This window comes from Actinoplanes cyaneus (assembly GCF_016862095.1).
GTDB classification, from domain to species: domain Bacteria; phylum Actinomycetota; class Actinomycetes; order Mycobacteriales; family Micromonosporaceae; genus Actinoplanes; species Actinoplanes cyaneus.
In genome coordinates, this window is the sequence record NZ_BOMH01000083.1 from 1 (window position 1) to 47381 (window position 47381).

The window sequence follows — 47381 nt, forward strand, 5'->3', positions numbered from 1 at the left end:
TCGAAGAAGGGCTTCGACCCGGTTCTGGGCGCCCGGCCGCTGCGCCGCACGATCCAGCGGGACCTGGAGGACACCCTCTCCGAGCAGATCCTCTTCAACGAGCTGCGCCCCGGCCAGCTGGTGGTCGTGGACTGCGAGGGCGACCCGGCGAACGTCGAGAAGGCGAAACTTGTCTTCCGCTCCGCCGATCGCGCACCCGAGGTGCCGGACACCGTCCCGGCCGGCATCGAGTAATCAGCACCGCATAGATCAATATCGGTCATGTGTGCGACCGCGCCCCGCGTGCGGTCGCGCACCTTTTCCGTCCCGGCACCCCTGAAGACCAACACCCCTGAGACCCGATTTGCCGTACGCCGTGAGCACCGGCCGCGGTCGTGCCTGCTTGCCGGGAGATCCCGGGGTGCACCTGATGTCCCGGCCGTAGAGCCGCCGTCCAGTTGCGGTGCTCATCGAGCCGGTGATCGCCGGTTCCGCGTGCGTCCGGCGGTGGTGGTCGCCTGTCAGCCGAGGTAGTCGCGCAGGGCGCCGGAGCGGGCCGGGTGGCGCAGCTTGGACATGGTCTTCATCTCGATCTGGCGGATGCGTTCCCGGGTCACGCCATACACCTGACCGATCTCGTCCAGGGTGCGGGGGACGCCGTCGCTGAGGCCGAACCGGAGCCGGACCACGCCGGCCTCCCGCTCGGTGAGCGTGGCCAGGATCGACTCCAACTGGTCGCGCAGCAGACCGAAACTGACCGCGTCGAGCGCCACGACGGCGTCGGTGTCCTCAATGAAGTCGCCGATCTGCGCGTCGCCCTCGGCGCCCACCTCCTGGTCCAGAGAGATGGGCTCACGTGCGTACTGCCGGATCTCCTGCACCCGGGCCGGCGGCAGATCCATCTCGACGCTCAGCTCGGCGGGGGTGGCCTCGCGGCCGAGCTGCAGCAGCAGATCGCGCTGGACCCGGACGAGTTTGTTGATCAGCTCGACCATGTGCACCGGGATGCGGATCGTGCGGCTCTGGTCGGCCATCGCGCGCGAAATCGCCTGCCGGATCCACCACGTGGCGTAGGTCGAGAATTTGAAGCCCTTGGTGTAATCGAATTTCTCGGCCGCGCGGATCAGTCCGACATTGCCCTCCTGGATCAGATCGAGGAACGGCATGCTGCGCCCGCTGTAGCGTTTCGCGATGCTGACGACCAGGCGCAGGTTCGCCTCCAGGAGGTGGCTTTTCGCGCGTTCCCCGTCCCGGGCGATGAACCGCAGGTCGCGCAGCCGGTCAGCGGTAACCGTCAGCTCGGCGTCGTCGTGGGCGCGGAGCAGCTCCGTCGCGTACAGCCCCGCCTCGATCCGCTTCGCGATCTGCACCTCCTGCTCGGCGGTGAGCAGGGGGACGCGGCCGATCTCGCGCAGGTACGCCTTGACGGTGTCGACATCCACATAACCCTGCGGAAGCCGGGCGGTGCCCCGCTCCTGCTCGTCCTCGTCGGTCGTCTCCGCCGTGCGGTTGCGGTCGATCGTCGTCGTCACGTAATCAACTCCGGATGGATACGGAGGCATCGCAGCCTGAGAAGAAGCGCTGCCGAGAGGCCCTCTGGCTCTTCGGGGGTGTGGCGCGAAGCGATTGCGATTATACCCGTCTGAGCTTGGTATTCCGTCTAGGCGAATACGCGTGGATCCGCGGGGGAAACGCCGCGCCGGAAACTCGCCCGCGGGAGATGGCGTCCGGGTGATCGCGTCGCCGTAGCGTCGCGCCGGATAGGGTGGGACGCGGTGTGCCGGGAAGTCTGGTCGGCGATGCAGCCACCCCTGCCCGGTTGGGAGCGTTTTGTGCCTGAAACACCTGAGTCTTCCGTGCCTGGAACGCCTGGGCAGACTGTGCCCGGAACGCCTGGTCCGACCCCTGCTGTCCTCGGTCGCGGCACCTGGGCCGAGGCGCGCCGCATCACCGAGGTGCTGCGCAAGGAGACGGTCGGCGGGGTCCTGCTGCTGGCCGGCACGCTGATCGCGCTCTGCTGGGCGAACTCGCCGTGGTCCGGCGGATACCGCGCGATGATCGGCTGGGCCGTGGGCCCGGCCGCGCTGCACCTGCGCCTGCCGCTGGCCACCTGGGCCGCCGACGGCCTGCTGGCGATCTTCTTCTTCGTCGCTGGCCTGGAGCTCAAACGCGAGTTCGTCGCCGGTGACCTGCGGGACCCGCGCCGGGCCGCGGTGCCGGTCGCCGCCGCGGTCGGTGGGGTGATCGTTCCGGCGCTCTGCTACCTGCTGGTCAATCTCGGCGGCGCGGTCCGCGGCTGGGCCGTGCCGACCGCCACCGACATCGCGTTCGCCCTGGCGGTGCTGGCCGTGATCGGGCGGTGCCTGCCGAGCTCGCTGCGCACGTTCCTGCTCACCCTGGCGGTCGTCGACGACCTGATGGCCATCGTGATCATCGCGGTGTTCTACACCGCGCACCTGTCGGTGCTGCCGCTGCTGGCCGCGCTGGTGCCGCTGGGCCTGTTCGCGGTGCTGGTCCAGCGGCGGGTGCGCTCGTGGTGGCTGCTGCTGCCGCTCGCGTTCGCGACGTGGGCGCTGATGCACGCGTCGGGGGTGCACGCCACCGTGGCCGGGGTGCTGCTCGGGTTCGCGGTGCCGGTGCTGGTGTCCGAGCGCTCGCCGCGGCCCGATCCGGGGCTGGCCGAGCACTTCGAGCACCGTTTCCGGCCGATCTCCGCCGGGGTCGCGGTGCCGGTCTTCGCGCTGATGTCGGCCGGGGTGACGATCGGCGGGGCGGCCGGGCTGCGGTCGGCGCTCACCGATCCGGTCGCGATCGGGGTCGTCGCCGGGCTGGTGCTGGGCAAGCCGGTCGGCATCCTGCTGGCGACCTGGCTGACTGCGAGGTTCACCCGGGCGCGGATGGACGACGGGCTGGCCTGGGTCGACGTGGCCGGTCTGGCGCTGCTCGGCGGCATCGGATTCACCGTGTCCCTGCTGATCGGGGAGCTGGCCTTCGGCGACGGCGAGCGCGCCGGCCACGTGAAGGTGGCCGTGCTGGTGGGTTCGCTGGCCGCGGCGCTGCTGGCCACGGTGGTGCTGCGGATCCGCAACCGGACCTACCGCCGGCTGTACGAGGCCGAGCGGGTGGACCGCGACAACGACGACGTCCCGGACGTGTACCAGCGCTGACGCCGCTCGTGTCGGGACCCGCTCGTGTCGGCGGCCGCTCGTGTCGTGCGATCCCGGCGTGGCCGCCGCAGGATCACGGTCCGGCGACGGCGACGTGGCCCGTCGCCCCGGAGTCGGCCGGGCGCTGCCTCGTGCGGTGTGGCCTGTCGTTTCACGGGCGGCCGAGCAGCGCCTCGTGCAGCGCGGCCGGGGTGAGCGTGGTGAGCGGGCGGGCGGCCAGCCACGCCGCGCCGGCGGCCGGGTCGCGGCCGGTGCTGGGCCGCCGGCCGCGGGCGTGCAACGTGGCCAGGACGCCGTCACGGACCGGGGTGTCGCACGCGAGAAGGCCGCCACCGAGCACGACGGGCCCGTCCGCGCCCAGGTCGTCGAGGGTCCGGACGAGGTGGCTGACGGCCTGCCCGACGATCGCCGAGGCGTGCGTGTCGCCGCCGCGGGCGGCCGCGCAGACCAGGGGCGCCAGGGCGCCGATCTGCTCCCACGGCAGCGCCTGAGCCCAGTAGACCAGGTCGTCGGCGCTGGTCACCCCGGCCCGCGCGGCGATCTGCGCGGCCAGCGGCGCCGACCAGTCGCGCACCGCGACCCGGACCGCCTGCAGGCCCAGCCACCGGCCGGAGCCCTCGTCGCCGAGCAGCCAGCCCAGGCCGTCGGCGGTGCGCACGACGGCGCCGGCGTGCACGGCAGCCGCGATCGCCCCGGTCCCGGCGATCAGCACGGCGCCCGAGGTGGCGGGGCTGCCGGCCGCGAACGCGGTGACCACGTCACCGACCACGGTGACCGGACCGGTCACGCCCAGCGCGGCGAGGGCCGGTGCGAACTGCGCGGCGGTGGCCGGCCCGGCGATGCCGAGCGTCGCGGCGCGGACCAGCGCGGGGGAGTGCTCGCCCAGCGCGGACTCCACCGCCGCGGCGACGGCTGCCGCCGCGTTGCCGGCGCCGGCGGTCAGCGGGTTGCCCGGGCCGGAACGTCCCCGGCCGACGACCGTGCCGCCGGTCGTCGCGACCACGGCGGTGGATGCGGTGCCGCCCGCGTCCACTCCCACCACCAGTTCCATGAACGAGATCGAAACATAGGCAAGACTTGTTGACTAGACCTCGTGACGGTCGTAATTTTCATCAGGAACAGCCAGCTATGAAAAGGATAACCACAGTGACGGGTGAGAGCGGTGGGCTGCTCGGGCGGCTCCGGATCGAGGGACCGGCGATGCCGGAGGCCCTGGCGAAAATCGCCGACACGATCCTGGACGACCCGGAGACCGCGGCCAACGCGAGCATCGTCGACCTGGCCGAGCGCTCCGGGACGTCGACCGCGACGGTGACCCGGTTCAGCCGGACGCTGGGCTTCAAGGGCTACGCGAACCTGCGCGTCGCGATCGCCACCGAGACCGGCCGAGCCACGCAGGCCCGGTGGGAGACCGACATCAGCGGCGACATCGCCCCCGACGACCCGCTCACCGACGTGCTCGGCGTGGTCACGGCGGCCGACACCCGCGCGATCCAGGACACCGCGGCCGGCCTCGACATGGCTTCCGTCGAGCGGGTGGCGGCAACCATCGCCGAGGCCAACCGGGTGGAAATCTTCGGGCTGGGCAGCAGCGGCACGTCGGCGCGGGAGATGGCGTTCCGGCTCGAACGGATCCGCGTCCCGGTCTGGCACCGGGTGGACTCGCACACCGCGCTGACCAACGCCGCCCTGCTGCTGCCCGGGGACGTGGCGATCGGCCTGTCGCACTCGGGGCGTACCCGGGAAGTGATCGAGACGCTTGCCGAGGCAGCCGATCACGGGGCGCTGACCGTGGCGCTCACCAGTTACAGCCGGTCACCACTGGCGGAGGTGGCGGACGTCGTCTTCACCACCGCCGTGCAAGAGACCACGTTCCGCCTGGCGGCGCTCTCCGCCCTGCACTCCCAGCTGCTGATCCTCGACATGATCTACGTCGCGGTCGCGCAGCGCACCTACGAGCGGACCGCCGAAGCACTGGAGCTGACGGTTCGCGCCGTGGACGCCCATCGCCTCCCGGAGAAGAACCCGACCCGTAACCGGAGCCGGAACAGATAATGTGAGGAGTCCCCTGTGCTCGGACGACGCCATGCCGCCGCGGCAGCCCTGTGTGCCGCGACCCTGTTGACAGTGACCGCCTGTGGTGGCGGCGGCTCGTCGGCCGCCGGTGACGACGGCTCGCCGAAGACCGTGCCGAACACCCGCGGTGAGGGCAAGACGCTCACCGTCTGGGTGATGGACGGCGACTACACCGACGCCACGATCAAGGCCGTCGACGACCAGTTCACGCAGGCCACCGGCGCGCAGGTGGACGTACAGATCCAGCAGTGGGAGAGCATCACCACGAAGATCAGCACCGCGCTCTCCACCACCGGAACTCCGGACGTGCTGGACCTGGGCAACACGCAGGTGCCGGGTTTCGCGGCCAACGGCGGTCTGCTGGACCTCACCTCGTACAAGGCGGACCTGCAGCAGGGGCGGACCTGGCTGGCCGGTCTCGAGGAGCCGGCGACGGTCGACAAGGCGCTCTACGCGGTGCCGGGTTTCGCCGGGGCGCGCGCGGTCATCTACAACAAGAAGACGTGGGCCGACGCCGGGGTGACGACCGCTCCCACGACGTACGCCGAAATGACCGCCGCTCTGGACAAGGTGAAGGCGAAGAACCCGGCGGCCGACTTCTCCCCGTTCTACCTGCCCGGGCAGTACTGGTACGCCGGCATGCAGTTCATCTGGGACGCCGGCGGTGACATCGCCACCAAGGACGGCAGCACCTGGAAGGGCGGCTTCGCCGACGCGGCCGGTCAGAAGGGGCTGAGCGACTTCAAGACGTTCCAGAACACGTATTCCACCAAGGCGTCGCAGGCCATCGACACCATCACCCCGGACCAGAACCAGGTCTTCGCCGACGGCAAGACCTCGGCCATCCTGTCGACCGCCGGCTCCATCGGTCTCATCCAGAAGGCCAACCCCCAGATCAAGGCCGGCGATCTCGGTACGTTTCCTCTCCCGGGACTCTCCGGCAAGGCCCAGCCCGTGATGCTGGGCGGCTCCGACTGGGGCATCGCCACCAAGAGCGACACGCCTGAGCTGGCCCTGCAGTGGGTGAAGATCGCCGCCGGCCCGGCCGTGCAGGACAAGTTCGTCTTCGGCAACGACGGCTGGATCCCGAACAGCACGCAGGGCATCGAGGCCGCCCAGGGCAGCCTCGACGAGCAGCAGAAAGGATTCTTCACCGCGGCGCTGACCTCGAAGGCAACCCCCGCCGCCGCCGAATGGCCGACCCTCGAGGGCGACAAGAGCATCAACCAGGTGTTCTCGAACGTCGTCTCCGGCGCCAAGTCGCCCGCCGACGCCGCCAAGGAGTTCGACTCGCACCTGGAGTCCACCCTCGCCGGCGGCAAGTGACCGTCGTGCCCGTGTCGACCGAACTCCGCGATGACGCGGCCGGCGCCGTGCCGGCCGCGCCACCGGAACCCACGCCGGGGACCCGCCGCCGCAGGCGGAACCTGGCGCCACTGTGGCTGCTCAGCCCGGCCGGTCTGGTGCTGGCCGTGGTCACGCTCGCGCCGATCGGGTTCCTGCTGTTCACCGCGTTCACCGACTACAACCAGCGGACGCTGTTCACCGGGCGGTACTCCTACGTCGGCTTCGACCAGTTCGCCGAACTGCTCGCGGACAGCGCGTTCTGGATGTCGCTGCTGCGGACGGTGCTTTTCACCGCCGCGATGGTGGCCGGCAGCGTGCTGATCGGGATGGGCGTGTCACACCTGCTCACCCGGCTCGGGCCAGGATGGCGGTACACGGTCACGGTCGTGCTGATCGTGGCCTGGGCGATGCCGAACGTGGCGTCGTCGCTGGTGTGGAACTGGCTGTTCCAGCCCGGATACGGAGTCGTCAACTGGGTCCTCGACCAGGTCGGCGTCTTCGGGGACACCACCGACCTCAACTGGGCGCAGGACCCGGCCCGGGCGTACGCCGCGATCTTGCTCCTGATCGTCTGGCAGGCGGTGCCGTTCATCGCGCTCACGCTCAACGCCGCCGAGACGCAGGTGCCGCCGGAGTACAAGGAGGCCGCGCGGCTCGACGGCGCGAGTGAGCTCGCCGTGTACCGCATCGTGACGCTCAACCATCTGCGGCCGATCCTGCTGCTGGTCACGATCCTGTCGGTGATCTGGGACTACAACGTCTTCAACCAGATCTGGCTGATCTCGCGCGGCGGCCCGGGTGACGCGACGTCCACGCTGGGCGTGTTCACCTACAAGACCGCGTTCGTCGGCTTCCATCTCGGGCAGGGAGCGGCGATCTCCGTCGTCACCACCCTGCTCCTGCTCGTGCTGACCGCCTTCTACATCCGGCGGCTGCTGCAATCGGGGGAGGACCTGTGAGGCACCGCAGTCGCTGGGCGGTCAACAGCATCGCGGCGATCTTCTGCCTGGTGTGGATCTTCCCGGTCTACTGGATGGTCAACACCGCGTTCAAGCCGCGGCCGGAGGTCATGACCGCCACGCCGCACTTCGTGCCGTCGCACCCGACACTGAGCAACTTCGTCACCGCGGTCTCGCAGGAAAACTTCCTCCTGAACCTGCGCAACAGCGTGATCGTGGTGGCGGCGACGGTGCTCGCGTCGATCGTGCTGGGATTCTTCGCCGCGGCCGCGCTGTCGCGGTTCCGGTTCCCCGGCCGGCGCGTGATCATGGTGGTGATCCTCGCCGTGCAGATGCTGCCGAGCACCGCGCTGCTGATCCCGATGTTCGTCATGTTCAACAGCCTCGACCTGCTCGGGACGTACGCGGCCCTGGTGCTCGCCTACGTCGCGACGGTGCTTCCCTTCTCGATCTGGGTGATGCGCGGATTCTTCGTCGCCGTCCCGGCCGAGCTCGAGGAGGCCGCGCAGCTCGACGGCGCGACCACCTGGGGCGTGCTCACCCGGGTGCTGTTCCCGCTGGTCGCACCGGGTGTCATCGCGACCGGCATCTTCGCGTTCATCGCGGCGTGGAACGACTATCTGTTCGCCTACACGTTCATGCAGGACCAGAGCCGCTACACGCTGCCGGTGTGGCTGGCCTCGTTCACCAACCCGCACACCGGCACCGACTTCGGCGGGCAGATGGCGGCGTCCGTCCTGTTCTCCGTCCCCGTCGTCGTGTTCTTCCTGATCATTCAGCGCAACCTCGTCGCCGGGATGTCCGCCGGCGCGGTGAAGGGCTAGGTTCCACCTTGTTCGACTCCCGTCGGCCCGTGCCTCCGCTGATCCCGCGCCCGCTTTCCCTGACCGCTGGGGAGGGGGAGCTCGTCCTGACCCGTGCCACCACCGTCGGCTGCCACCCGGCCGTCGTCACCGCCGATGACGGTCAGGCCGTCGTCAACGATCACGCCGGCGCCGCCACCACTACCGCCACCACCACTACCGCCACCGCCGCCACCACTACCGTCGGCGCCGCCACCGCCACCGACACCACCGGCGACGCCACCGCCACCGACACCACCAGCGCCGCCACCGACACCACCAGCGCCGCCACCGCCACCACCGGCGGCGGTGACCCCGTCGAGCAGCTGGGCGGCGTGCTCGCCTGGCTGCAGCAGGCGCTGCGACCGGCCACCGGGCTGCCTCTGCGGGAGTCCGGCCAGGCGACGATCACTCTCGGACTCGCCGGTAACCTGGGCCCCGAGGCGTACCGGCTCACCGTCACCCCGGTGGGCGCCGTCGTCCTCGGCGGGACCGCCGCCGGAGTGTTCTACGGCTGCCAGGCCCTGCTGCAACTGCTGCCGCCCGCTGTCCACCGCCGCTCCCCGGTCGCCGGGCAGCACTGGGCGATCCCGGCGGTGGAAATCTCCGACGAGCCGCGGTTCGCTTGGCGCGGGGCGATGCTCGACGTGGCCCGGCACTTCATGCCCAAGCACGACGTGCTGCGCTTCATCGACCTGATGGCGCTGCACCGGCTCAACACGCTGCACTGGCACCTGACCGACGACCAGGGCTGGCGCCTGGAGATCAGACGTTATCCGCGCCTCACCGAGGTGGGGGCGTGGCGCCGGGAGAGTCAGGTCGGGGCGACCCGGGACGCGCCCGGCGACGGCCGTCCGCACGGCGGCTTCTACACCCAGGACGACGTACGGGAGATCGTCGCCTACGCCGCGCAACGGTTCGTCACCATCGTGCCGGAGATCGAGTCGCCCGGCCACGTGCAGGCGGCGCTCGCCGCGTATCCGCAGCTCGGCGTGGGCAAGGAGCCGCTCGACGTCTACACCCGGTGGGGCATCAACCGCAACGTCCTCAACGCCGAGGAGTCGACGGTGATTTTCTTCCAGAACGTGCTCGACGAGGTGCTCGCGCTCTTCCCGTCGCGGTGGATCGGGGTGGGCGGCGACGAGTGCCCTCGCGACCAGTGGCGCGACGATCCCCGTACGCGGGAAAGGATGATCGAGCTCGGACTGACGGGCGAGGAGCAGATCCAGGCCTGGTTCATCCACCGGCTCGACGAGCACCTGACCGCCGCGGGGCGCCGCCTCTTCGGCTGGGACGAGATCCTCGAGGGCGACCTGGCGCCCGGCACCACGATCGCGTCCTGGCGTGGCATGACCGGGGCGGTGGCGGCTGCCCGGCGCGGCTACGACGTCGTAGCCTGCCCGGACGACCGGGTCTACCTCGATTACCGGCAGTCGGAGTCGCCGGACGAGCCGATCCCGGTCTCGATCCCGCTCACCGTCGCCGACGTGTACGCCTTCGACCCGGTGCCGGACGGGCTCACCCCGGACGAGGCGCGGCACATCCTCGGCGGGCAGGCGAACATCTGGACCGAGCATGCCGACTCGCCGCGCACCGTGGACTACCTGGCGTTCCCGCGGCTGTGTGCGGTCGCGGAGGCGCTGTGGAGCCCGGCCGGCGGCGACTACGAAGAATTCTTCCGCCGTCTCCGCCATCACTTGGCCCGCCTGGACGCGCTCGGGGTGGAGTACCGCCACGCCGGTGGGCCGCTGCCGTGGCAACGCCGGCCCGGGGTGCCCGGACGACCGGACACCCGGCAGCAGCGGGCCGCGCACATCGCCAGGCTGGTCGAGAACATCGCACCTCAGGAGGTGTCATGACGTTGGCCACCGGCACCGGCACCGGCACCGGCACCGGCACCGGCACCGGCACCGGCACCTGTTGAAGGCAGCAAGACGTCCGCTCCCGGCCCGGCCTCCGGCCTCGCTCCCGGCCCGGCCTCCGGCCTCGCTCCCGGCCCGGGCTCCAGCCTCGCGCCCGGCCCCGCCGGGGCGGCAGCGCTGATGACGCCCGGCAGGAGATCAGGAGGCGTGGAACGGGCCGCCCGCGCCGAACGCGTGCTCCGCGAAACGCTCGCCGATCAGCTGATGTGTCGCGGTGTCCGGGTGCAACGCGTCCGGCAGTGGATGCGCAGCCGCGTCCTTCTCGCCGTAAAGCACCGTCCCGTCCAGATAGTGCAGGTGCGGATCATCCGCGCGGCGCCCGGCCAGCGACGCCAGCGCCTCGCGGATCACCCGCAGCGACAGGCGCCCCAGTTCGCGGTCGCCGGGCCGCCCGGTGGCGATGAACCGGACCTGATCGGTGCCGAGCGTCGCCGGGTCCACCGCGCCCGGGCCGGGAGTGTCCTCGTGGATGCCGCAGAAGATCGGAGAGATCAGCACGATCGGCGTACGCGGATGGCCGTCCCGGATCGTGTCCAGGAACCCGTGGACCGCGGGAACGAACGTGCGCAGCCGCATCCCGTCCAGGTTCACCACGTTGATCCCCAGCTTCACGCTGATCAGGTCGGCCGGCGCGTCCCGGATCACCCGGGCCAGGAACGGGTCGACCAGCGCGCTGCCGCCCAGCCCGAGATTGCGCAGGTCCACCCCGGCACGGCGGGCCGCGACGGCGGGCCAGGTCCGGGCCGGGGAGGTGGCGTTCGAGCCGTGACTGATCGAGCTGCCGTGATGCAGCCACCGCCGCCGGCCCGTCGCGACCGGGTGGACCGGCTCGTGGGTGCGCAGCGCGATCAGCTCCACCGCCTCGTTGTGCGGCAGCCAGATCTCGACGACCTTGTCACCGGCCGGCAGGCCCGCGAAGACAGCGGTGTGCGGCTCGCCGGGTCGGAACCCACTCGCGCCGGTGCCCAGGTCGACCTCGATCAGGTCGCCGCCGCCGAGCCCGTCGCTCGCGACGATCTCGTCGCCGATCACCAGGTCGATGCTGCCCCGCGGCCGGTCGGCGCCCCGGTACCCGACCCGGCTGGGGTGACAGACCAGCTCGACCGTGCGCGCGGTGGTCCGGGCGACGATCCGGACCCCGGAGGGCTGACCCTCCACCATCGCCAGCTGCGGATCGGGGAACCGGGCCAGCACCGGGCCCGGTAGACGGTGCGGCCGGATGCCGCGCTCGGTCGTCTCCAGTTCGGCGGCGCCGTGGACGAGGGCGGCGGTGATCGGGGTGGTGATCATGAGGGGTCTCCGGGGTCGGCGGGCCAGGCGGTGAGCAGGACGTCGAGGGCCTGGACGGTCTTGCGCCAGGACACGTCGGGGGAGGGGTGGCTGTGGTCGAAGCCGCCGATGCGTTCCAGCGCCAGATAGCCGTTGATCGTGGCGCCGAGCAGGCGGACGGCGTGGACGTGCTGGTCCTCCGGGATGGGGTAACCGCGCAGCACGGCCTTGTTCAGCACGACGATCCGGCGTGCCGCGTCGGACCGCACGACGGTGTCGCCGGCACGCCGTTGCAGGGACTGCCATCGGCCGGGCGCCTCGCGGGCGAACTCGCGGTGCGCGGTGGCGAAGCCGTCCAGCGCGTCCCGGCCGGCTCGGCCCGCGATCGCGGTGGCGATGCGCTGGGACAGGTCGGCGAGAGCCAGGGCCGCGACGCCGTCGAGGAGGGCTTCGCGGTCTTTGACGTGCGAATACAGGCTGGGGGCCTGCACTTTGAGGCGGCGCGCGACAGCCGAGAGGGTGACGGCTTCGAAGCCGGCCTCGTCGGCCAGGCCGGCCGCGGCGGCGACGACAGCGGCAGAGGTGAGAGGGACACGTTCCACACTCCCAACCTATACCCATTAGGCATCTACCTACAACCAATAGGTACGTCCACGCCTGCTCCGCCCCGGTCTGTCGGCCGACCCGATACAGCCGTGAGCACCAGCCGAAGTGCTCGGGCTGGCGCTGAGGGTTGTATCGGGCGGGCGGTACGACCGTGAGTGCCAGCCGCGGTGCTCGGGCTGGTGCTGAGGGTTGAGTCGGGGCTTCAGGACAGCCGTGAGCACCAGCCGGGCCGCGGTGCCGTTCGGGCGGCGTACCGGCGAAGGACCGCAATCGCCACGGGCAGCAACTGGCGGCTGGGTCCGTGATCGGCGACGGGCGGCGCCTGGCAAGTATCGGATGACCCGCCGCCGTCGTGAGTGGCGGCCCGTCCGTGATCAGCGGCGGGCGGTCCTTGAAGGTTCATTCCGGACGACAGAGGTGAATATCACCGCCGCCGAACGTCTTTCGCGTTTGCCGGAATGTGTGGCAGATTGGTGCGGCGCGGTGAGTGAGAGCGGGGAGCGGGCTGTGAATCGGAGCAAACGGGGACGTCCACGATTCACCGGCGTCTTCGCCGGTTCGGTCGCGTTGACGTTCGTCGCCGGGACGGTGCTCATGCCGTCGCCGGCGCAGGCCCAGCCCGACGCCGCCACGTCTGTCACCCCGGCCAACTGCCGTCCCGGTGACGTGATCTCCGCGGACCGGGTGATCGCCGATCAGATCCGGCCCCTGATGAGCGGCCGCCGCCTCGGCTCCTACATCAACGGCAACCGCGTCGCCTGCGCGCGGATCATCGTCCGCACCGTGCAGGACCGCGGGCTCGGCCAGCGGGCCGCGGTGATCGCGGTGGCCACGGCGATCGCGGAGAGCACGCTCACCAACCACACCGTGGCGACCGACCACGACAGCCTGGGCCTGTTCCAGCAGCGGCCGTCGCAGGGCTGGGGCTCTCCCGGGCAGCTGGTCGACCCGACCTACGCGACGAACGCGTTCCTCGACGCGATGATCCGGAAGTACCCGAAGAACGCCTGGATGACCGGCGACATCGGCGCGATCTGCCAGCGGGTGCAGACGTCGGCCACCCCCTGGGCGTACGCGCCGGAGGTGCCGGACGCCGCGCTGATCGTCGGCGCGTTGTGGGCCCAGGTCACGGCCCCGCAGCCCGGCGCGGCGAAGACGACGACGCCGGCCGCCGCGGCGCCGACCGGCCCGTTCCAGCGCACGCTGCTCACCACCGGCGCCGAGCTCGGCCCGCTGGACGGCGCGCACGCCCTGACGCTCGCCGACTGGAACGCCGACGGCAAGCCCGACCTGGTGGTGGTGAAAGCGGCCGGCACCGTCACCGGCAAGACCGAGCTGCGCATCATGGACGGTTCGCGGAACTTCTCGTCCCTGCTGCTGAACACGGCCACCGGGCTCGGCCCGTCCGACGGCACCCAGACCTACACGGTCACCGACTGGAACGCCGACGGCAAACCCGACCTGGTCGTGGTGCAGCGCTCCGGCACCGCCAGTGGGCACGTCGAGATCCGGGTCGTCGACGGCGCGTCGTACTTCCAGAAGCTGCTGGTGGAAACCTCCACCGCGCTGCCCCCGGCCGACGAGCATGTCCAGTTCACCGTCGCCGACTGGAACGGCGACGGCAAGCCTGACCTGGTCGCCGCGCAGACGTCCGGCACCGCGAGCAAGAAGGTCGAGGTCCAGGTCCTCGACGGCGCCTCGAACTTCCAGCAGCCGCTCGGCGCGGCGAAAATCACCACCGCCGAGCCGGCCGCCGACGGTCTGCAGGTCGCGGTGACCGACTGGAACGCCGACAAGCGCGCCGACCTGGTGACGATCCGCAAGGCCGCCAAGTCCGAGGTGCACGTGCTGGACGGCGCGTCGTCGCTCACCGGCTACCTGTCGCAGACCAGCACCGGGCAGGCCGCCGACGATCGCTACGAGCTGCTGATCAACGACTTCAACGGCGACAAGCACCCGGATCTCGTCGTGGTCCAGAAGACCGGCACCGCGAGCGGCCGCGCCGAGGTCACCGTCCTCGGCGGCTGACCTCCGCCCGGAAGAAGATTTACACCCCTTTCCCGTACGGTCGTCAGTCGCCCGTCCCCGCACGCGACCGCCGCATCGGCGACGCGCTGCAGCCGATCGCGGTGTGGGGCGTTCCGGGGAGTGACAGCCAGACGCTCGGCTTCTGCCTGCCTTTCTCGCTCATCGCCCGCAGGCCTTTTCCGGATGGACGAAAGGCCCGCTCACCATGAGCGCGGAGGTCTCGGCCGGGGAATGCAACCCAGGTTCCTAGGATGCTCTACGGGGTGAGCGTGAGAGCACGCGGAACTGGACCACGCGGCGAGGCATGACCGGCGTTCGCAGCCGAACCCCTCTCCGGGCCGGCGCCGGCGCTGGCGTATGGCGGGCAGGACCGGGGAGGCGCTGGCGTGCGGCGGGCGGGACCGGGCCGGCGCTGGCGTGGGGCGGGCAGGATGGGAAGCGTCCGAGGAGTTCGTGCTCGCCGAGGAGGCGCTGTCGTGGACGAGTCACCAGCCACAGTCAAGGCGCGCCGGGTCTGGGATCGCACCGCCCCCGGTTACGACCGCCAGATCCAGTTCCTGGAACGGCACTGGTTCACCGGTGGCCGGGAGTGGCTGGGCGCCCGCGCCGAGGGCCGGATCCTCGACGTCGGCGTCGGCACCGGCCGGAACCTGCCGCACTACCCGCCCGCCGCCACCGTGACCGGGATCGATCTGAGCCCCGGCATGCTCGACCACGCCCGCCGCCGTGCTGCCGCTCTCGGCCGACCCGCTGACCTGCGCGAAGGCGATGCCGAGAACCTCGCGTTCGGCGATGCCCGCTTCGACACGGTGGTGTGCGCGCTGGTCCTCTGCACCGTCCCGGACCGGCGGGCGGCACTCGCCGAGATGTGGCGGGTGCTGGTCCCCGGTGGACGGCTGTTGCTGCTCGACCACATCGGCAGCACCTGGCCGCCGGTCCGCGCCGCGCAGTGGCTGCTCGAGCGGATCACCGTGCCGACCGCGGGGGAGCACTTCACCCGCCGCCAGCGCCCGCTGGTCGAGGCCGCCGGTTTCACGATCGTCGAGGCGGTCCGCCTCAAGGCCGGCAGCGTCGAGCGCGTGCACGCCCGCAAGCCGGTCATCACCTGAAGCGTCGAGCACCCCGCAAGCCGGTCACAGCCTGAAGCGTCGAGCGCGCTCGCAAGCCGGTCACCGCCCCACCCGGTTGGTTCGCTCAAGGCCTGGTGGACCTCTGAGCCGCGAAGCGTGCGCCTCTGCGGGTGGGACCTGCCGATCATGGGTATCGCCAGGCAATGTCCGATTCACGATTCCGCGAGCGCTGGGTGACGGTTGCCGGCGTACCCACGCACGATCTTCATGCCGGTGTATCCGCGCCTGATCTTCAGGTCGGCGTACCTGCGCATGGTCGTCATGCCGGTGATCCGGCCGGGCTGCCGATCGTGCTGGTCCACGGTCTCGCCGTGTCGCATCGTTACCTGATGCCGACCGCCCGCGTCCTTGCCGGCCGGCACCCGGTTCTGGTGCCTGACCTGCCGGGCTTCGGAAGATCCGGAAAACCGCGGCCGGCGTACGACGTGAGCCGCCACGCCGAGCACCTCGCCGCGTGGCTGGACGCTCTGGGCCTGCCGCGGGTGTGCGTGGCCGGGCACTCGTTCGGCGCCGAGGTGGTCGCGCGTCTCGCGGTGCTGCGCCCGGATCTGGTCGCGGCGATCGTGCTGGCGAGCCCGACCACCGATCCGGCCGCCCGTTCGCGCCGGGCGCTGATCGGGCGCTGGGCGCTGGATCTGCTGGTGGAGCAGCCATGGCAGGCGCCGGTGCTCGCCCGGGACGTGGCCGACGCGAAACCGTGGCGGGTGCTGGCGACGGTCGGTCATTCGGTGCGCAACGCGATCGAGAGCGACCTGCTGCGGCTGCCGGTCCCGCCGCTGGTGCTGGGCGGTTCGCTCGATCCGGTGGCGCCCGCACGGTGGCGCGCCGAGGTGGCGGCGATGACCGGTGGGGTGTCGGTGACGGTGCCGCAGGCCGCGCACAACGTCATGACGACGTCGGGCCGCCGGTCGGCCGCCGCCATCACGGCCTATCTGCGCGACCTCGTCGCTTCCGGCATGCCTGGTTGAGCACGAGGCCGGGTCCACGGCGCGCGCCCGGCATGGTTCTGCGCCGGGCCGGACCGGAGTGAAGTGCCCGGTGATGCCACCGGACGGCGGGTGGCGAACTGGTGTGCGCCGTCCGCGCGGGTTCCGGCGATCTCGCTGTCTTGTTGCCAGAAGTTTGCAATAGGGTGAGGTCCATGGTGGATGGTGACGCCGGCGTGCCTCGTGAGCTGCTGGACGCGTGGGTCGAGGCGTGGGCGATCTCGCGTGGCGCGCCGGCGCCCGTCGCGGTGCCGGGCGGCTGGTGGATCCAGGTGGGGCTGCCCGGCCATCGTCTGCGGTATGTCCTGCGGGAGCCCGATCACGAGCTGCTCGTCCACCTCGGTGAGGAGCAGGGTTCGCCCGGCGCCTGGATCAAGATGACCGGCGATCCGGCCCGTCTGCACGCCGCGCTCCCCGCGCCGTGGGAGCCTGCGGAGACCGGGCATCTCATGACGATCGAGCTCCGGTCGATGCCTGTCCCGCCGGCTCCGGCGTCCGTCACCTCGCCTGCGGTGCCGGCGGGCTACACGCTGCGACTTGGGGATTCTTCCGCCGAGGTTCTCGACGCCGGCGGACGGACGGCCGCCTCCGCGAAACTCGTCACCGTCGGCACCGTCGCGATGATCGATCAGGTCGAGACGGTGCCCGCGCACCGCAGGCGTGGGCTGGGCAGCGTCGTCATGCGCGCGCTCGCCGAGCATGCCCGGAGCCTCGGCGCGGAGACCGGTGTCCTGGTCGCCACCGATCAAGGCAGGCACCTTTACCGGAGCTTGGGCTGGACCGTCCGCGCACCGTTCCCGGCGGCCCGGGTGCCCGAACCCGCTGACGAGGGATCGGCATGACGGAATCGGCTACCCGATCGCGCAAGTCCGGAGATCGCCACGTCGTGGTCGGGCGGCATGACAAAGGCCCTCACCCGCTGATCGCGCGGTGGGGCCTTTGTCATTTCACGTCCGGGCACGGGGATCGCTGCCTCACGAACCCGGGCGGTGCTGTACTCCAAGTCTTTCCCAGGTGGTCCGGAATCCAATCCTGAGTGACTCGAATGAGTCGCCGATCGGCATGTCGTGCGGGAATGAGCCACGTGGACGGTTCGTGGGGAACGGCGGGCCGCGGGCGGACTTGGCGCTCGACGGTCAGGGAGAGTGCGGGCCGGGAGGGTCGCGGTGCTCGGGGGTGGGTGTGCCGGGGCGCCCGGCAGGGAGGCGGACCGTGACGACGGCGCCGCCCAGGGGTGGGCCGTTGCGCAGCTCGACGGTGCCGTCGTGGCCGGTGACGATCGCGCGGACGATGGACAGGCCCAGGCCGGCGCCGCCGGTTGCGGAGCGGGCCGCGTCGCCGCGGACGAAACGTTCGAAGGCCGAGTCGAGCAGGCCCGGCGGGAAGCCCGGGCCGTTGTCGGCCCATTCCAGCCGGGCCTGGTTCCGGTCGGTGGTGACGGTGACCCGGGCCGTGGTGGCGCCGGCTGCCGCGCTGTTGGCGGCGAGGTTGCCGAGGACCTGGCGCAGGCGGCCGGGGTCGGCGTCGACGGGCGCCGGATCGCCGTACGCCTCGATGGTCAAGCTTGTGATCCTGGAGAGGGTCGACGCCTCGGACTGGGCGAGATCGGTCAGGTCGACCGGGGTGCGTAGGACGACGAGGGTGCCGGCGCGCTCGCGGGCGAGCAGCAGCAGGTCCTCGGCGAGCCGGCCGAGGCGGACGACCTGTCCCTGCGCGGCGATCAGTGACTCGCGGACCTCGGCGGGGTCGTCGGCGGCGGCGAGGGCCAGGTCGATCTCGCCGCGCAGCACCGCGATGGGGGTGCGCAGTTCGTGGCTGGCGTCGTCGACGAACGCGCGTTCCCGCTGGAAGGCCACCGACAGCCGGGAGAGCATGCCGTTGAGTGTCGCGGCGAGCCGGGCGAATTCGTCGTCGCCGGGCACCTCGGGCAGCCGCCGGTCCGGGTCGAGGGTGGAGATCGCCGCGGCCTGCCGGGTCAGCTCGCCGACCGGGCGCAGGGCCGCCCGCAGCAGCTGCCGGCCGAGTGCCGCGAGCGCGATGATCAGCAGTGGGGTGGCGATCGCGAGGACGATCAGCTGACGGGAGCCGGCCCGATCGATCGCGGACAGGGGCAGTGCCACGGTCAGCACCTGGCCGGAGTCGCCGACGGGTCGCGACAGCAGCCGCAGCGGCATCGGCCCGCCGGTGTCGCGCGGTGGCAGTGTGCCGTCGCCGAAGGTGGTCCGGTGCACGGCGCGGACCTGGGTGGGGGTCAGCAGCACCCGGCCGCGGATCGCGGCGGCGGTCGCGATCGGGGTGCCGTCGGGGCCGTAGAGCTGGGCCATCGGGTCGCCGTGCACGGCGCCGAGGTCGTGGGTCCGCACGGCGGCGACCAGGTCGTCGCTGCGTGCTGCCAGGTCCTGGTCGACGGCGGCGTCGAGCTGGTGGTCGAGCACCAGGTAGAGCAGCGACAACGCGAGCAGCACCACCATCGAGGTGCCGACGCCGAAGACGAGCGCCAGCCGGGCACGCAGCGAGGCCGGGATCAGTCTGCGCACGTCACCTCCATGGTCCTCACCGTTGTCTCATCATGCCCGGCGCAGGATCGGGGGATGACCGGGAGTGATCGTGACGTGGCCCGCATCGGTGTTCCGGCGGGGGGTGCGGGCTTCGCGCGACCCTATGCTGGCGTGGTGAGGGTGCTGGTGGTCGAGGACGATCCGGCCATGGCCGCCATGGTGGGTCGTGGCCTGCGCCGGGCGGGGTATGCGGTGGATGTCGTCGCGACCGGCGCCGACGCGGTGTGGACGATCGTCGAGACCGATTTCGACGTCGTCATCCTGGATGCGATGATTCCCGCTCCGGACGGGTTCGAGGTGTGCCGGCAGGTGCGGGAGAGGGACCGCTGGGTGCCGGTGCTGATGCTCACCGCCCGTGACGGCGTCCACGACAAGGTGCGTGGTCTCGACGCCGGCGCCGACGACTACCTGACCAAGCCGTTCGCCTTCGACGAGTTGCTGGCGCGGGTGCGGGCGCTGACCCGCCGGGAGCCGGCGCAGCGTCCGGCGGTGTTGCGGGTCGGTGACCTCACCCTCGACCCGGCGAGTCGCTCGGTGCGGCGCGGCGCCACGCCGATCCCGCTGTCGGCGAAGGAGTTCGCGCTGCTGCAGGAGCTGATGCGGCGGGCCGGCGAGACCCTGACGCGGACGTATCTGATCGAGCACGTCTGGGATTTCGCGTACGACGGCGGGTCGAACGTGGTCGACGTCTATGTGCGGTATCTGCGGGACAAGGTGGATCGGCCGTTCGACCGGGACACGATCCGCACCATCCGCGGCGCCGGTTACCGGCTCGACCCGCAGGCCTGACACCGCCGGACGCCGCGACCGTGACTGTCCGTGAGCGCGCGGGGTGGTGTGGTTGTCGGTGGGCTGACGGCGTACGCGGGAGGTCATGGTCGTGGTCCTCAGACGCGCGGCGCGATGGCCAGCGACGAGGGTGACTGCGACTGATCAGCGGCGGCCGGGGGCGGGGTGGACGTGACCGGGCGGCCCAGCTGGGTCGAGAGCCAGTCGAACGCCGGCGCCTCCATGGCCTGCCAGGTCTGCACGTTGTGGCCGCCGCCGGCGATGTAGGACGTGGTCACCGACAGCGGAGCGTGAGCGGCGCGGGCCAGCGCGCGGGTGTCGCGCAGCGGCTGGCCGTCGGCGCGGGCCGCTGCCAGGTAGAGGGCGACCGCGGGAACCGGCAGGTGTTTGAGCCGCCAGAGGTCGTTGTACACGGTGTTCTCGGTGCCGTTGCCGACGGTGATGCCCGGTTCGGCGTAGCCGGACAGGCTGGCCCCGGCCGTGTACTGCCCGGGGTGACGCAGCGTGAGGTCGGTGGCGCAGTAGCCGCCCGCGGAGTAGCCGATCAGGCCCCACCCGGCGGCGTCGGCACGCACCGGGAACCGCGCCCGGATCGCTGCCGGGACGTCTCTGGTCAGGTAGGTCTCGGTCTGGGCGCCCCCGGTGAGGTTCGTGCATTCGGTGTCGAGCAGCGGGTCGGGCGTCTGGTAGGGGAACAGCACGATGGTCGGCGCCATCCGCCCGGCCTTGATCTCCTGGTCCAGGACCTTGAGGACGTGCAGGCCCTTGAGCCAGTGCGTCGGCGAGCCGGGATAGCCGTGCAGCGCCTCGACGACCGGGTATCGGATGCCGGCGTCGTCGCGGTATCCCGGCGGCAGGTAGACGTAGACCGGCAGGGTCAGACCGCTGGCCGGTCCGGCGACGCTGATCGTGATGATCTGCCCGTTCCTGCTGCCGCGGACCGGCGAGGCGGTCGTGACCGGCGTGTCGGCGTCCGCGTTCGCGCCGGTCAGGCTCGACCAGGTGGGGTAGACCTCGACCTGCCGGTTCACCCAGAGCAGACCCGACGCGGCGGCGCTGACCAGGCAGAGCACCGCGGTCGCGGTGCGGAAGGAAACCTTCCACCAGGTGCGGCCCCGGCCCCAGCCGGCGCTGAGCGCCACGGCGGAGAGCACCGCCACGGCGACCGCCGTGACTTCAGTGCCCAGGCTGTCCAGGGACATTCGTTCCTCCGGTACGGGGCGGGGCCGGCACCGGCGCGGAGGCGCCGGGCACGGGACGGTGGTGGTGTTTCGGCGGTGGGACGGGCAGGGAGGTGACGGATGGCGTCGACGCGGCCAGCGGCGGCGGGGTCTGCTGACAGGCCCAGAGCAGCGCGGCACCGAGATCGCCGCGGTGGGTGGCGAGAAGTTGCGGGCCTGCTGCGACGGCGGTGTAGCGGCCCGGTGCCGCGGCGGCGACCCGGCGGGCGAGTGCGGCGAGCGCCGGGCCCGGGATCAGCGCCCACCGTTGCCCGGTCACCCGCAGGTCGTGGGTGAGCGCCGCGGGCAGTGCGTGGGCCAGGTCGTTCACGCCGGTGGACGCGGTGGTGCGGGCGAACACGACGACCGCGCCGCCGTCGGCCGAGGCGTCGCGGGCCGCCGCGGTCTGCACCGCCGGCGTCCACCCCGTGGTGCCGTCGTCGACGACGACCAGCGCCGAGTACCGCCAGCCTGGATGATCCAGATAGCCGGCCGGCACCACGACGGTCGGCGCCGCGCCCAGATGCCAGCCGGTCCACCCGTCGGGCTGCCAGGTGAACGCCGGCCCGTGCGCCCGCAGCCATCCGTCGAGCCGGCCGGGCGTGATCGCGTACGTCGTCCCGCCGGTCTGCGCCGACGACGACAGCGCCGCCCAGCTCGGGTAGAACTGCTCCGACCGGTTGACGACCAGCCCCACGGTGAGCAGCAACAACGTCTCGGTCAGCAGGACGCCGCCGGAGCGCAGGACGATCCGCAGGCGTCCGCCGCGCCGCCAGGTCACGACGGTGAGGGCCGCGGTCGCCACGGTGACCAGGACCGCCACGACGATCAGCGGAATGCCGGTGAGGCTCATGGGAGCAGAGTGCCGCGGCGACGATGAGAGATCAGTGAGAGCGGTTCTCATCGTGTTCTCACGGGCGGCGGCCTAGCCTGCGCCCATGACCGCAGCCTGGAATTGCCGGCCGCCGCTGTCCCGGGCGGCGATCGCTCGCCTGGTGCAACTGACCGGCCTGTTCGACGTCGTGACGGCGCTGTTCCCGGAGCAGCGCGCGCGGATGGCGACACTGTCGCAGTTCATGCCGGCCGCCGGGATCCTCTCCGCGCACGCCGCCACCGCGGCCGCCGGGGTGCTGCTGGTCTACCTGGGCAACGGGCTGCGCCGCGGCAAGCACCGGGCCTGGCAGCTCGCGGTGGTGCTGGCCGGCGCGGCGGTGCTGCTGCACGTCCTCAAGGGGCTCGACTTCGCCGCGGCCGCGGTCTCCGCCGCGCTGCTGGTGATGCTCGTCGCGGTCCGCGGAAGGTTTCTTGCGGTGCCCGATCCGCGCAGCCGGTGGCGGGCGGTGACCGCGTTCACCGGTTTCGCCGCCACCGGGTTCGTGCTGGGCCTGGCCGAGATCGCGATCCGGGCCGATCACCTCGTCGGCGCGCCCGGCGTGACGCAGTGGGTGGAGCACGCCGCGCTCGGCCTGATCGGGGTGACCGGGCCGGTGCGCTTCGTCCGGCCGTGGGCGGCGGACACGGTCAGCCTCACCACCGGCACGTTCGGGCTGCTCGCGGTGATCGCGGCTGCGGTCCTGCTGCTGCAGACCGCCGAGCGGCGCCCGGCCCGCACCGAGGCCGACGACGAGCGGCTTCGCGACCTGCTGCGACGGTACGGCGGCAAGGACTCGCTGGGTTACTTCGCGTTGCGCGAGGACAAGGCGTTGCTGTGGGCGCCGTCCGGGAAGGCCGCCGTGGCGTACCGGGTGGTGCGCGGCGTGAGCCTGGCCGCCGGTGACCCGATCGGGGTGGAGGCGGCCTGGCCGGAGGCGATCGCGGTGTGGCTGGCCGACTGCGCGGCGCACGGCTGGACCCCGGCGGTGCTCGGCTGCGGGCGTGCCGGGGGGACCGCGTACCGGCGGCACGGCCTCGACGTGATCGAGCTCGGCGACGAGGCGGTCATCGACGTCGGCGCGTTCACCCTGGACGGGCGGCCGATGCGTACGGTGCGGCAGGCCGTGAACCGGATGCGCCGGGCCGGCTACACCTGCACGGTGGTGCGGCAGAGTGATCTGCCGCCGCAGGAGCTGGCGGCGGTGGTGCGCGCCGCCGAGCTGTTCCGTGACGGCAAGGTGGAGCGCGGGTTCTCGATGGCGCTGTCCCGGCTCGGTGACCCGCGTGACGGTGATTGTCTGCTGGTGCTCGCCCGTGACGGTGAGAAGAACCTTCGCGGGGTGCTGCAGTTCGTGCCGTGGGGCGCCGACGGGCTCTCCCTGGACCTGATGCGCGGTGACCGCAGCGCCGACAACGGCCTGACCGAGTTGATGGTGGTCACCGCGATCGAGGCGGGGCCGGGGCTGGGGGTACGCCGGGTGTCGCTGAACTTCGCGGTGCTGCGGTCGGTCTTCGCCCGTGCCGAGGAGCTCGGCGCCGGTCCGGTGCTGCGGGTGTGGCACCGGCTGTTGCGGCTGCTGTCCGGGCTGTGGCAGATCGAGTCGCTGTACCGGGCGAACGCCAAGTATCTGCCGACCTGGCAGCCGCGGTACCTGTGCTTCCCTACCGCGCGGGACCTGCCGCGGATCGCCGTCGCGGCGCTGACCGCCGAAGCTTTCCTGCCGGCGGGGCGGTCGTCGGCGCCGGTGCCGGCGGCCGGCCGGGTCACGGCCGTGGCTGTCTGAGGCGTGACGGTCGCACGGGTGGCCCGGGTCGTGGCGGTGGTGTGCCTGACCGGGCTGGTGACCCCGATGCCGTTCCCGTCGCCGGTGTCACCGGTGCCGACGGTGGTGACCCTGGGCGATTCGGTTCCGGCGGGCACCGCGTGCGGGTGCGAGCCGTTTCCGCGGCTGTACGCGCGGATGCTGTCACCGGAGGCGCGATCGGTGAACCTGGCGCAGCCCGGTTACACCGCTGTGGACGTACAGAATCAGGTTGCCGGTGGTGGTGAGGTCCGGGCCGACCTCGGTGCGGCTTCGGTGGTGATCGTGATGGCCGGTGCCAACGACATGGCGCAGGTCTTCGGCGACGGCGGGGCGTATCCGGCCGCCGCCGACCGGGTGCGTGCCGCGGTGACCGGGATCGTGACCGCGGTGCGGCGGGAACGTCGTACGCCGGTGAAGATTTTCGTCGTGGGCTACTGGAACGTGGTCAAGGACGGGGCGGCCGGGCGGGCCGCCTACGGTAGCGACGGGCTGCGCGCGGCGGAGGTCGCCACCGGGTACGGCAACGAGGCGCTGCGCGCGGCGGCCGGGCAGACCGGCGCGATCTATGTGCCCACCGAGCCGGTGTTCAAGGGCGCCGACCGGTCCCGGGATCCGACGGCGCTGCTCGCCGGGGACGGTGACCACCCGGACGCGGCCGGGCACGAGGCGATCGCGGCGGCGATCCGCGCCGCGGGCTGACGTGCGTGGCGGTGACTCGTTGCCGCCTGGTGTGCGGTGCGGGCCGATGCCCGCATCGCCTGGACGGGAAGGAGATCGTCTTCCGCGGTACGCAGGAAACCGCCGGTGCCGGTGCCGCCCGGCACCCGGGTCGCCCGTGCCGGTGCCGGGCGGAACCCGTGTCACCGGTGCCGGGCGGAGCTCGTGTCATCGGTGCCGGATGCGGGACGGGACCCGCGTCGCCGGGGGCGGGTGTGCGAGGGGATTCGGGCTGCCGGGTGACGTGCTAACTTCTATTTTCTTGTAGAAGTTGGTGCCGACCAGAGGGGCGGCGTGTCAGCGTGACCGCGACACTCGGCGACATCCTGCTGGTGTTCCTGGCGGACAGTCCCGGGAGTGCCTATGAGCTGCGCCAGCGCCACGCGCAGACGTTCGGGGCGGACCGGGCCGTGGACGTGCTGCGGGTGGTCGCGGCGCTGACCCGGCAGGAGCGGCTGGGTCACGTCCGCGCGGGCGGGCGGCGGCGCGGGCCGCGGACGTACGCGCTGACCGAGAATGGTCAGCGTCGGCAGCGGGCGTGGATGCTGGACGTGCCCGCCGACGCGGGCGGGCCGGATGTGCTCGATCGGGTCCTGCTGGCGATGGCGGCGACCGACCGGGCCACCTTCGACGCCGTCGTCGCGTCCTGCCTGGCCGTGCTGGAGTCGCAGCGGGCCCGGCCGGCGTCGCGGCGGCGGGAGGTGGTGTCCGCGCCGGACGCGCGGGCCGAGCTGGAGGCGATGATGGCGTCGTCGGCGATCAGGTGGGTCCGGCACCTGGCCGGGCGGCGCCGCGACCGGGACGCCGCGGCCTGATCCGGCATGGACCTCGCACCGGCCGTTGGACTTCGGCCCGGCCGCCGGACAGCGGGAGTCCCGCCGGTGGCGGCCGGCTGAGGCCCTCGGTCAGCGGCTGGCTTTGGCCTTTTCCCACATCAGGCGCACGGCGGGCAGCACCTCGGACACGGCCGGGATGCCAGGCCCCGGCTCGCGGACGCCGACGGCCAGGGCGGGCGCGGAGCGTTCCAGGGTGCCGGCCATCCGGTCGATGTCGGTGATGATCGAGCCGGTCAGCACCAGCACGCCGGTGTCGTCGATCTCGGTGCGGACGGTGCGCAGCGTCTGCCGGCGCGCGTCGCGCAGCGACTCCAGCAGTTCGTGCAGGGTGCCGGTCTCGGCCTGCGCGTGCGGGTCCGCGATCAGTGCCGCGTGCGCCGCGAACGCCTCCGCCGCGGTCGTCAGCACCGGGCCGATCTGTCCGGGCACGGCGGCCGCGCGCGGGGTGGCGGTGGCGTCGAACATCGACCGGGCGACCGAGTTGACCTGCTGCACGCCGTGGTCCAGGGCGCGCAGGGTCTGCTGCAGCGGCGTGACCCGGGTGACCGGTGTCCGCAGTGACCAGCGGGCCTGCCGGAGCAGGTCGTCGACCGCGGTGGCCGCGTCGTCGAGGTCGTCGGTGAGCTCGCGGGAACGGGCCAGCCAGCTCGCGGCCTGCTCCCGGTCGTAGCCGTCGCGGACCCCGGCGCCGAGCCGGTCGAGCAGGCGCGCGATGCCGGTGGACAGGCGTGCCAGCTCGAAGCGGGCCCGCTGGACCGGGGTCATGCCACCGACCAGCGGGGACAGGATCGCGCCGACGACGATGCCGAGCGCGGTCGCGGCGATCCGCTGCCAGACGACCGCCTCGGTGATCGGGCTGCCGGCGATCGCCTCGGTCGCGGCGCTGCCGGCGACCAGGATGCCCAGTGACGTCGCCGGCACCGACACCGCGCTGTCGCCGAGGCGCAGCAGCCGGCCGGTGACCAGCCCGCAGGCAGTGATGACCGCGATCGACCACGGGGTGAGGCCGAACGCGCCCCACACCACGACCGCGACGGCGATCCCGGCGAGCGTGCCGAGCAGGCGCTGCGCGCCCTCCCGCACCGAGGCGTGCGAGCTCATCTGCACCGACAGCGTCGCCGAGACCGCGGCGACGACCGGCCCGGCCAGGTGCAGGGTCCCGGCCGCGGACCAGGCGATCCCGGCGGCGGCCGCGGTCACCAGCGCGGAGCGGCCGGCCGCCGGGTCGCACCTGTCCCGGCAGGTGCGCGCCAGCAGTCGCAGCCGGTCCGGCAGGTGCGGCCGCAGCCGGGCCGAAAAGGCCCGGCAGGCGGCCTCGGCGGCGGGCCGGACCGTACGCGGCACCAGCACGGCGACCAGGGCGCACAGGCAGAGACTGACGGCGACGACGGTGAACGAGTGGGACAAGGAGAACAGCTTTCTGCGGTACGGGCGGTACGACAGAAAGGCTATGGCGGAAATCGCCCACTATTCACTATTCGGACGAATTGTGACGACCGTCGCGCCCGGACGGGGAGTCAGGGCCGCAGGTTCTCCAGGTCCTCGAGCAGGCTCGGGTGTACCGGCTTCCAGCCCAGCGCCTGCTGGGTGTGCGCGCTGGACGACGGCTGGTCGGTCGCGAAGATGGCGCCCAGCGGCCCGAACGACTCCTCGGGCAACTGCTCGACCGGCAGGCCCAGCCGGCGCCCGATGACCGTGGCGATGTCGCGGACCGTGTCACCCTCGTCGGCGACCGCGTGCCAGGCGGTGCCGGCCGGAGCCGTCTCGAGCGCGAGCCGGAACAGGACCGCCGCGTCCAGGGCGTGCACGGCCGGCCAGCGCTGGGTGCCGTCGCCCGGGTAGCCGGAGACGCCGGTGCCCCGCGCGATCTGCGTGAGCAGGCCGGCGAAGCCGCCGTCGCCGTTGTTGTGCACCGTGCGCGGCAGCCGGACGGAGCTGCTGCGCACGCCCTGCGACGCCAGCGCCAGAATCGCGTCGACGGTGCGGCCGCGGCCGCCGACCGGCCCGTCGGTCGGCAGCGGGTCGGCCTCGGTGGAGACGGCGCCCGGCACCCACGGCGTGCCGGAGACCGTCACCAGCGGGCGGTCGCTGCCGATCAGTTCCTCCCCCAGCGCGGTCAGGGCGGCCGTCTCCTCGGCCACCGACCGGGCCACCGCCTGCGCGCTGCTGAAGTCGTTGCTGAACGCCAGGTGGATCACGCCCTCGGCCCGGGCGGCGCCGGCGCGCACGACGTCCAGGTCGGTGAGACTGCCGCGCAGCGTGGTGGCACCGGCCGCCTCGGCGGCCTTCGCGGAGGCGGCGGAGCGGGCGAGTGCGAGGACGGTGTGGCCGTTGCCGAGCAGTTCGGCGACGACGGCGGTGCCGACCAGGCCGGTGCCGCCGGTGATGAAGACGTGCATGACACTCTCCCGAAGTGATGGGACTGTTGTCCCGTCACCGTAGCAGAGTGATGGGACAAAAGTCCCGTCGCCTATGATGGGCGTCATGGCTCGATGGGAACCCGGCGCTCGTGAACGCCTTGTCGTGGCCGCTGTCGACCTGTTCACCGAGCAGGGATACGACGCGACGACCGTGGCGCAGATCGCGGAACGCGCCGGGGTCACCAAGAGCACGTTCTTCCGGCACTTCCCGGACAAGCGCGAGTTGCTCGTCGCGGGGCAGGAGACGTTGAGCCGGCTGCTGGCCGAGGGGATCGCCGAGGCGCCCGCCGGGGCCAGCCCGCTGGAGGCGGTGGCCGCCGGCCTCGACCGCGCCTCGGGCGCCATCGGGCCGATGAGCAGGCAGATCGCGCCGCGGTTGAAGGCCGCCGTCGCGGCCAGCGCCGAGCTGCAGGAGCGGGACGCGCTCAAGAGCGTCAGCCTCGCGGCGGCGATGACCGCCGCGCTGGTCGCGCGGGGCGTGCCGGAGGCGGTCGCGGCGCTGGCGGGGGAGCTGGGGGTGCTCGCGTTCAAGCGCGGCTACGCGGCCTGGTCCGAGAGTGAGCGTGGCGAGCAGTTCGGGCCGTACGCGGTGGCGGCCCTGCAGGAGCTGCGCGCCGCGTCCGCGTCGTTGAGCTGACCCGCGCCCGGCAATCTGCCGGACGTGTCCGCTTCACAAAACCGAAACGATTCTGTTCAATGTGTGGGAGCGCTCCCAACGTTGAAGAGGTCGCCATGCGCCGTCTGCTCGTCCCCGTCGTGGCCCTGCTCGCCGTGCTCGCCGCGCTTCCCCTGATCGGCGGGCCCGCCGCCGCCGCGGGCGCCTACAACTACGGCGAGGCCCTGCAGAAGTCGATGTTCTTCTACCAGGCGCAGATCGCCGGCCCGAAACCGTCGTGGAGCCATGTGTCCTGGCGCGGCGACGCGGCGCTGGGCGACGGCGCCGACGTCGGACGGGACCTGACCGGCGGCTGGTTCGACGCGGGCGACCACGTCAAGTTCGGGTTCCCGATGGCGTTCACCACCACGATGCTGGCCTGGGGCGCCGTCGAGTACCGCGACGCGTACGCCTCCTCCGGCCAGCTGACCACGCTGCTGAACAACCTGCGGGTGCCCAACGACTACTTCATGAAGGCGCACCCGTCGGCGAACGTGCTCTACGGGCAGATCGGCAAGGGCGACGACGACCACAAGTGGTGGGGTCCCGCCGAGGTGATGCCGATGGCCCGGCCCGCCTACAAGATCGACGCCACCTGCGGCGGATCGGACCTGGCCGGGGAGACCGCCGCCGCGATGGCGGCCAGCTCCATCGTCTTCAGGCCCACCGATCCGGCGTACGCCGACAAACTGCTCGGCCACGCACGGCAGCTGTACACCTTCGCCGACACCGTGCGCAAGGCGTACAGCGACTGCATCACCGACGCGGCCGCGTACTACAAATCCTGGAGCGGCTACCAGGACGAGCTGGTCTGGGGCGCGATCTGGCTGTACCGGGCGACGGGCGAGGCCGCGTACCTGAGCAAGGCGGAGAGCGAGTACGACGCGCTCGGCACCGAACCGCAGACCTCGACCCACTCCTACAAGTGGACGATCGCCTGGGACAACAAGCAATTCGGCGCGTACGTGCTGCTGGCCAACCTGACCGGCAAGCAGAAGTACGTCGACGACGCGAACCGCTGGCTCGACTGGTGGACCGTCGGCGTCAACGGCGAGAAGGTGCGCTACTCCCCGGGCGGCGAGGCCGTCCTGGACAGCTGGGGCTCGCTGCGGTACGCCGCCAACACCGCGTTCGTGGCGCTGGTCTACAGCGACAAGACGGCCGACACCACGCGCCGGACCCGTTACCACGACTTCGCCGTCCGGCAGATCAACTACGCGCTGGGCGACAACCCGCGGCAGTCCAGCTACGTGATCGGGTTCGGCGCCGGCGCACCGAAGAACCCCCACCACCGTACGGCGCACGGCTCCTGGTGGGACAACATGACCGTGCCCGCCGAGACCCGCCACGTGCTGTACGGCGCCCTGGTCGGCGGGCCGTCCTCACCCGACGACGCGTACACCGACCAGCGCAGCGACTACGTCATGAACGAGGTCGCCACCGACTACAACGCCGGCTTCACCTCGGCGGTGGCCCGGCTCTACCAGGAGTACGGCGGCACCCCGCAGGCCGGCTTCCCGCAGGCCGAGAAGCCGGACCAGGACGAGATCACCGTGGAGACGACGGTGATGCAGAACGAGCCGCGCGCCACCGCGCTCAAGGTGATGGTCTACAACAAGTCGGCGTACCCGGCCAGGGCCCTGACCAGCGTGTCCTACCGGTACTACTTCCGCCGCGAGGGCACCACGGCCCTCCAGGTGACCCCGGGCTACACCCAGGGCTGCCCGTCGCCGTCGACGGCCACGCAGGTCTCCGGCGACCTGTGGTACGTCGAGGTCGACTGCGCCGGGCACACGATCGCGCCGGCCGGGCAGTCGGCGTACCGGATGGAGGTGCAGTTCAAGGTCGGCACCGCTGACGGCGGCACCTGGGACCCGTCCAACGATCCGTCCTACCTGGCGGGCACCGCGGTGAACCGCGCCGTCCCGCTGTACGAGGCCGGCCGGCTGATCTGGGGCAGCGAGCCGGGCTCGGTCTCCCCGTCCCCGTCGGTCTCCACGTCCTCCTCCACGCCGCCGTCACCGTCCACACCGCCGTCACCGTCCACACCGCCGTCGATCTCGCCGTCGCCGTCGACCAGTTCGGTGCCGGGCCCCGGGTGCCGGGTGACGTACACGACCAGCGACTGGGGCAGCGGCTTCACCGGAACGCTCACCGTCACCAACACCGGCACGGCGCCGTGGACCTCGTGGACGGCAGGCTTCACGTTCCCGGGCAACCAGAAGGTCAGCCAGGGCTGGTCGGCGACCTGGACCCAGACGGGCGCGCAGGTGACCGCGGTCAGCCAGGCGTGGAACGGTGCGGTGGCGCCCGGGGCGTCGGTCAGCGCCGGCTTCAACGGCACCTACACCGGCACCAACGCGCCGCCGACAGCCTTCACGGTCAACGGGACCGCGTGCGCCGTGGGGTGACCTGCGGTTCGGCGCCGGGGCCGCGGAGCGTCGAGAATGTCCACGCCGGTCGGCGCGTGGCGCGGTAGTCGCTATGGTGACCGCGTGACCGCATCGCCGCTGGGCAGGCGTCACCGTCCCCGGCGGACAGCCGGGGACGGTCCGGAGCCGGCGGCGGTTCCCACCCGGTCGCAGCCCACCGTGCGTACCCGGGCAGGCGTGCTTTTCCGGGGTGCCGGTGAGCGCCCTGGCGTGCTCGTCGAGCTGATCGCGCTGGTGCTCTGGTTCGTGCTGTTCGTGCGCCTGGACGCCGCGGTGGGCAGAGACGTCGTGGCCGCGACCGCCAACGCGCTGACCCTGCAGTCGGCGGAACATGCGATGCACCTGGACATCGAGCGCGAGGTCAACGGCTGGCTCGCGGGGAGTCCGGGGTGGAGTCGTGCGGCGGTCTGTCTGTACCGGCTGTACTACGTGGCGGTCGCCGGCGTACTGCTGTGGGTCTTGCTCCGGCATGCCGGCGTCTACCGCAAGGTGCGCCGGACAATGGTCGCGATGATGGCCCTCGTCCTGCCGGTCTACTGGTCGGTGCCGATGTCGCCACCACGTCTCGCCCTGCCGGGCGCGGCCGACCTCGTCGCCCGGTACGACATCCTGGGCGAGGCCTCGCGGGAGAGCTGGACGAACCCGAGCCACTTCACGGCCATGCCGAGCATGCACGTCGGATGGTCGCTGTGGTGCGGGTACGCCATGTGGTGCGCACTGCGCGGCGCCCACCCGCGCGCGGCGCTGCTGGTGTGGTTGTTCCCGCTGCTCATGGCCGCGGACGTGCTCGCCACCGGGAACCATTACCTCCTCGACGTCGCCGGCAGCGTCGCCCTGCTCGCCGTCTCCGTCGTCGCCGCGACGGCGTCGCGGTGGCTCACCGCCCGCCGCAGCATCGTGAAGATCATTCCAGTGTCGAGTGTCACGGACAGGTGTGACGGCGACTCCGTTGGGTAGTCTCTTGTGTACCGGCGGCGCGGGCTGAGCTTGGCGGCCAGATGCCGTTGCCGCCGGCCCTAACTCTTCCGCGATGGCGATGTCGGCCACCCGGCCTGCGGGGCGGTGACCAGGCCGGCGCCGACCGTTCGCGCCCGGGTCGCCCGGGGCCGTGCATGACAGCGGGATCCTCGTCGAGCGTCTTGTCGAAGCCGAAGACTCGAAGACTTGTTCTAGTTGCAATAGAACAAGTAGAGTCTGGGCATGCTCTGGAGGATCGACCCGGCCGGCGACGAACCGCTGTATGCGCAACTCGCCGCCCAGGCGCACATCGCCGCCGCCCGCAACGAGCTGCGGCCCGGCGACCGACTGCCGGCCGCCCGCGAACTCGCGGACTCGCTGGACCTCAACGTCCACACCGTGCTCAAGGCGTACCAGCAACTGCGCGACGAGGGCCTGATCGAGCTCCGCCGCGGCCGCGGCGCCGTCGTCACCGCACGGGCCGCCACCGACATGTCCCCGGTGCAGAAGGCGCTCGTGGCACTGGTCGACGCGGCGCGCTCGGCGAACATCTCCACCGAAACCCTGACCGTGCTGCTCAAGGAGGCCATGAGCCGATGACGACCCATTCCTGGCGGGCACCGGCCCGCAAGACAGCGCTGTGGTCCACCCTGGCGGCGCTCGGCGTGCTGGCGGTCACTTCCGCCATCGTCTGGACCTGGCGCAACGACCTGCCGGATCCACTCGCCACACACTGGGGCGGGCGCTCCTCCGTACCGGACGATTTCATGTCGTTGGATCTTCTGCTGTTCAGCACCGCGCTGATGGTGGTTCTTTTCTGCGGCCTGTTCGGCGCGATCGCCTGGTTCTGGGGTGCCACCGCGGCGACCCGGCGGATGGTGGCGGCGTCGACCGTCTGGACCGGTGGCCTCGGCGGGGCCCTGCTGCTGCTCACGGCCGGTTCCCAGCGCGGCCTGCAGGACGCCCATCAAGCGACGGTACGAGGATGGGCCGTCACCGCCGCGATCGTCGTGCCGCTGGTGCCCGCGATCGCCGCAGCCCTGCTGGTGCCCGGCGACCCGCACGAGCCGGCCGGTGGGCCGGTCGCCGCGGACGCCCCGCGCCTCGGCCTGACCGGCGACGAGCGTGCCGTGTGGATCCGCCGCGCCGACGGCGGCCCCGGACTGGTCGTGGGCGGCATCGCGGTCGTCGTCACCACTCTGCTCGCCGTGCTGCTGCGGCAATGGGCGCTGCTGGTCGTGCCGGTGCTGCTGGTGGTGCTGTTCACCACGATGTTCGCCTTCACGGTGCGGGTCGACGCCACCGGGCTGACCGTGCGTTCGCTGGTGGGCTGGCCGGGCACGCACGTCCCGGCCGACGAGGTGCAGCGTGCGTCGGTCACCGAGGTGAACGCGGTGCGCCAGTTCGGCGGCTGGGGCTGGCGCCTGGGCCGCGGCGGCCGGGTCGGTGTCGTGCTTCGCTCAGGTACCGGGCTGCTCGTCGAACGCAGCGGCGGCCGCTCCCTGGTGGTGACCGTCGACGACGCCGTCACCGGTGCGGCCCTGCTCAACACCCTGGCCGACCGGACCCGGAACTGAATTGTCACCGACCACACCGATCCGGCTCCGGATCCACCGGTCGCAGTACCCGCGGCCGGCGGTCCGGACGGTGGCCATAGGCGTGCGCCGCGACCGCCGTCCGGAACTCGCGCCGAGCCACCCATGTCGGCTCCGCGGACCCGGCCGAACGCTCATTGGTCACGGCTCGATCATCGGCGGGCCGTTCAGCAACGGCGTCAGCCCGGTGCGCACGTGGACGTACACAAGTCTGCGTAGCGCCGACCCGGGGGTCGCCGTGTCAGGGCGCGGTCAGGCTCGGCGTTCGTCGAGCTGGTTGCCGCCGTCGACGACGATCACCTGGCCGGTGATGTAGGCGGCCTTCGGCGAGGCGAGGAAGGCGACCGCGGCCGCCACCTCGTCCGGCCGGCCCGGGCGGCCCACCGGGGTCGCGGCACCGGCCCTCAGTTCCTCCGGGGTGCTGGACGCGGTCGCGATCCAGCCCGGCGCGACGCTGTTCACGGTCACGCCGTAGGGGCCTGCCTCCAGCGCCCACGTGCGGGTCAGTGCGTCCATGCCGGCCTTCGCCGCGGCGTACGCCGACTGGCCCGGAACGCTGACCAGGGGACCGGTCACCGAGGAGATGTTGACCACCCGCCCGTGTCCCCGTGCGACCATGTGCGGCAGCACCAGGCGGGTCACGTTGAAACAGGTGGTCAGGCTCACGGCGAGCTGCCGGTCGAACTCGGCGGGGTCGAGGTCGCCGAGCTCGGCGGAGCGGTCACCGTGCCCGGTCTGAGCCATGCCGGCGTTGTTGACCAGCACGACCGGGTCGCCGATCGTGGCGCGGACGTCAGCGACCAGGCGTTGTGCCTGCTCGCGGTCGCGCAGGTCGGCGACCAGGCCGACGGTGTCGTTGCCGAGCTCGGCGGCCCGGTCGTGGACGCGTCCGGTGGTGGCCGTGATCGCGACCCGGAAGCCGGCCGCGATCAGTTCCTGCGTGATCGCGAAGCCGATGCCCTGAGGGCTGCCGACGCCGGTCACCAGCGCTGCCCCGGCCCGATTGTCGAATGCTGTCATGATCACCCATCATCGGCGAGCCGTACCCGGGCGGTCAGGAGATCGTGCCTCTCTTCTCACCTGACCCGCGAGCCGGCGGTCAGCGCAGGCAACCGTCCGGAAGAAGGAACCAGCGGAGCTTCTCGAAACCCGCGGGCAGATCGAGGCGTACGCCATCGGCCGGCTCCGTGCGGGCCGCGAGCACCGCCCGGGCCTCGTCCAGGTAACCCGCGAGCGCGTCCTCGCCCACGGTGGCCGTGGGCACCGGTGGTGTCGTGACCGTGCCGTCGGCGGCCAGCCGCAGGTCGGCGAGCCGCACGGTCGGGGGAGTGTGCCGCACATGTGCCCACCGCCCCGTACGCGGATCGAACCGGTAGTCCGGCAGCAGGCGCGAACCGTGCCGGGCGATCAGCAGCACCGCCTCGATCAGGTAGTCCGCGACCGTGTCGGAGATGAAGTAGTTGAAGTTGAGCCGCGACCAGCCCGGCTTGATGCCCTCCCAGCCGTCGAGGATCTCGTCCCGGAACTCGCGGGAGTGCGCCTCGTCGATGCCGAGCAGCCGGTGCCCGTACGGCCCGGCACACGAGCAGCCGCTACGGGCCTGGATGCCGAACAGGTCGTTGAGCAGCGCGGCCACGTAGTTGTGGTGCAGGTACTTGTCACCGGCGCGGATCTGGAAGGAAACAATCGACAGGCGGTCGGCTTCGGCGTCACCGAGGATCTCGATGTGTGGCTCGGCGAGCCAGCGCTGCTTGGCACGCTGCCACAGAGCGTGCTCGCGAGCGGCGATCAGGTCGGTGCCGACGGCGTCCTTCACCGCGAACACCAGCCCGGCACGGATCGACTCGACGATCGCCGGGGTGCCGCCCTCCTCCCGGACGACCGGGTCCTCGAGGTAGCGGTGGCCGGTCGGATCGACGTACGCCACGGTGCCGCCGCCCGGGGTGACCGGCACCCGGTTGGTCATCAGCCGCCGGTCGACGACCAGGACACCCGGGGTCTGCGGGCCGCCGGCGAACTTGTGCGGCGACAGGAAGACGGCGTCCTTGCCGGCCATCGAGATCGGCACGTACGGTCCTGCCGCGGCGTAGTCCCACACCGACAGCGCGCCGTGCTCGCGCAGGACGGCGGAGACGGCCGCCGTGTCGGTCAGGATGCCGGTGACGTTCGACGCGGCGGAGAAGCTGCCGATCCGGACGGGGCGGTCCGCGTACGCGATCAGCGCCTCCCGCAGGGCGTCGAGGTCCACGTGCCCGGTGCCGTCCGACGCGATCTCGACGACATCGGCGATGGACTCACGCCAGGGCAACTCGTTGGAGTGGTGCTCGTAGGGCCCCACGAAGACCACGGGACGCTGGTCGCGGGGGATGTGCGCGGCCAGCCCGTACCGGTCGTCGAGGTTTTCTGGAATGCGCAGTCCGAGCAGCCCGGCCAGCTTGGCCACCGCGGCCGTCGCCCCGGAGCCGCAGAAGATCACCACGTGGTCCGGCCCGGCGCCGACGCTGCGGTGGATGATCGCCCGCGCCTCCTCACGCAGTGCCCCGGTCTGCGCTCCGGTCGCGGACGCCTCGGTGTGCGTGTTGGCATAGCGGGTCAGCACCTGATCGCGGAGGAAATCTTCGACGAAGTCGAGCGCCTGCCCGGATGCCGTGTAGTCCGCGTAGGTGATCCGCCGCGGACCGAACGGTCCGTCGAGGAGTTGCCCGGCGCCGAGGAGGCCGTCGCGGATCCGTGCCAGCATGCCGTTACCCGTGTCGCTCATGTCGTCCATTCAAGGCGTATACGTCGGTGCGGTTCAATCGGCCGAAGCTGCCGTCGTTCAACTCATCCGGCCCACCGTCTCCCGCAGCCGGCGCAGATCACGCCGCCGCTGCTCGAGCGTGGTGGCGACACCGACCAGGAGCATGCCGCCGATCGCGAGGGGCACCCAGCGCGGCACCAGGTCCCAGACCTGGGCGAGTTCGTGCAGGGCGGTCAGGCCCACCACGACCGCGCCGCAGACCGCCGGCGCCTGCAGCCGGGCGAGCGCTCCGGCGACGAGCACCGCCAGGCCGGCCAGTCCGAGCAGCAACCGGCGGGCGTATTGCGGCTCGTCCGGGCTGCTGGCCGAGATCACCGCCAGGGTGGGGAGGAACCCGGCGGCCAGCGCCGCGCCGTAGGCGGTCCAGGACGGCAGCTCGGGCCGGCTCCGGCGGGCCCGCCAGCCGGCCAGCAGAGCGAGCGCGGCGGCCGGCACGGTGTAGAGCTCCGCCGTGCCGGCCTGCCTGGCGGAGAGAAACAACCACCATCCGAGCAGCGCGCACCCGGCGGCGCCGAGCGCGTACCGGAAGCGGACCGGCAGCGACTCGTCCGGCCGCAACGCTCGGATCGCCAGGACGGCCGCCCACAGCGTGGCGATCAGTGCCGCCCGGCTGAGGGTGCCGGCGGTCAGCAGGGCGACCAGCGCCGACACCTGGGCCACCGCGCTGACCGCAAGAGCCTCGCGCGGGCGGTACGTGGCCAGGACCCAGGCGAGGACCATGAGGGCGGCCGCGGCGGCGAGGACGGTCAGCGCGACACCGCCGGGTTCCAGGCCGGCCAGGCCGTGTGCCCCGATGTGGGCCACCACGACCAGCGCCGCAGATCCGCCCGCCCAGCCGGTGACGCGGCTCGTCAGGTCGCGCCCCGCCAGGCCGGCGGACACTCCGGCCACGGCGACCAGAGCGAAGGCTGCCAGCAGGGCTCCCGGTCGCGATGCCGCACCGGCGACCCCGGCGGCGGCAAGCAGCCCGAAGGCGCTCAGGAGCACCGGTCGCCGCCCGTCCAGCATTGACACGCCCGCTCGCGACGGCCGGCTGCTCGTGCCGGACGCAACCCGTGGCTCGTCAGCGGGCGGGCCGCCGGTGACCGTCGACGCGCGGCTGCGGTGGGTCAAGGTGAGCGCCAGCACGCCGGCGAGACCGGCCACCACCTGCGACAGCGGGACCGTCGGCCACGGTGCCCGGGCTGCCGCCAGTGCGAGGGGGACGGCCGTGGCGAGCAGCGGGGCCGCGGTCCACGCCGAGAGGGCGAGCCAGGCCGCGGCCGCGGTCATCAGGATCGCGGCGACCGTTGCCCAGGACACCGGCGGCGTGCTCGGCCCGTCGAGAGCCAGCAGCGCCGCGAGGTCCTCCGCGGTGAAGGCCAGCAGACCGACTGCGAGCAGGGCCGCGGCGATCGGCGCGAGCGGGGCTGTCCGCAGGGTGGCGACCAGGATCAGGGCCGCGCCGGCGTAGAGCTGCGCCGGATCGTCGCCGGCGGCGCTCCACAGCGGAGTGCTGGTCACCAGCAGCAGGGCGACCCCGGTCGACCACGGTTCGTACCCGGGGATCCGGCGGGCGGCCAGACACATCAGCACGGTCACCGCGAAGAGGGCCCGGACCTGCACGGTGAAGGAAGTCTCCGCCGCGATCAGGCCGAGCCAGACCGTGGGTGCCACAGCGACGAGCCCGACGACCATGGCTGCCTCGCCGAGAAGGTTCTTTCCTTCGACAGGTCGGCGGCGGACGAACAGGGCGGTGCCGACGGCGATCACGGCGACAGCCGCGCACACGCCGGACCCGACTCCCGCATCGCCGAGGTCGGCGACCAGCGCGTGGGTGGCGGCAACCACGGTCACCGTGAGCCGCGCGGCCCGGGACGCCCGCGCTTCCCGGCCGGTGAGCGCCGCCCAGCCGGGCCCGGCAGAGATCACCGTTGCCAGCGCGGCGGAGGAAACAACCATGCCCAGAACGGCCGCGGTCCACCACGGCAGGCCGAACGCCGCGGGCACCAGGAAACCCGTCGTGGCCAGCGCGGCCAGAGCCAGGTCGGCGCGGAACCGGGCGGGCACCAGGACGGCGCAGGCGAGGACGACGGTGACCGCCGCGACCACCAAGTCCCATCGTGGCCCGGTAGCAGCGCTCGGATCCCAGCCCGGTGCGCCCACCGTTGCCGTCAGCTGTGCCCCGAGCATCGGCTGGGCCGCTGCGATGCTGTTCCCCGCGGCGACCACGACGTTCGCGGCCACTGCGAGAGCGGGCACCGCCGCCACCACGAGCGCCGAGATCCACGGCCCGTCCCGCACCGGCTCCGGCAGCCGGGACCGGAGGGCCCGCGCGGCCACCGCGACGACGAGGGCCACCACGGACAGGCGCAGGACCGCCGTACCGTCGTCGCCCAGCCGCAGTGACCACGCGCTCGCGGCGATGCCGGCAGCCAGCGTGAGCAACCCCGCGGCCCAGGCCTGAGCGACCCGGTGCCCGGCGAGCACCGCGCCCACCGTGACCACGATCGCGACCAGCACCAGCGCGCCACCCGCTGCCGCCGTCGCGCCCGCACCGCCGGCGACGCCGATCCCCAGGAGCGCGAGAGCCGCGGCCGCGAGAGCGGCGACGAAACCGCAGAGGTACGCCACCGGCCCCACCCCGGAAGTCGCGAACCGGACCCGGCGCAGGGCGGCGACATTCACCGCCGTGGTGCCGCTCAGTGCGAGCGACCATCCCGTCGCGTCCGCGTGGACAGCAGCCGCCAGCAGCGGAAACACCGGCTGCGCGATGACGAGGGCGGAGATCTTCGGCCCGGGGAGACCGACAAGCCGGCCGTATCCGAACCCGATCGCGGCGGTCACGGCGCTCACCACCGCCGCGAAGGTCGCGGGGCGCAGGGCGGTTGCCCCGAGCAGGTCGACCGACCAGGCCGCATACCCGTCGAGCAGGATCATCAGCAGCCCGACGGCGGCAAGGGTCTCCGCGGCGCCGGTCAGGCCACGACGTACGGCGAAAGGGGGAACCGCGAGCACGGCGGCGGTTGCGGCGGCCAGAATGGCGGCCCGGCCGGCCACTCCGACCTGCGCCCACGCGACAGCGGTGAAAACGGCCGCCGCGACGACGAGCAACAACCCGCCCAGCGCGAAGAGAATGTTCTGCGCGGTGAGGGTCGTCAGCCGCCGCTCGGTCGAGGGCGGCAACGGAAGAAAAGCACCTGCCTGCTCCGGGCCGGCACCGGCAACCGGCGCCTGAACAGCCGGAACCGGCGGTTCGGCAGCCAGGGAGGGAGACGGGTCGAGAGCTGCCCGGACCGCCGCGCGAACCCGGGACGCGAGCACATCCCGCCGTCCCCGGACCTCCCCGATCCGCGTCTCCACCGCCGTCACCTCGGCCCGGGCCGCCTCCAGCCGTGCGCCCAGGGCGACCAGCTCCGCATTGAGCCGGATGACGTCGATCGCGTCGGCGTCCGGCGCTCGCCCGCACCCCGGACATCCGCCCTCCACCGGGGCGACCACCCCGCAATAGGGGCAGGGAAAACTGTCGAGGTCACCGCTCATCGCGTCAGTCTCGCGGATGCCCGCAAGAATCATCCCGCCTGGATGAGGCGGGAATCCGGGCGGCTCAGCGGGACAGTCGGCACCCCGGGCGGGGACTACCATCTCGCAAGGTGAACATCGCTCACCTGTCGGACCTGCACTTCGGCGTCCACGACTCCGAGGCGGCGGCGTCCCTGGTGGCCGATGTGGCCGCGGCGGCGCCGCACCTGACCGTGGTCACCGGGGATCTGACGATGCGCGCCCGGCCCGCCGAGTTCCGGCTGGCCCGGGCGTTCCTCGACCGCCTGCCGTCCCCGGTCCTGGTGGTGACCGGCAACCATGACCTGCCGCTGGACAGCCCGGCACGCCTGTTCCGCCCCTACGACCGCTACCGCGCGGCGATCTCGGCCGAGCTCGACCCGGTGGTCCACGTCCCGGGGCTGACCGCCGTGGGCCTGCAGTCGATGCCGCGGTGGCGCTGGAAGGACGGCCGGGTCCGCCGCTCCCAGGTGACCCTGGTGGAGTCCACTTTCGCCGCCGCGCCCCCCGGCGACCTGCGCCTGGTCGCGCTGCACCACCCGCCGTTCGGGCGGATGCTGATGAACGGGCGCGCTCTGCTGGGCGCCGGCGCCGACCTGTTGCTGGCCGGGCACACCCACCATCCGGACGTACGGCCGATGAACGGCACCACAGTGGTGGTGGCCGGCACGTCGACAAGCCGCCGCACCCGCCTCACCCCGAGCTCCTGGAGCCGCATCGCGACCGGCGACGGCGTCATCACCGTGACCGAACGCCACTTCACCGGCGGCGGCTGGCAGACCGCCCGCCTGCTCACGGTTCCGGCGTAAGAAACCTACGACCGGACCGTGACGCGGATGCTGCTCAGCGGTGGGCGACGACCACCTCGGTGGCGGGGTCGTGGGTGAGGTGCGGGGGACCGGCGGCGATCACGGTGGCGCGGGACCAGGGCTGTTCGCGCAGCATGAACGGCAGTTCCTCGCGTAACCAGTTCGCCACGTGCTCCCGCTGCGAAGGCTGGTCGCCGTCGCGGGCTGCCAGCAGGCGTTCCTGCTCGTCGAGGTCGCCCTGCAGGTAGATCGAGGCGTCGAGCCACGGCGTTAGCTCCGCACGCAGGACGCCGGTGCCCTCCACCCAGACGAAGGTCGCACCGGCAGGGACGGTGATCGAGCCGGGCCGGCCGTGGGCGATCCAGGCTTCCGGGCGGCAGTCCACCGCCGTACCGCGATGCAAGGGTTGCAAGACCGTGGTGGCGAGGACGTCGCCCCAGTCGAAGAAGGCGTGATGCCACGCCACGTCGTCGGTGTGCACGACCGCCGAGCCGGGCACCAGCTCGCGAAGCCGCTCCGCGAGCGTCGTCTTCCCGGACCCGCCGCGCCCGTCGATCGCGATCACCCGCGGCCGCCCGGAGACGCCGGGGGACGCCGCGTGCAGCCGCCGGACCACCTCGGCGATGGGCACCACCCGCCAGCCGGAGGCCTCGGGCTCGCCCGGATGCAGTCGCATCGTCCGACTCCACCACATCCGGGCCGGCGGCGCCACTCCGCTCGGCCCGGCGATCGTCACCACGGCTCTGACCTGCCCGTGCTGACCAGTCCGGCGCCTAGGGCTGTGCGCGCCGGCCGGTCCCGTGCCGGTGGCCTGACCGCGACGAGGCGCGCACTTCCGGGTGATCCTTGCGGTGCGTCCTGGGCTTACGGCAGGCGGCCGGACATACTGGTGGTAGATGGACAAAACAACGGACCGCTACTTCACGATCCACGCGCACCCGATCGGGCCCGACGGTGACCGGCTGCCGACGTGCCGGATCGAACTCGCCGGCTCCTTCGACATCGGCGCCCGGGTGGAGTTGCGGGCGGCATTGCACACCGCGGCGGGGACCGGTGCGCCGATCCTGGTCGACCTGAGCCGGGTGCGGTTCATCGACTCGGAATCGCTCAGCGCGCTGATCTCCGGTTATCTCGCCGCCGAACGTGCCGGCCTGTCCTTCCGGCTGACCGGCGCGGTCGGCATCGTGCGGCGCGTGATCACCGTCATCGGCCTCGACCACCTGCTCGACCCGCCGCGGTGACTGCCGTGCCGCGGTGGTCGCGGGACCCGCGCCGGCGATCCTGATCGGATGGACCGCCGGGCACGGAACACCGCCGTCAGGCCTTGGGGGAGAGCACGATCGGCTCGCCGATCAGGTGGGCGTGCAACCTGTCCGCCGGCACCAGCCAGGACGAATGCGGATCGCCCGCCGGATTCGGCTGCCATTTCCGGGCCGCCCGCCGGATTCCCAGCGGATAGATGGTCAGCGTCCCGTCGGCGTCGATGTGCATGCGCAGGAACGACTTCGAGTCGATGATTCCCTGCGCCGAGAACAGCTCGTTCAGGTTGACGCCGAATCGCGCGCCGAACAGCAGATAGACGGCCACGAGCTCGGTTCCCGCGAATCCCGACACCACCCCGTAGACGACCAGCGTCGCGATCAGCGACCACGGCCATGGCCAGTCGTGCAGGGGCAATTCCCACCACGCCCAGGTGAGCAGCGCCGCCAGCCCCAGTTGCGCCACCCCGTGCAGGCTGCCGAGCACCTGCCGCCTGGTCCGGCCCAGTTCCGAGTCACTGAGATGCGCGAACGCATAGGCGCCGGCCATCACCGCGGCCACCAGAACGAAGAGCGGCACCAGCGCGAACTTCTGCAGGGGACTGCCGAAATCGCTGCTGATCACTCCACCGACGGCGAGAAGAATAGCGGTGTGCACGGCGCCCAGCATCGCGATGAAGCTCGGATTGTGCTTGGGCAGACGAGCGAAGATGCTTGCGGCGTACGCCTGAGAAAGTCTCTTGCCCGGAAAGCGCGAGGCGAGCGTGTACGTTTCCCGGGGCGACGTGGTCTGCAGAGGCGCGGGCGGCACCTGGATCGTCTCGGGCAGCTGATGTGTCGGATAAAGGTAGGCGCCGCCACCACCACACGTGATCAGCTCCCGATCCGGGCCGCTGTACCGCGCGTAGTGGTGCCAATCGCCGGAGAGCATCAGACGCACGGTGGCGCCGGTCGGCTCGATGACCGTGCGGAGGAAGTAATCCAACGACTCGTAGACGATCGCGTGGTCGACGCCCTGAACCCACGTCGGGCTCGCCGAGGCGACGATGACTTTCGTGTCCGGGCCGAAACCGGCCACCACCCGTTTGAAGTATTCCAACTGCGGGTCGTCGATGTAGGTGGACGCCTGGTCGTCGACGGCGAGCAGCCACCAGCCGCCGGGAAGCTCCACCGCGAAGTACGAGCGATTCTGCGGAAGATGCCAACCGCCGATCTCGGTACGGCGGGTGCCGGTGAACAACCGCAGGAACGCGGTCAGCCCGTCGTACCAGTCGTGGTTGCCGGGCAGCGCGTACATCCGAGGTGTCTCTTCGCCCGCGGGCACCGAGGGCAGTGCCGCGCGATACGGCCCGATCAGCCGGTCCTCGTAGCGCTCGGTGCTCGGGGTCGGGTAGACCTCGTCCCCACCGAGCACCAGCGCGCGCCCTCGCGGCAACACGTGGCCACCGACCGTGAGCTGCGGCTGCGCGAGCAGGTACGCGACCGAGTACGTCGCGTCGAACCCGTCCCCGAGGTCGGCCACGAAGTCGATCCAGGCGTCCCCGTCCGGCCCGATCTCACGGTCCACCTCGTCCGGAAATGATCCCTGCAGCTCGCGCTTGTCCAGGTAGCTGCCCTGGATGGAGGCGAGGGCCACCCGCAGCCCGGTTCCGGCCAGCTGCACCGGCGACAGCCAGGCGACCGGCTTGGCCGGAGTGAACCCGAGCTGCGCCGGCGTCATGTCGCGCGGCCGGTGCGGGGGTGTGGAAGCGTCGTTCTCGGACTCGTTGGCCATGGTCGTCCCTCCCGGAGGTGCCGCGAGGAGGTTAAGTCATCCGGCCCGGACACCCACGTCGCGGGCCGAGCCCGGCCCGCGGTAGGCCGGTTCGCCGGCGGCCGGACCCGGGTGCCGGCGGCTCCTCGTCCGGCCGACCGGCACCCGCGATGGCGTCCGAGTCCGTACCCACTCAGAACGGATACGTGGGCGCCTGTCCGCGAACGGTCACCCAGCGCGTCTCGGTGAACGCGTCCACGTTGGCGCCCGCACCGCCGAACCGGGACCCGGTGCCGGAGGCCGCCACGCCGCCGAACGGGGCATTCGCCTCGTCGTTGACGGTCTGGTCGTTGATGTGCACGATGCCGGTCGGCAACCGGTCGGCCAGAGCGAGCCCGCGCATCACGTCCTTGGTGACGATGCCCAGCGACAGGCCGTACTCGCTCTCGGCGGCGAGCCGGGCAGCGTCGTCGGCGGTGGCGAAACGTGCCACCGGTGCCACCGGGCCGAAGATTTCCTGCGCGAACGCCGGCGTCTCCGGTGTCGCATCGGCGAGCACCGTCGCGCCGTAGAAAAGCCCTTCGTAGGTGCCGCCGGCGGCGAGTCGCGCCCCGGCCGCGGTGCTCGCCTCGACCAGCGCGTGAATCTTGTCGCGCTGCCCGGCGTCGATCACCGGGCCGAGCGCGACCTGATCACGGGCCGGATCGCCGACGGGAAGTTTCGCCGCCTTCGCCGCGAGCCGCTCCACGAAGTCGTCGTAGACGCTCTCGTGCACCAGGTGCCGCCCGGTCGTCATGCAGATCTGCCCCTGGTGGAAGAAACCACCCCACGCGGCCAGGTTCACGGCCTCGTCGACGTCCGCGTCATCGAGCACGATCAGCGCCGAGTTGCCGCCGAGCTCCAGGTGAGCCCGCTTCAGGTGCTTGCCCGCCAGCTCACCGACGCGGCGTCCGGCCGAGGTCGAGCCGGTAAAAGAAATCACCCTGACCAGCGGATGGGTCACGATGGCCTCGCCGACGTCGGCGCCACCGGGCAGCACCTGCAGCAGCCCCGCCGGCAGACCCGCCTCCTCGAAGATACGGGCCATGGTGACGCCACCGGTCACCGCGGTGCGCGGGTCCGGTTTCAGGATCACCGCGTTGCCCAGCGCCAGCGCCGGCGCCACCGAGCGGATCCCGAGGATGATCGGCACGTTGAACGGCGAGATCACGCCCACGACCCCCACCGGCTCCCGCCGGGCCATCGACAGGCGCGGTTGCTCACTGGGAAGCAGCTCCCCGTACGGGCGGCCGGGCAGTCCGGCCGCCTCGTAGCATTCCTGCTCGGCCACGTGGACCGCGAAGCCGGCCATCCCGGGCACCGCGCCAACCTCGCGGATGTTCCACCAGGCAACCTCGTCGGCGTGCTGTGCCCACAGCGCTCCCGCCCGGCGCAGCACCGCGGCGCGCTCGGTGTGCGGCGTCGCCGCCCACGCGCGCTGCGCCTGCGCGGCGGTCTCGGCCGCCCGGGCGACGTCGTCCGGCCCGGCGATCCCGATGCTGCCCAGGGCCTGCCCCGTCGCCGGTTCGACGACGTCGCGCGCGCCCGCGGAGCCGGCCACCCACGAGCCGCCGGCGTAGATCCTGCCGTGCCAGTCTGACGAGTCGAGAAACACCGTGACGTCCTTCCACCCGGCCGTTGAGTACCGCCGACTGTAGGACTGTTGTTGCACGTACAACAACCAGATGTTGCAGAAAAATGAAGGTACGTGGTCCACGGATGACGGCGGAAATCTCCCCCGAACCGCGATCGGCGTAACCCGCGAACATGAACTCGCGCGGCGGCCGCACCGAATCCGGGCGAGCGTCAAAAACCTTCATGAGTAAGAAACACCGTCAGGTGGCGAACTTCCCGGCGAGCAGTCGCCCGGTGTGATCCCACAACTTGGCTTGCCGCTCGGGGTCGTCGCCGGGGGCAGCCGGCCGGATCCGCCGCGTCGTCCGCCGGCTGTAGTACCCACCGCTACCGGAACGCGGGCCAGTGCTCCGGCCTTCAGGCCGGGGGTGAAGGCCCGCGCTGGGAGGGCCGCCAGGCCCGAGCAGTGCCTTAACCCTGCGCCTGCTCGCTGCGCTCGGCCAAGGGGACCGGCACGATGGCGGCGATGCGGCGGCCGTTGCGGGTCACGTAGAAGGTCTTGCCCTGCACGGCGGTGTCGTTCAGGACGTCGGCTAGGTTCTTGCGCAGGTCCACCACGCTGATCTCGTTCGTGTCGGTCATGACGTCAACTGTACAGTGCTGTACACTCAATCTCATGCAGCTGCGGTACAACTTCCGCGTCTACCCGACGCCCCGCCAGCAGATCGAACTGGCCAGGGCGTTCGGGTGCGCGCGGGTGGTGTTCAACGATGGGCTGCGCCTGCGCCAGGCCGCGCGCCAGGCGGGCGAGAAGTACATCTGCGACGCAGAGTTGTCCCGCCGTCTTATCACCGAGGCGAAACTGACTCCCGAACGGACGTGGTTGGGCGAGGTGTCGGCGGTGGTGTTGCAGCAGGCCCTCGCGGACCTGAACACCGCCTACCGCAACTTCTTCACCTCGCTGTCCGGCAAACGCAAGGGCCGCAAGGTGGCCCCGCCCAGGTTCCGGTCCCGCAAGGACAATCGGCAGGCCATCCGCTTCACCAAGAACAGCAGGTTCAAGGTCCTGGACAACGGCCGCCTGCGGTTGCCGAAGATCGGCAACCTCGCCGTCCGCTGGTCGCGGACCTTGCCGTCGGACCCGTCGTCCGTGGCGATCATCAAGGACGCGGCCGGGCGGTACTTCGCCTCGTTCGTCGTGCAGAGCATCGACCAGGTGTTGCCGCCGGGCGAGTCCGAGGTGGGTATCGACCTCGGCTTGACGCACTTCGCCGTGCTGTCGGACGGTACGAAGGTGTCCGCGCCGAAGTTCCTGCGCCGCGCCGCGCGCAAGCTCAAGCGGCTGCAACAGGCGCTCTCTCGCAAGCAGAAGGGTTCGACAAACCGCAAGAAGGCCGTGACCAAGGTCGCCAGGGCGCACGCCCGGGTGGCCGACACCCGGCGGGACTGGCAGCACAAACTGTCCACGACGATCATCCGCGACAACCAAGCGGTGTACGTCGAGGACCTGTGCGTTGCCGGTCTCGGCCGGACCCGGCTGGCGAAGTCCGTGCACGATGCGGGCTGGGCCGCCTTTACCGGCATGCTGGAGTACAAGGCGCAGCGGTACGGGCGCACCTTCGGCCGGGTGGATCGGTTCTTCCCGTCCACCCGGATGTGCTCGGCGTGTGGCCGCATCAACGAGAAGATGGCGCTCAACGTCCGAGCGTGGGACTGCCCCTGCGGCGGCCACCACGATCGGGACGTGAACGCGGCGCTGAACGTGTTGGCCGCCGGACAGGCGGACAACTCAAACGACCGTGGAGCGTACGTAAGACCGGGACTCGTCCCGGCGGCGCGCAGAGAAGCGGTAACCCACCTGGACGTTGCGTGTTCCACGCGCAGCGTGGAGGGAATCCTCGTCCTTTAGGGCGAGGAGGATGTCAAGGCCCTCGAGCGCCGGATCCACGGCGAGCCCGGCAGCCCGGCTGCTGAAGCATCACCGGCCCGTGGTGATCGCAGACGCGGATGCCGGACCGTCCGCCTGCCGTGGCGGCCGTCCGGCGCAGGCACCTCCGCGCCCGGGAACTATGTGCCGCGTGTGCCGCGAACTGGGTGCCGCGCCAGTCGTGCCGCGCCAGTCGTGCCGCGCCGGTGGTGTCGCTGCAGCGGACGGTGAACAGCCCCGATCGGCCTGCGGTGACGACAGGCGGTGAAAGGTTTTAAGCAGCAAGATCAACTGACGGTAGTGACTGTTGACACTCCTGCCACAGGGACGTAACGTGAGCGCATTCACACCGTGAAACGTTTCATAACGCGGCACGACCCCCCTTTCTGACCACTTCATCCTCGAGGAATCCATGCGCGCCAATGTAAAGATCGCCGTCGCCATGGCGACCGCCGCGACTCTCGCTCTGACCGGTTGCACGAAGAAGAACGACACCGACACCTCGTCCGGC

General features: G+C 71.9%; 39 protein-coding genes and 1 pseudogene. 23 read left to right on the forward strand and 17 right to left on the reverse strand.

Going from position 1 to position 47381, the window contains the following annotated elements; genetic code table 11:
• The coding region (locus Acy02nite_RS42995) for a ClpB D2-like domain containing protein (RefSeq protein WP_498063730.1) at positions 1-234 on the forward strand (234 nt) is incomplete at its 5' end.
• Between the two features lie 266 nt (positions 235-500).
• On the opposite strand, the pseudogene Acy02nite_RS43000 reads toward Acy02nite_RS42995, so the two are convergent.
• A pseudogene (locus Acy02nite_RS43000) lies at positions 501-1412 on the reverse strand (RNA polymerase sigma factor); the annotation flags it as partial.
• A gap of 447 nt (positions 1413-1859) precedes the next feature.
• Here Acy02nite_RS43000 and nhaA point away from each other — a divergent pair.
• Positions 1860-3146, forward strand: coding sequence for a Na+/H+ antiporter NhaA (nhaA, locus tag Acy02nite_RS43005; protein ID WP_239175797.1), 1287 nt, complete (start codon positions 1860-1862; stop codon positions 3144-3146).
• A gap of 151 nt (positions 3147-3297) precedes the next feature.
• Here nhaA and Acy02nite_RS43010 read toward each other — a convergent pair whose 3' ends face one another.
• Positions 3298-4197 (reverse strand): N-acetylglucosamine kinase, encoded by a 900-nt coding sequence (locus Acy02nite_RS43010; protein ID WP_203755104.1) that lies wholly within the window; start codon positions 4195-4197, stop codon positions 3298-3300.
• Between the two features lie 95 nt (positions 4198-4292).
• Here Acy02nite_RS43010 and Acy02nite_RS43015 point away from each other — a divergent pair, with 95 nt between their 5' ends.
• From Acy02nite_RS43015 to Acy02nite_RS43035, 5 genes are read left to right on the forward strand one after another with little or no spacing between them, the layout of a single operon-like run.
• On the forward strand, positions 4293-5201 hold the full coding sequence (locus tag Acy02nite_RS43015) for a MurR/RpiR family transcriptional regulator (protein WP_239175799.1): 909 nt from the start codon (positions 4293-4295) through the stop codon (positions 5199-5201).
• Positions 5202-5216: 15 nt separating this feature from the next.
• Entirely contained in the window at positions 5217-6548 is a 1332-nt protein-coding gene (locus Acy02nite_RS43020; protein WP_203755107.1) for an extracellular solute-binding protein, read from the forward strand.
• Between the two features lie 11 nt (positions 6549-6559).
• Positions 6560-7528, forward strand: coding sequence for a carbohydrate ABC transporter permease (locus Acy02nite_RS43025; RefSeq protein ID WP_239175801.1), 969 nt, complete (start codon positions 6560-6562; stop codon positions 7526-7528).
• Entirely contained in the window at positions 7525-8352 is an 828-nt protein-coding gene (locus Acy02nite_RS43030) for a carbohydrate ABC transporter permease (protein WP_203755111.1), read from the forward strand. Before Acy02nite_RS43025 ends, Acy02nite_RS43030 begins: the two co-directional genes overlap by 4 nt.
• 29 nt (positions 8353-8381) lie before the next feature.
• Entirely contained in the window at positions 8382-10229 is a 1848-nt protein-coding gene (locus Acy02nite_RS43035; RefSeq protein WP_239175803.1) for a beta-N-acetylhexosaminidase, read from the forward strand.
• Between the two features lie 201 nt (positions 10230-10430).
• On the opposite strand, the gene Acy02nite_RS43040 is transcribed toward Acy02nite_RS43035, so the two are convergent.
• Together Acy02nite_RS43040 and Acy02nite_RS43045 are read right to left on the reverse strand one after the other, a co-directional pair.
• Entirely contained in the window at positions 10431-11582 is a 1152-nt protein-coding gene (locus tag Acy02nite_RS43040; protein ID WP_203755112.1) for a GDSL-type esterase/lipase family protein, read from the reverse strand.
• On the reverse strand, positions 11579-12163 hold the full coding sequence (locus tag Acy02nite_RS43045) for a TetR/AcrR family transcriptional regulator (RefSeq protein ID WP_203755113.1): 585 nt from the start codon (positions 12161-12163) through the stop codon (positions 11579-11581). The genes Acy02nite_RS43040 and Acy02nite_RS43045 overlap by 4 nt, the downstream gene beginning before the upstream one ends.
• 511 nt (positions 12164-12674) lie before the next feature.
• Between Acy02nite_RS43045 and Acy02nite_RS43050 the strand changes: the two genes are divergently transcribed.
• Complete coding sequence (locus tag Acy02nite_RS43050; RefSeq protein ID WP_239175805.1) at positions 12675-14195, forward strand: FG-GAP repeat domain-containing protein; 1521 nt, start codon at positions 12675-12677, stop codon at positions 14193-14195.
• Positions 14196-14671: 476 nt separating this feature from the next.
• The gene (locus tag Acy02nite_RS43055; protein ID WP_239175807.1) at positions 14672-15304 is read left to right on the forward strand and encodes a class I SAM-dependent methyltransferase; all 633 of its coding nucleotides are present in this window, start codon (positions 14672-14674) and stop codon (positions 15302-15304) included.
• 173 nt (positions 15305-15477) lie between these two features.
• Here Acy02nite_RS43055 and Acy02nite_RS46985 read toward each other — a convergent pair whose 3' ends face one another.
• Entirely contained in the window at positions 15478-15645 is a 168-nt protein-coding gene (locus Acy02nite_RS46985; protein WP_239175809.1) for a hypothetical protein, read from the reverse strand.
• Positions 15646-15654: 9 nt separating this feature from the next.
• On the opposite strand from Acy02nite_RS46985, the gene Acy02nite_RS43060 reads away from it, so the two are divergent.
• Both Acy02nite_RS43060 and Acy02nite_RS43065 read left to right on the forward strand, forming a co-directional pair.
• Positions 15655-16293, forward strand: coding sequence for an alpha/beta fold hydrolase (locus Acy02nite_RS43060; protein ID WP_239175811.1), 639 nt, complete (start codon positions 15655-15657; stop codon positions 16291-16293).
• Between the two features lie 173 nt (positions 16294-16466).
• Positions 16467-17153 carry a GNAT family N-acetyltransferase gene (locus tag Acy02nite_RS43065; RefSeq protein WP_203755118.1) on the forward strand — a complete coding sequence of 229 codons (687 nt, stop codon included), beginning with the start codon at positions 16467-16469 and terminating at the stop codon, positions 17151-17153.
• A 294-nt stretch (positions 17154-17447) separates the two neighbouring features.
• Here the strand turns inward: Acy02nite_RS43065 and Acy02nite_RS43070 are convergent, their stop codons facing one another.
• Positions 17448-18848, reverse strand: coding sequence for a sensor histidine kinase (locus Acy02nite_RS43070; RefSeq protein ID WP_239175813.1), 1401 nt, complete (start codon positions 18846-18848; stop codon positions 17448-17450).
• 135 nt (positions 18849-18983) lie between these two features.
• Between Acy02nite_RS43070 and Acy02nite_RS43075 the strand changes: the two genes are divergently transcribed.
• Positions 18984-19658 carry a response regulator transcription factor gene (locus tag Acy02nite_RS43075; protein WP_203755120.1) on the forward strand — a complete coding sequence of 225 codons (675 nt, stop codon included), beginning with the start codon at positions 18984-18986 and terminating at the stop codon, positions 19656-19658.
• Positions 19659-19756: 98 nt separating this feature from the next.
• Here Acy02nite_RS43075 and Acy02nite_RS43080 read toward each other — a convergent pair whose 3' ends face one another.
• Together Acy02nite_RS43080 and Acy02nite_RS43085 are read right to left on the reverse strand one after the other, a co-directional pair.
• Positions 19757-20860, reverse strand: coding sequence for an alpha/beta hydrolase (locus Acy02nite_RS43080; RefSeq protein ID WP_203755122.1), 1104 nt, complete (start codon positions 20858-20860; stop codon positions 19757-19759).
• Positions 20835-21731 carry a hypothetical protein gene (locus Acy02nite_RS43085; protein ID WP_203755124.1) on the reverse strand — a complete coding sequence of 299 codons (897 nt, stop codon included), beginning with the start codon at positions 21729-21731 and terminating at the stop codon, positions 20835-20837. The genes Acy02nite_RS43080 and Acy02nite_RS43085 overlap by 26 nt, the downstream gene beginning before the upstream one ends.
• An 85-nt stretch (positions 21732-21816) precedes the next feature.
• Here Acy02nite_RS43085 and Acy02nite_RS43090 point away from each other — a divergent pair, with 85 nt between their 5' ends.
• From Acy02nite_RS43090 to Acy02nite_RS43100, 3 genes are all read left to right on the forward strand, one after another.
• The gene (locus Acy02nite_RS43090) at positions 21817-23535 is read left to right on the forward strand and encodes a phosphatidylglycerol lysyltransferase domain-containing protein (RefSeq protein ID WP_203755126.1); all 1719 of its coding nucleotides are present in this window, start codon (positions 21817-21819) and stop codon (positions 23533-23535) included.
• 3 nt (positions 23536-23538) lie between these two features.
• Entirely contained in the window at positions 23539-24255 is a 717-nt protein-coding gene (locus tag Acy02nite_RS43095) for an SGNH/GDSL hydrolase family protein (protein ID WP_239175815.1), read from the forward strand.
• A gap of 320 nt (positions 24256-24575) precedes the next feature.
• Entirely contained in the window at positions 24576-25088 is a 513-nt protein-coding gene (locus tag Acy02nite_RS43100) for a hypothetical protein (RefSeq protein WP_203755129.1), read from the forward strand.
• A gap of 90 nt (positions 25089-25178) precedes the next feature.
• Here the strand turns inward: Acy02nite_RS43100 and Acy02nite_RS43105 are convergent, their stop codons facing one another.
• Together Acy02nite_RS43105 and Acy02nite_RS43110 are read right to left on the reverse strand one after the other, a co-directional pair.
• Positions 25179-26516, reverse strand: a complete 1338-nt coding sequence (locus Acy02nite_RS43105; protein WP_203755132.1) for an FUSC family protein — start codon at positions 26514-26516, stop codon at positions 25179-25181.
• Between the two features lie 110 nt (positions 26517-26626).
• Positions 26627-27508: an SDR family oxidoreductase gene (locus Acy02nite_RS43110; protein ID WP_203755135.1), complete on the reverse strand. Its 882-nt coding sequence runs from the start codon at positions 27506-27508 to the stop codon at positions 26627-26629.
• An 85-nt stretch (positions 27509-27593) separates the two neighbouring features.
• Here Acy02nite_RS43110 and Acy02nite_RS43115 point away from each other — a divergent pair, with 85 nt between their 5' ends.
• The 5 genes from Acy02nite_RS43115 (at position 27594) to Acy02nite_RS43135 (ending at position 33150) form a co-directional block, all read left to right on the forward strand.
• Positions 27594-28166 carry a TetR/AcrR family transcriptional regulator gene (locus Acy02nite_RS43115; RefSeq protein ID WP_203755138.1) on the forward strand — a complete coding sequence of 191 codons (573 nt, stop codon included), beginning with the start codon at positions 27594-27596 and terminating at the stop codon, positions 28164-28166.
• A gap of 95 nt (positions 28167-28261) precedes the next feature.
• The gene (locus tag Acy02nite_RS43120) at positions 28262-30595 is read left to right on the forward strand and encodes a glycoside hydrolase family 9 protein (protein ID WP_203755141.1); all 2334 of its coding nucleotides are present in this window, start codon (positions 28262-28264) and stop codon (positions 30593-30595) included.
• Positions 30596-30679: 84 nt separating this feature from the next.
• Complete coding sequence (locus Acy02nite_RS43125; RefSeq protein ID WP_239175816.1) at positions 30680-31573, forward strand: phosphatase PAP2 family protein; 894 nt, start codon at positions 30680-30682, stop codon at positions 31571-31573.
• A gap of 243 nt (positions 31574-31816) precedes the next feature.
• Positions 31817-32173, forward strand: a complete 357-nt coding sequence (locus Acy02nite_RS43130; protein ID WP_203755147.1) for a GntR family transcriptional regulator — start codon at positions 31817-31819, stop codon at positions 32171-32173.
• Complete coding sequence (locus Acy02nite_RS43135; protein ID WP_203755149.1) at positions 32170-33150, forward strand: hypothetical protein; 981 nt, start codon at positions 32170-32172, stop codon at positions 33148-33150. The genes Acy02nite_RS43130 and Acy02nite_RS43135 overlap by 4 nt, the downstream gene beginning before the upstream one ends.
• Positions 33151-33420: 270 nt before the next feature.
• On the opposite strand, the gene Acy02nite_RS43140 is transcribed toward Acy02nite_RS43135, so the two are convergent.
• The 3 genes from Acy02nite_RS43140 to Acy02nite_RS43150 all read right to left on the reverse strand — a co-directional run bounded on the left by Acy02nite_RS43140 (position 33421) and on the right by Acy02nite_RS43150 (position 39490).
• A complete protein-coding gene (locus tag Acy02nite_RS43140; protein ID WP_203755151.1) occupies positions 33421-34188 on the reverse strand; it encodes an SDR family NAD(P)-dependent oxidoreductase in 768 nt (255 codons plus the stop codon).
• 79 nt (positions 34189-34267) lie between these two features.
• Entirely contained in the window at positions 34268-35929 is a 1662-nt protein-coding gene (locus tag Acy02nite_RS43145) for an aminotransferase class V-fold PLP-dependent enzyme (RefSeq protein ID WP_203755154.1), read from the reverse strand.
• A 57-nt stretch (positions 35930-35986) separates the two neighbouring features.
• Positions 35987-39490, reverse strand: coding sequence for an SCO7613 C-terminal domain-containing membrane protein (locus Acy02nite_RS43150; RefSeq protein WP_203755157.1), 3504 nt, complete (start codon positions 39488-39490; stop codon positions 35987-35989).
• A gap of 110 nt (positions 39491-39600) precedes the next feature.
• Between Acy02nite_RS43150 and Acy02nite_RS43155 the strand changes: the two genes are divergently transcribed.
• A complete protein-coding gene (locus tag Acy02nite_RS43155) occupies positions 39601-40317 on the forward strand; it encodes a metallophosphoesterase family protein (protein ID WP_203755160.1) in 717 nt (238 codons plus the stop codon).
• Between the two features lie 34 nt (positions 40318-40351).
• Here the strand turns inward: Acy02nite_RS43155 and Acy02nite_RS43160 are convergent, their stop codons facing one another.
• Positions 40352-40993 carry a uridine kinase family protein gene (locus Acy02nite_RS43160; RefSeq protein WP_239175818.1) on the reverse strand — a complete coding sequence of 214 codons (642 nt, stop codon included), beginning with the start codon at positions 40991-40993 and terminating at the stop codon, positions 40352-40354.
• A gap of 220 nt (positions 40994-41213) precedes the next feature.
• Here Acy02nite_RS43160 and Acy02nite_RS43165 point away from each other — a divergent pair, with 220 nt between their 5' ends.
• A complete protein-coding gene (locus tag Acy02nite_RS43165) occupies positions 41214-41558 on the forward strand; it encodes an STAS domain-containing protein (RefSeq protein WP_203755164.1) in 345 nt (114 codons plus the stop codon).
• A gap of 76 nt (positions 41559-41634) precedes the next feature.
• Here the strand turns inward: Acy02nite_RS43165 and Acy02nite_RS43170 are convergent, their stop codons facing one another.
• The 3 genes from Acy02nite_RS43170 to Acy02nite_RS43180 form a co-directional block, all read right to left on the reverse strand.
• Positions 41635-43350: a metallophosphoesterase family protein gene (locus tag Acy02nite_RS43170; RefSeq protein WP_203755167.1), complete on the reverse strand. Its 1716-nt coding sequence runs from the start codon at positions 43348-43350 to the stop codon at positions 41635-41637.
• A gap of 172 nt (positions 43351-43522) precedes the next feature.
• On the reverse strand, positions 43523-44983 hold the full coding sequence (locus Acy02nite_RS43175) for a benzaldehyde dehydrogenase (RefSeq protein WP_203755170.1): 1461 nt from the start codon (positions 44981-44983) through the stop codon (positions 43523-43525).
• A gap of 431 nt (positions 44984-45414) precedes the next feature.
• Positions 45415-45585 (reverse strand): type II toxin-antitoxin system Phd/YefM family antitoxin, encoded by a 171-nt coding sequence (locus Acy02nite_RS43180; RefSeq protein ID WP_239175819.1) that lies wholly within the window; start codon positions 45583-45585, stop codon positions 45415-45417.
• A gap of 34 nt (positions 45586-45619) precedes the next feature.
• Between Acy02nite_RS43180 and Acy02nite_RS43185 the strand changes: the two genes are divergently transcribed.
• A complete protein-coding gene (locus tag Acy02nite_RS43185) occupies positions 45620-46852 on the forward strand; it encodes an RNA-guided endonuclease InsQ/TnpB family protein (protein WP_203755176.1) in 1233 nt (410 codons plus the stop codon).
• Positions 46853-47381 lie beyond the last annotated feature (529 nt).

Bases quoted from the DNA above. Each gene is read 5' to 3' on its own strand.
- Acy02nite_RS43010 (WP_203755104.1), bottom strand. From the start codon at position 4,197: ATGGAACTGGTGGTGGGAGTGGACGCGGGCGGCACCGCATCCACCGCC.
- Acy02nite_RS43040 (WP_203755112.1), bottom strand. From the start codon at position 11,582: ATGATCACCACCCCGATCACCGCCGCCCTCGTCCACGGCGCCGCCGAA.
- Acy02nite_RS46985 (WP_239175809.1), bottom strand. From the start codon at position 15,645: ATGCGACACGGCGAGACCGTGGACCAGCACGATCGGCAGCCCGGCCGG.
- Acy02nite_RS43060 (WP_239175811.1), top strand. From the start codon at position 15,655: ATGCCGACCGCCCGCGTCCTTGCCGGCCGGCACCCGGTTCTGGTGCCT.
- Acy02nite_RS43065 (WP_203755118.1), top strand. From the start codon at position 16,467: ATGGTGGATGGTGACGCCGGCGTGCCTCGTGAGCTGCTGGACGCGTGG.
- Acy02nite_RS43080 (WP_203755122.1), bottom strand. From the start codon at position 20,860: ATGTCCCTGGACAGCCTGGGCACTGAAGTCACGGCGGTCGCCGTGGCG.
- Acy02nite_RS43085 (WP_203755124.1), bottom strand. From the start codon at position 21,731: ATGAGCCTCACCGGCATTCCGCTGATCGTCGTGGCGGTCCTGGTCACC.
- Acy02nite_RS43090 (WP_203755126.1), top strand. From the start codon at position 21,817: ATGACCGCAGCCTGGAATTGCCGGCCGCCGCTGTCCCGGGCGGCGATC.
- Acy02nite_RS43110 (WP_203755135.1), bottom strand. From the start codon at position 27,508: ATGCACGTCTTCATCACCGGCGGCACCGGCCTGGTCGGCACCGCCGTC.
- Acy02nite_RS43115 (WP_203755138.1), top strand. From the start codon at position 27,594: ATGGCTCGATGGGAACCCGGCGCTCGTGAACGCCTTGTCGTGGCCGCT.
- Acy02nite_RS43120 (WP_203755141.1), top strand. From the start codon at position 28,262: ATGCGCCGTCTGCTCGTCCCCGTCGTGGCCCTGCTCGCCGTGCTCGCC.
- Acy02nite_RS43130 (WP_203755147.1), top strand. From the start codon at position 31,817: ATGCTCTGGAGGATCGACCCGGCCGGCGACGAACCGCTGTATGCGCAA.
- Acy02nite_RS43135 (WP_203755149.1), top strand. From the start codon at position 32,170: ATGACGACCCATTCCTGGCGGGCACCGGCCCGCAAGACAGCGCTGTGG.
- Acy02nite_RS43140 (WP_203755151.1), bottom strand. From the start codon at position 34,188: ATGACAGCATTCGACAATCGGGCCGGGGCAGCGCTGGTGACCGGCGTC.
- Acy02nite_RS43145 (WP_203755154.1), bottom strand. From the start codon at position 35,929: ATGAGCGACACGGGTAACGGCATGCTGGCACGGATCCGCGACGGCCTC.
- Acy02nite_RS43150 (WP_203755157.1), bottom strand. From the start codon at position 39,490: ATGAGCGGTGACCTCGACAGTTTTCCCTGCCCCTATTGCGGGGTGGTC.
- Acy02nite_RS43160 (WP_239175818.1), bottom strand. From the start codon at position 40,993: ATGCGACTGCATCCGGGCGAGCCCGAGGCCTCCGGCTGGCGGGTGGTG.
- Acy02nite_RS43165 (WP_203755164.1), top strand. From the start codon at position 41,214: ATGGACAAAACAACGGACCGCTACTTCACGATCCACGCGCACCCGATC.
- Acy02nite_RS43170 (WP_203755167.1), bottom strand. From the start codon at position 43,350: ATGGCCAACGAGTCCGAGAACGACGCTTCCACACCCCCGCACCGGCCG.
- Acy02nite_RS43180 (WP_239175819.1), bottom strand. From the start codon at position 45,585: ATGACCGACACGAACGAGATCAGCGTGGTGGACCTGCGCAAGAACCTA.
- Acy02nite_RS43185 (WP_203755176.1), top strand. From the start codon at position 45,620: ATGCAGCTGCGGTACAACTTCCGCGTCTACCCGACGCCCCGCCAGCAG.